Genomic DNA, 57671 nt, shown 5'->3' with positions numbered 1-57671 from the left:
CATTCGAGTCATGGCAGAGAAAGGTACAAAAGTTGCATTCAGTGAGTGCAGATCACGTTCACGCAGATTGAATCGCTGTTTTGCCAGAATAACAATGCTGCGGCCTTCCGGTGTTTCATCGGCCAAAGAAGAGAGTTGGGCGGCATCCGCCAACTGCTGTTCCGTTATGCCGGGTACGGGCAGAAACTGAGAGGCTTGGCGATTTCCCAAGGTGATAGTGCCGGTTTTATCCAGTAGCAGCACATCCACATCACCCGCTGCTTCAACGGCTCGTCCGCTGGTGGCGATAACATTGGCACTTAGCATGCGGCTCATGCCTGCGACACCAATCGCGGAAAGTAAACCACCAATCGTGGTAGGAATAAGGCAGACTAATAATGCTATCAATACCGTGACAGTGATAGGTTGGCCAGAATGGTTAATCTCCACGCTGAATATTGAAAATGGCAGCAGAGTGACACACACCAATAGAAAGATAATTGTCAGAGCCGTCAACAGGATAGTCAGTGCGATCTCGTTTGGGGTTTTACGACGTTTAGCCCCTTCCACCATTGAAATCATGCGGTCAAGAAAAGTTTCACCGGGATTAACTGAACATTCGACCACCAGCCAGTCAGATAGTACATGGGTGCCGCCAGTCACAGAGGAAAAATCACCGCCAGATTCGCGGATAACGGGGGCAGATTCTCCGGTGATTGCACTTTCGTCAACGGAAGCGCCACCTTCGATAACTTCACCATCGCAAGGGATGGTTTCACCCGCTTCAATAATGACGATATCCCCTTTGCGTAGGCTGTCAGAAGGAACTTTCTCTCTGGCTGCACTACGATTGGCTGAGTTTAGTTTAGTTGCCCAACTGGTTTTTCTTACCCCTTTAAGGCTAGCCGCCTGAGCTTTGCTTCTGCCTTCTGCCAGTGCTTCGGCAAAATTAGCGAATAGAACAGTAAACCATAGCCATAAGGCGATGTTGCCGGTGAACAGCGTATTTCCCTTGAATTGATCCGCTAACATGGCAATCCATAAAATGGTGGTTAACCCACTGCCTAGATAGACGACAAACATCACTGGGTTACGCCATTGTGCAGCCGGATGACATTTTTTGACTGAATCAATCAGGGCATTACGAATCAAAACGGGTTCGAATAATGTTTGTTGCTTGTTGGTCATGGTATTCCTCTCTTTGGCGCTTACCGGGCCATTAGCCAGATTTGTAAATGTTCAATGACCGGGCCAAGGATTAGAGCCGGAATAAAAGTCAACGCGCCGATTAACATGATGGTCAAAATCAATAGACTGATAAACAGTGGGCTGTAAGTAGGCAGTGTACCGTTGCTGGCAGGCTGGCGTTTTTTTACGACCAAAGAACCGGCAATAGCAAGTATTGGTAGGATCATGCCAAAGCGACCTAAAAACAGGATGATGGTTAGCAACAGGTTGTAGAACATACTGTTGGCATTGAGGCCCGCGAAAGCACTGCCATTATTGTTGGCAGCGGAGGAGAGGGCATAGAGTACTTCACTGAAACCGTGAGCGCCGGGGTTCAGAATACCGGCGCGTCCACTGGCGGTGGATATGGCAAGTGCTGTTCCTAAAAGAGCTAGTGTAGGGGTAACCAGAATCGCCAGTGCTACCATTTTTATCTCGAATACTTCGATTTTTTTACCGAGATATTCAGGCGCACGACCTATCATTAAACCGGCGATAAAAACGGTCAGCAGAACGAACAGTAACATACCATATAAACCAGAACCCACTCCGCCAAACACGACTTCGCCAATTTGTATTAACCACATTGGGATCATGCCGCCAAGTGCAGTGAAAGAATCATGCATAGCATTGACTGCCCCACAGGAAGCTGCGGTGGTTACTACAGCATAAATTGAGGTTGCGAGGATGCCAAAACGATTCTCTTTACCTTCCATATTGATATTACTGTTGACTCCTAACAAACTGAAATGGGGATTCCCTTTCAGTTCGGCATACATGACTCCTACGGTGGCAATGACAAAGATGATGCTCATTGCCCACAATAGAGCGTGCCCTTGACGGTTATCGCTAACCACTTGCCCAAAAGCAAAACAGAGGGCGCAAGGGATCAAGAAGATAGACAGTATCTGAACGAAATTGCTGATAGCAGTTGGATTTTCAAAGGGGTGTGATGAGCTGGCACCAAAGAATCCACCACCATTGGTTCCCAATAACTTGATGGCTTCCTGTGAGGCGACCGGCCCCATCGGGAGCAATTGCGATTGGCCTTCAATGGTATGGGCTAATTGATACGGTTCGAAATTCTGAATCACACCCTGACTGACAAAAACGAGCGTGATAATCATAGACAGCGGTAATAGCAGATAGAGTGTGATACGTGTGATATCAACCCAGGCATTTCCTACGGTGTTGACACCATGACGGGAAAATGCGCGTATCAACGCAAATGCCACCGCAATACCGGTCGCGGCAGAAAGAAAGTTCTGCACGGTTAGACCTGTCATTTGGCTAAAGTAACTTAGTGTGTTTTCTCCACTGTATGCCTGCCAATCAGTATTGGTGATAAAGCTGACGGCTGTATTCAGCGCTAAGTCCCATTTGAGCCCGGGGAAATGTTCAGGATTAAGGGGGAGGGCGTGTTGTGTGACTAAAAGCGTGAATAGCAGTAATAGTCCGGTTAGATTAAAAATAGTGATAGCTAATGCATATTGCCACCAGTTCATTTCTTTGACTGTGCCGCCAGGTTTTTGTAAGCCACAGCAACGCCAAAGGCCAGATTCTGCTTTAGTCAGCCCGCGAGGAATATTACCGTCGATCATGTTGGCGATAACGTTTCCGAGTGGTTTTGCCAGCATCAATAGAATCAGTAAAAAACTGGTGATCAATAAAAAAGCGGATGCGGCCATTTAAAAATCCTCCGCATGGAGTAACGCATAAATCAGATAAACCAGTAATAGGGCTACTAATAACGCGCCGGAAATGAAAAATATGTTCACTGCTTATCTCCTGAAAACTTGGATGAATAAAGATTAGGGAAGGAGATGCAAAGATTCTGATAAAAGAGTGAATGGATGTGTAAAAAAAGTATAAAAATGACTAATAAAAGAAGACTTAAATAGAAACCTATCTTGCTGAGAACTATTTCAATAATTCCCTTTTTCAGCAGAAGATACACTTATGGGAAAGTGAATGGTTAAGGATATTAGGTGATTTTAAATTAATTAATAATCTTGCATATGACCGTTATGATTATTCATGTATTATTGATGATTTTGCTAAAGTGATTGGGATATTAAAACTTGGTGTATAATATTCATGTTTTACTAATTATAACGGGGCGTATTGGAAAAAATCGAACTTAAATTAATTGCGATTTTATTTCCTCACCGCTTTGTATAAGATAAATAAATTTTAGTTCTTTTTATTTTGTTTCGTGGTATCTTTATGCCATGGGCACATCATGTATTAAATTAAGGTATCCAAATTTCGCGCTTGATAAATCAAGCAGGTATGAACTTGGAAACATGTGTTCATTTAACTTGATGAATATGTTATTAAATTGACATTTAAATACAAATCCACTTTATGATTAAAGTAAGAGGATATTTTCATGGCAAGAAGACAAGCTTGGGCACCGCCTCTAACATGGGGACCATGGGCTGATTTGTTAGAACATGCGGGAGGGCCTCATCCATATACAGTCAGTTTCGACACGATTTCTCAAGCTCCTTCATCTTTTGATGTTGAAATTGCATATGCAGCAAACTCAGGCATAAAAAACGTGCGAACGATGGGACCTGGTTCATATACTATTCAAGGTAATGATGGAGCGGGAGTCGATCGTATTCGTTTTAAAAGTCATTCACAAGGGCAAATAATCACTGTTGAGTATTAATATGATTTAACAAAAAATATTTAATTAATCTATGGCTTTTTTCGGGGAAAAAAGCCATAGATTTTCATCAATTTAAAGAGTTGACTATTTCTTCAAATGTTGTATTTGAGTTTATTGCCTGATAGAAGCCATTTTCGACATGCATTGGTGTAACTATATTGGTGTTTTTCAATATTGGTTTATTATTAAAGAAAACAGATAGTTTTTTTCCTACGTTTTGCTTTATAAAGAGATTAAATGGTTTACTGCAATGAGAGTTGTTTTTTACTTTAATGAAAATGGAATAGTAATTATCCCCTTTTTTCGGGGTAATTTCCTCTATACATAATGGAGTTAAATGAAAAGTTTCGCCATTTGCTTTATAGTCAATAGAAAAAGAATGTTTTTTGGAGACGCAACCTGAAACATTTGTTATTAATATCAATAATATAACAGTTAATACCTTCATCTTTCCTCCTATCATCTGTTATAGTTAATTTACTCGCATTCTGGAAAAACAGTATGGTGTAAAAGCTTACATCATTTTTCCGTGCTCATATAATAATTATCAATGAAAATTATCGTATTGGCAATCCTTGATTCTATTGCCAGAATCAAAAGGATATTTTCACCCGCCTGTGTCGTTAATTTCTTTATTTTTTTCAATAAGAATTATCTATTGAATCTAGTACTACAGCCGTACTTACTTTTTTCAACAGAAAAGACACCCATAGAAAATCTTAATTCATGCGGTTTCTCAGAGTTGTGAGCATCAAGGAAAATGCAACTTTCTGATATCTACGGCTGTAGTACTAGTTCTTTTCCTAAGCAAAGTGAAATTTATGATTATAGGAATAGGATCATGAAAAAATTGACTCTGATTATCGTTGATCCCATTTTTACCAACTGTTAATAAAATGTTTGTAATATTACATTTTTATCATATTTTATGTAATAAAATTACATAAAATAGAAAATATAGCGACAATAACGGCTTAAAAGTGGTCTGATAAGTGGTAAATTTTCATTTTTTGCGATAAAATTTTAAACAATTTACAGATTGATTATTTTTAAGATCCTGCGGAAAAGTGGGATCATTTTAAGGAGGACTAATATGTCTTCATATCGTGAGTATCCTTGGTATCAAGTTCTTTTACGCCGTATTGGCGCTGTCACTTTCGGTATCCTGGCGTTTCCGGTTATGTTGTTTCGTCGTGATCGCGTCCGTTTTTACAGTTATTTGTATCGTGTATGGGTAAAAACCAGCGATAAGCCCGTATGGTTAAAACAGTCAGAGCAGGTTATGGCAGTCAGAAGTCGCTGACAACTGACAATTGGTGGCAGGTAACGGTATATTATTGCAATACAATCAATACACAGGACGAATATGATGCGTAATATTGATCTGGAAAATGTGATTAACCGAGAACTGAAAATTGATGAGTTTCAGGATTATGCCCCCAATGGTTTACAAGTTGAAGGGCGTGCTCATATTCAGCGGGTTGTTACGGGTGTTACTGCTTGTCAGGCTTTATTGGATGAAGCGGTTCGTCATCAGGCTGATGCCATTATCGTTCATCATGGCTATTTTTGGAAAAATGAGTCAGCAGTGATCCGTGGTATGAAACGTAATCGCCTGAAAACTCTGCTCTGTAATGATATCAATTTATATGGTTATCATCTGCCCCTTGATGCTCATCCATCACTGGGAAATAACGCGCAATTGGCCCGCCTGATTAATGCGAAAGTTGTCGGGTTGATTGAGCCATTCGTGCCGCATGGGGAATTTGAACAGCCGATAACGCCGGTGGAGTTGGCTGCACGTATCGAACAGGCGCTGGGTCGCCAAGCGTTGCATATCGGTGACAATGCACCCGCAGAGATTCGAACGCTTGCTTGGTGTACCGGCGGTGGTCAGAGTTTTATTCAACAGGCGGCGGAATTTGGTGTTGATGCTTTTATTACCGGTGAAGTGTCAGAGCAGACGGTTCATATCGCCCGCGAAATGGGGCTGCATTTTTATGCGGCGGGTCATCATGCCACCGAACGTTATGGTATTAAGGCTTTGGGGGAGTGGTTGGCTGGTCATTATGGTCTGGATGTCACTTTTATCGATATTCCAAACCCGGTTTAATCACGTTTTCCTAAGACGGAAATAAACGAAGCCCACCAACGGCGGGCTTCAAAGCTTTTGACAGGCTTTTCATAACTAACGTTTTTTTGTCAATAACGTTATTCTATCCGATTCATAGAGCTGTGAATTTTGATCTTGGTGATCTCGCTACACACGCAAATAGAGGCTACGTTTGATAATTTAGAGAGTAAGTCGCTTGTACCTACTCTTGGATAACGAGCATACATAAGGAAGGTGATGAGATCAATTTTGACGGTGCTTTAAGCCGTACTCACCGAATAATCTTTCCAATTAAATAAAGCCCTAACGATTAAGTTAGAGCTCTGCCTTCTATCGTAATGGGATTTTATTATTATTTTTCAAGCTGGCTATCGAAATCACGTTTTGTGTAGCCGGTATAGAGTTGACGTGGGCGAGCGATTTTCACGCCACCATCATGCATTTCATTCCAGTGAGCGATCCAGCCGATAGTACGGGCAATGGCGAAAATAACAGTGAACATAGTGGATGGAATACCCATTGCTTTCAGGATAATGCCGGAGTAGAAATCCACGTTCGGATACAGTTTTTTCTCAATAAAATAAGGATCGTGCAGAGCGATACGTTCAAGCTCCATAGCAACTTCCAGCAGGCTATCATTCAGGCCAAGTTCATCTAGCACTTCATGGCAGGTTTCACGCATGACGGTTGCACGAGGATCATAGTTTTTGTAAACACGATGACCAAATCCCATCAGACGGAAAGCATCATTCTTATCTTTGGCACGTTTAATAAATTCCGGAATATGTTCAACCGACTGAATTTCTTCCAGCATACGCAGACAAGCTTCGTTTGCACCGCCATGAGCAGGCCCCCAAAGAGAAGCGATACCTGCGGCAATACAGGCAAATGGGTTAGCGCCAGAAGAGCCCGCGGTTCGTACTGTTGAGGTAGACGCGTTTTGTTCATGGTCCGCATGTAGAATAAAGATGCGATCCATAGCACGTTCCAGTACTGGGTTCACTTTATATTCTTCACATGGCGTAGCGAACATCATGTTTAGAAAGTTGCCTGCATAGGAGAGATCATTGCGTGGATAAACGAATGGTTGACCGATAGAGTATTTGTAGCACATGGCGGCCACTGTCGGCATTTTTGACAGCAGGCGGTAGGCGGTAATGTCACGGTGACGTGGATTGTTCACGTCCAGAGCATCATGATAGAAAGCAGCCAGAGCGCCAGTAACACCACACAGTACGGCCATAGGATGCGAATCACGGCGGAAACCGTTGAACAGGCGATGGATCTGTTCGTGAATCATGGTGTGGCGGGTAATGGTTTTTTTGAATTTATCAAACTGTTCTTGTGTTGGTGTTTCACCATACAGCAGGATATAGCAGACTTCCAGATAAGTGGATTTTGTCGCTAGCTGGTCGATAGGGAAACCACGGTGCAGCAATACACCTTCGTTACCATCAATGTAAGTGATCTTGGATTCGCAAGATGCTGTGGAAGTAAAACCAGGGTCGTAGGTATAGAAACCTTGGGAACCGAGAGTACGAACGTCGATGACTTTAGACCCAAGGGTCGGTGTTAGCACGTCCAATTCAATAGCAACTGAACCATCTGGGGTTAGAGTTGCTTTGTTATCTGCCATTACAGTCTCCTTAGCGCTTTCATTTTTATAACTTTTAACAACCACGGCGGAAAGACATCGTATAGAATTTATCTTAATCAGGCTATTTTATCGACCATTCTTTGTCATTAAGAACGGGCTTGGACGGTGCTCTGACAAAAGCGGTCACTTTTGAATGCACTTTGGTGTGGCCCGCGCCGGTGAGCGATTTGTGAGTGAATCACCTCTTACAGACTGTGCGCATACTCCGGTTGCTGTGCAATCTGTGTTCCCAATTTATTGACAAAAATGACCTACACCTATGATGCCTGGTGGAATTGGTTCTTATACTGTGTCCCCTGACACTGTACTACCGGGGAAAAGCTGAAATCAGGCCAATATCACATTTAAGGCTGAAATCTCACCCTGGACGACAATGGTTTTTAGGTTGTTAGCGAATTTTTGAGAGTTATGTTTTATGCATTGACTACAAAAATGATTATGATTCGTGTGGACTACACAGTTACATAACTTTAGCTTTTCTTGAGGTCTTTCCTCTTATCAAAAATCAATCTCAAAAGTGTTTTCAACCATATATGTAAGATAAATGTTTAAAGTTTGTCAAACAAGATAATTAATTTTGTGCAATATGTTTGAATCGTGATCTTAATCACTGTTCAGTGGAAATGTAGCTAATCATATTGTGTTGTAATTGTAATAATAATGTGAAGCACATATACTGCCGCCAGGTCTCCGGATTACCCTGCTGTAGGAGCACCCAGCGTAACTAAATCACAACATTTTTTAACATGAAGGATCTATCGTTTGATCAAATGTTGTGTCTTTGTATCCTCTTATCGCTGTCTGATTTCCGCCCAGGTCCGGAGGAAGGAAAATAATAAAAGAGCTGTGTGGGCAAAATTGTGAAAAAACAAAGACCTGTCAACCTTGATTTGCAGACGATACACTTTCCAGTCTCTGCAATAACCTCGATCTTGCACCGTGTCTCCGGCGTCATTACTTTCGTAGCAGTAGGAATTCTCCTCTGGTTGTTAGGAATGTCTCTCTCCTCGCAAGAAGGGTTTCAGCAAGCCGCCGATATTATGACGGGATTTTTCGCTAAGTTTATTGTGTGGGGCATTCTGACCGCACTGGCTTACCATATCTGTGGTGGTGTCCGTCATATGCTGATGGATTTCGGCTACTTGGAAGAAAACTTAGCGGTCGGTAGTCTCTCTGCCAAAGTGGCAATCGGGATTGCTGTTATTCTGTCGATTCTGGCTGGAGTACTGGTATGGTAAGTAACGCATCTGCATTGGGTCGCACGGGTATCCATGATTGGCTATTATTGCGCGCGTCCGCAATGATTATTGTTTTATATGTTCTTTATATGCTGGGCTTTGTCGTTACAACGCCGGATATCACTTATGAAGTCTGGCGGGGTTTCTTCGCCTCATCCATCACTAAAGTTTTCACTGTGCTGGCACTGTTTTCCATTCTGGCTCACGCTTGGATTGGTATGTGGCAAGTACTCACTGACTATGTAAAGCCGCTGGCACTGCGTTTAATGCTGCAATTAGCGATTATCGTTGCACTGATGGCTTACTTGATTTACGGAACAATTGTGGTGTGGGGGGTATAGATGAAACTGCCAGTAAGAGAGTTTGATGCAGTCGTTATTGGTGCAGGTGGCGCTGGCATGCGCGCTGCGCTACAAATTTCACAAATGGGATTATCCTGTGCTTTGATTTCCAAAGTATTCCCAACCCGTTCTCATACTGTATCTGCGCAGGGGGGGATCACCGTTGCGTTGGGTAACTCCCATGACGATAACTGGGAATGGCACATGTATGACACGGTGAAAGGCTCCGACTATATCGGTGATCAGGATGCGATTGAGTACATGTGTAAGACCGGGCCCGAGGCCATTCTGGAACTGGAACACATGGGGTTGCCATTTTCGCGTTTGGATGACGGTCGTATTTATCAACGTCCATTCGGTGGCCAGTCAAAAAACTTTGGTGGTGAACAGGCTGCACGTACCGCTGCGGCGGCAGACCGTACCGGTCATGCCCTGTTGCATACGCTGTATCAGCAGAACTTAAAAAATCACACCACTATTTTTTCTGAATGGTATTCGTTGGATCTGGTTAAAAATCAGGATGGCACTATTGTTGGTTGTACTGCGATCTCTATTGAAACCGGTGAAGTGGTTTATTTCAAAGCGAAGGCAACGATTCTGGCAACGGGTGGTGCCGGTCGTATTTATCAATCAACCACTAACGCCCACATTAACACCGGTGATGGTGTAGGTATGGCGCTGCGTGCGGGTGTACCTGTACAGGATATGGAAATGTGGCAATTCCACCCAACCGGTATTGCCGGAGCAGGTGTTCTGGTAACAGAAGGCTGCCGTGGTGAAGGTGGTTATTTGCTGAATAAAGATGGCGAGCGCTTTATGGAGCGTTACGCGCCAAATGCTAAAGATCTGGCTGGTCGTGATGTCGTGGCACGTTCCATTATGATCGAAATCCGCGAAGGCCGTGGTTGTGAAGGTCCTTGGGGTCCTCATGCCAAGCTGAAATTGGATCATTTGGGCAAAGAGGTGCTGGAATCTCGTCTGCCGGGCATTCTTGAGTTATCCCGTACTTTCGCCCACGTTGACCCAGTAAAAGAACCTATCCCGGTTATTCCAACTTGCCACTATATGATGGGAGGAATCCCAACTAAAGTGACCGGTCAGGCTCTGATGGTTAACGAAAACGGTGAAGATGTGGTTATTCCGGGTCTGTTTGCTGTCGGTGAAATTGCCTGTGTATCGGTTCATGGCGCAAACCGTTTGGGGGGGAACTCGCTGTTGGACTTAGTGGTGTTTGGCCGTTCTGCCGGTTTGCACCTGAAAGAATCGTTGATGGAGCAGGGGACTAGCCGTGAAGCCAGCGAATCGGATATTGAAATATCCTTGCAACGTCTGAACCGTTGGAATAGTACCCGTACGGGTGAAGATCCGGTTAAAATTCGTAAAGATTTGCAAGCGTGTATGCAGAACAACTTCTCGGTATTCCGTGAAGGTGATGCAATGGCTAAAGGGCTGGAAGAACTTAAAGTTATCCGTGAACGCCTGAAGAGTGCGCGTTTGGACGATACTTCCTCAGAGTTCAATACTCAGAGAATTGAGTGTCTGGAGCTTGATAACCTGATGGAAACAGCACTTTCCACGGCTGTTGCTGCTAATTTCCGCACTGAGAGCCGCGGTGCTCACAGCCGTTTCGACTATCCGGATCGTGATGATGCGAACTGGTTATGCCATACTCTTTATCTGCCGCAAACTGAGACCATGACTCGTCGTGATGTCAACATGCAGCCAAAACTGCGTGAAGCATTTCCGCCGAAAGCGCGTACTTACTAATGAGTTGCTGATAATCCAGTTGCGGAGGAATAGATTATGAAACTTGAATTTTCGATTTATCGTTACAACCCGGATGTTGACAGCGCTCCTCGTATGCAGGATTACACGCTGGAAGCAGAAGAAGGGCGTGACATGATGTTGCTGGATGCGTTGATCCAGCTTAAAGAGCAGCAGGACCCAACACTCTCTTTCCGTCGTTCTTGCCGTGAAGGTGTTTGTGGTTCTGACGGCCTTAACATGAACGGTAAAAATGGCCTGGCCTGTATTACGCCTGTTTCGGCTTTACGGCGTGGTAGCAAGAAAATTGTTATCCGTCCGTTGCCAGGCTTGCCGGTTATTCGTGACCTGGTTGTAGATATGGGGCAATTCTATGCGCAATATGAGAAGATTCGCCCATATTTGCTAAATGACGGCAAAAACCCGCCGGCACGTGAACATTTACAATCGCCTGCACAAAGGGAAAAGCTCGATGGTCTGTACGAATGTATTCTGTGTGCATGTTGTTCAACTTCCTGCCCGTCATTCTGGTGGAACCCTGATAAATTTATCGGGCCGGCGGGCTTACTGGCAGCATATCGCTTCCTGATTGACAGCCGTGATACTGAAACGGCTTCACGATTAGACAAGCTGAATGATGCTTTCAGTGTTTTCCGTTGCCATAGCATCATGAATTGTGTCAGTGTGTGCCCCAAGGGGTTGAATCCAACAAAAGCTATTGGCCATATTAAGTCTATGTTGCTGAAACATAGTGCATAATAGGTCTGCCCTCCGCGAGATTTTTTCTGTGGAGGGCACAAAGAATTGAAGAGCAATGAGTTGCCAACTGCTAATGATGACAAAAGCTTGAAGTGAGGAACCTTTAAAAACAGCCTAACCGTTTTTAAAGGTTCCTTGAAGGGTTCTGAAACCCAAAAGAGAACATGCATAAAGCACGTCCAAATGAACCTTTTATCGATACCGTATTTAAACGGTAATAGTTAACCACGGCGAAAACTAAAGCTTTTAAAGCTTAAGGGATCACAATGCAGAACGGCGCAATGAAGGACTGGCTGGATTCAAGCTTCCTGGCTGGTTCAAACCAGTCTTACGTAGAGCAGATCTATGAAGACTATATAACCGATCCAAACTCCGTTGATGCAAGTTGGAGAGAGATTTTCCAACAATTGCCGAATGCGGGACTCAGCGGTGAACAACTCCACTCGCAGACGCGTGATTACTTTCGTCGTCTTGCGAAAGATACTACGCGTTATCATTCCTCTGTCAGCGATCCAGCAATGGATGCAAAACAAGTTAAAGTTTTGCAGCTCATCAATGCATTCCGCTTCCGCGGTCATCAAAATGCGAACCTTGACCCGTTGGGATTATGGAAACAGGATAGTGTTCCTGATTTAGATCCTGCTTTCCATAATCTGACGGAAGCTGATTTTGCAGAGACATTTAACGTAGGTTCTTTTGCTATCGGCAAAGAGACGATGAAATTGGCTGATTTGTATGAAGCACTGAAACGCACTTATTGCGGTTCTATTGGTGCTGAATACATGCACATCACCAATACGGAAGAAAAACGTTGGATTCAGCAGCGTCTGGAATCTGTTACTGTTAATTCTCAGTTTAGCGTAGAGGAAAAGCTGCGTTTTCTGGCGGAACTGACGGCAGCCGAAGGTTTGGAGCGTTATCTGGGAGCTAAGTTTCCGGGAGCGAAACGTTTCTCTCTTGAAGGTGGTGATGCGCTTATCCCGATGTTGAAGGATCTTATCCGTCATGCGGGTAAACATGACACACGAGAAGTCGTACTAGGAATGGCTCACCGTGGTCGCCTCAACGTCTTGGTTAATATCTTAGGTAAAAAACCGGCTGATTTGTTTGATGAGTTTGCGGGTAAGCATAAAGAGCACCTTGGTACCGGTGACGTGAAGTATCATCAGGGTTTCTCGTCTGATTTTGCAACCGAGGGGGCTAAGGTTCATTTGGCATTAGCATTTAACCCATCTCACCTTGAGATTGTCAGCCCTGTGGTTATTGGTTCAGTACGCGCCCGCCGTGACCGTCTGGATGAAGGCCGCAGTAATATGGTATTGCCAATCACTATCCACGGTGATGCTGCTGTTACCGGCCAGGGAGTGGTGCAGGAAACCCTGAACATGTCTCAAGCTCGTGGTTATGAAGTGGGTGGTACAATTCGTATCATCATCAATAACCAGATCGGTTTCACAACGTCTAACCCGAAAGATGCCCGTTCAACACAATACTGTACTGATATTATCAAAATGGTACAGGCGCCGATTTTCCACGTTAATGCAGATGATCCAGAAGCGGTGGCGTTTGTTACCCGTTTGGCGCTGGATTTCCGTAATACCTTCAAATGCGATGTGATGATCGATCTGGTCTGCTATCGCCGTCATGGTCATAACGAAGCTGATGAGCCAAGTGCCACTCAGCCAATGATGTATCAGAAAATTAAGAAGCACCCAACGCCACGTAAAATCTATGGTGACAAGCTGGTGGCGGAAAAGCTGATATCAGTCGATGATGTGACTGAGATGGTTAACCTGTATCGTGATGCGCTCGACCGTGGTGATTGTGTCGTTGATGAATGGCGCTCAATGGGGCTGCACTCATTTACTTGGGAACCTTATCTTAATCACGAATGGGATGAAGAGTACCTGCATAAAGTTGATGTTAAGCGTTTGCAAGATCTGGGCAGACGCATCAGTTCTGTCCCGGAAGAAGTGACAATGCACTCCCGTGTAGCGAAAATTTATAACGACCGTGCAGAGATGGCGAACGGCGATAAATTGTTCGATTGGGGCGCCGCAGAAACATTGGCCTATGCCACTTTGGTGGATGAAGGGGTTCCGGTACGTTTGTCTGGTGAAGATGCCGGCCGTGGTACTTTCTTCCATCGTCATGCAGTTATCCATAATCAGGCTAACGGTTCTGTTTATGTTCCTCTGGCGAACGTTCATAACGGTCAGGGAGCATTCAATGTTTGGGATTCTGTTCTGTCTGAAGAGGCGGTGTTGGCGTTTGAGTATGGTTATGCAACAACAGAACCTCGTGCTCTGACAATCTGGGAAGCTCAATTTGGTGATTTTGCCAACGGTGCACAGGTTGTTATTGACCAATTCATCAGCTCCGGTGAGCAGAAATGGGGCCGTATGTGCGGTCTGGTGATGTTGTTGCCGCATGGTTATGAAGGGCAGGGGCCTGAACACTCATCAGCACGTTTGGAGCGTTATCTTCAACTATGCGCAGAACAGAACATGCAGGTTTGTGTGCCATCAACGCCAGCTCAGGTCTACCACATGCTTCGCCGTCAGGCTTTGCGCGGTATGCGTCGTCCGTTGATCGTTATGTCGCCAAAATCGCTGTTGCGTCATCCATTAGCCGTTTCCAGCCTGGATGAACTGGCTAATGGTAAATTCCAGACGGTTATTGGTGAAATTGATGAGTTTGATCCGAAAGGTGTTAAACGGGTTGTACTCTGCTCAGGTAAAGTCTACTACGACCTGTTAGAGCAACGCCGTAAAAATGAACAAACTGATGTCGCTATTGTGCGTATTGAGCAACTATATCCGTTCCCTCATCAGGATGTTCAGTCAACACTGGAACAGTATGCACATGTACATGATTTTGTCTGGTGCCAGGAAGAGCCATTAAATCAGGGGGCCTGGTATTGTAGTCAGCACAACTTCCGTGAAGTGATCCCGTTCGGGGCTTCTTTACGTTATGCAGGTCGTCCTGCGTCTGCTTCCCCGGCAGTTGGATATATGTCAGTTCACCAGCAACAACAACAAGAGCTGGTTAATGACGCACTGAACGTTGAATAAATAAAGGATATAAAATGAGTAGCGTAGATATTCTGGTTCCGGATCTGCCTGAGTCTGTTGCTGATGCCACTGTGGCGGTCTGGCACAAAAAAGAGGGTGACCGTGTTGAACGTGATGAAGTGCTGGTTGAAATCGAAACAGATAAAGTTGTGCTGGAAGTGCCTGCCAGTGAAGCGGGTGTTTTAGAAGCTATTTTGGAAGTGAAAGATGCCACTGTTCTATCCCGTCAGCTTCTTGGTCGTATCCGTCTGGGCGATAGCACTGGTAAGCCGACAGAAATAAAAGAAAAAACAGAAGCAACTTTGGCGAAACGCCAGACTGCCGGTTTAGAAGAAGAGAGCAATGATGCGCTCAGCCCGGCGGTCCGCCGTTTGATTGCAGAGCATGATCTTGATGCTAAAGCGATTAAAGGCAGTGGTGTTGGTGGACGTATCGTCCGTGAAGACGTGGAAAAACATATGGCTGATAACGAAAAAGCGGGTAATAAATCAGCAGAAATCTCTGCTTCTGCCCAGGATTCTTTGTTGCCGCACCGCAGCGAAAAACGTGTTCCAATGACTCGCCTGCGTAAACGTGTGGCTGAACGTCTGCTGGAAGCGAAAAACAACACGGCGATGTTGACAACATTTAACGAAGTTAACATGAAGCCAATTCAGGAAATGCGTAAGCAGTACGGCGAAGCGTTTGAAAAACGCCACGGTGTGCGTCTGGGCTTTATGTCTTTCTATGTGAAAGCCGTGGTTGAAGCACTGAAACGCTATCCAGAAGTGAATGCTTCTATTGATGGTACTGATGTGGTTTACCACAACTATTTCGATATCAGTATTGCGGTATCGACACCGCGTGGTCTGGTAACGCCGGTACTGCGTGATGCGGATGCATTGAGCATGGCTGAACTCGAAAAACGTATTAAAGAGCTGGCTATCAAAGGCCGCGACGGCAAATTGACCGTTGAAGAGCTGACCGGCGGTAATTTCACGATTACCAATGGTGGTGTATTTGGCTCTTTAATGTCCACGCCGATCATTAACCCGCCACAGAGCGCGATTCTTGGTATGCATGCCATTAAAGATCGTCCGATGGCGGTGAATGGTCAGGTGGAGATCCTTCCAATGATGTACCTGGCACTGTCTTATGACCACCGTCTGATTGATGGACGTGAGTCTGTAGGCTTCCTGGTGACCATCAAAGAAATGCTGGAAGATCCTGCACGTTTGCTGCTGGACGTATAGCAACATAATCAGGGCAGATACGCGCTAATATTTGCCCAGTCTGAAGTAAACAAATGTATATACCCTATGGATTTCAAGATGGATTGCGATGGCAAGGGAGCGAATCCCCGGGAGCATAGCGAACTATGTGACCGGGGTGAGCGAGTGAGGCCAACAAAGAGTCAACTTGAAAGATAACGGGTATTATGTACAGCCAGTCTTTGGACTGGCTATATCCAGAGCAACAAAAAAATCAGAGAGCAACTTACCAATTTTTTGCTTTTCTTAGACTTAATTATGGATAGAACATCATGAATTTACACGAGTATCAGGCAAAACAGCTTTTTGCACGGTATGGTTTACCCGCTCCGGCTGGTTATGCCTGCACGACACCGCGTGAAGCAGAAGAAGCTGCATCTAAAATCGGTTCTGGCCCTTGGGTGGTGAAGTGCCAGGTTCATGCTGGCGGTCGCGGTAAAGCGGGCGGCGTGAAAGTGGTTAACAGTAAAGAAGAAATTCGCGCTTTCGCAGAGCAGTGGCTAGGAAAACGTTTGGTCACTTACCAAACAGATGCGCAAGGGCAGCCTGTTCGTCAGATTTTAGTGGAAGCGGCAACCGATATTGCGAAGGAGCTGTATCTTGGTGCTGTGGTTGATCGTGGTACACGTCGTGTAGTGTTCATGGCTTCTACTGAAGGTGGTGTTGAAATTGAAAAAGTTGCGGAAGAGACCCCGGAACTGATTCATAAAGCGATTATCGACCCGTTAATTGGCCCTATGTCTTATCAGGGGCGTGAACTGGCATTTAAATTGGGTTTAACCGGTAAGCAAGTCAGCCAGTTCACTAAAATTTTCTTAGGATTGGCAAATCTGTTCCTGGAGCGCGATCTGGCTCTGGTTGAAATTAATCCGCTGGTTATCACGACTCAGGGTGATCTGATTTGTCTGGATGGTAAATTGGGCGCTGATGGTAACGCACTGTTCCGTCAGGCTGAGTTGCGTGAAATGCATGATCCATCTCAGGAAGATCCTCGTGAAGCTCAGGCGGCACAGTGGGAGCTGAACTATGTTGCGCTGGATGGCAATATTGGTTGCATGGTAAACGGAGCAGGCTTGGCAATGGGGACGATGGATATCGTGAAATTGCATGGTGGTGCGCCAGCGAACTTCCTTGATGTCGGTGGTGGTGCAACCAAAGAGCGTGTTACAGAAGCGTTTAAAATCATCCTGTCAGATGAAAATGTGAAAGCGGTATTGGTTAATATCTTTGGTGGTATTGTTCGTTGTGACCTGATTGCTGACGGTATTATTGGTGCGGTGGAAGAAGTCGGGGTTCACGTACCGGTTGTTGTTCGTTTGGAAGGGAACAATGCTGATCTGGGCGCGAAAAAACTGGCTGACAGTGGTTTAAATATCATTGCCGCAACCAGCTTGACAGATGCAGCTAAGCAAGCAGTAGCAGCAGTGGGGGCAAAATAAATAATGTCTATTTTAATTGATAAAAACACCAAAGTTATCTGTCAGGGTTTCACTGGCAGCCAAGGTACTTTCCATTCAGAACAAGCGATTGCTTATGGTACCCAAATGGTTGGTGGAGTAACGCCGGGTAAAGGTGGTACTGAACATCTAGGGTTACCTGTTTTCAATACCGTTCGTGAAGCGGTAGACGCAACAGGGGCAACGGCTTCTGTTATCTATGTTCCTGCGCCATTCTGTAAAGATTCTATTCTGGAAGCGATCGACGCTGGTATTAAACTGATCATCACGATTACTGAAGGTATCCCAACGCTGGATATGCTGGCGGTTAAAGTGAAATTGGATGAAGCAGGTGTGCGTATGATCGGCCCTAACTGTCCGGGAGTCATTACGCCAGATGAATGTAAGATCGGTATTATGCCGGGACACATTCATCGAGCAGGTAAAGTTGGCATTGTTTCCCGCTCAGGAACATTGACTTATGAAGCGGTAAAACAGACGACGGATGCCGGTTTAGGACAATCTACTTGTGTTGGTATCGGTGGTGACCCAATTCCAGGTTCTAACTTCATCGATATTCTGAAATTGTTCCAGGAAGATCCGCAAACAGAAGCCATAGTAATGATTGGTGAAATTGGTGGAACAGCGGAAGAAGAAGCGGCGGCTTATATTAAAGAGCATGTCACTAAGCCGGTTGTTGCCTATATTGCCGGTGTGACTGCGCCGAAAGGTAAGCGAATGGGGCATGCCGGTGCCATTATTGCAGGTGGTAAAGGAACGGCGGACGAAAAATTTGCTGCTCTGGAAGCGGCTGGCGTGAAGACGGTCCGCAGTCTGGCAGACATCGGTGATGCAGTGAAGGATTTACTCGCTGGCAAGTAAGCGTTGATAAGAGATGCTTATCTATGAGGCCACTGTGAAGTGGCCTTTTTATTTGTATAGGCAGTATTCACCGCGATTAAATTCATTAACTGCCATTCCAATAGGGCTATTTTATTTGCCCTCCTTTACCAAAAGAGCGAACCTGGGCAGTGTTTTGAACGCGCTTTAGTGCGGCTCGCACTTTGTTATTCTCCAATTAAATTAAACTGAATTTCATTAATGCTCTTTATCAAAATTAAATTTAATAAAAACGAAGTTAATAATAATATTTTCTTAAGAATCAAAATAAGAAGTTAATTTTAAAAGCCATTTCACAGCAATATAGAAATCAATATTTATCTAAATGAACAAATAATTAACAATATATCAACCAAAATGAAATAATAGACAAGGTAATTAACACTAACCAGAAAAAGATGACTAAAATCAATTTATTACTATAGCATTATTGCTTTAATTTGCTTAAATTGACTCTAATCAAATTAGTTCCTATTAAACAGAGGTTGCAATTCTTGACCTATATTCAGAATTCTAATCTGAATCACGTAAAACCTATTTATTGTATGGGAATATAAGCGTACTATACTATTAGTCTAATTAGTTTTTAATTTACTGAGTACTGAGTTGTTATACCCAATAGATTTCAAGATGCATCGCGACGGCAAGGGAGCGAATCCCCGGGAGCATAGAGAACTATGTGACCGGGGTGAGTGAGTGCAGCCAACAAAGAGGCAACTTGAAAGATAACGGTATATTTTAAAGGCATTTATTGCTGGTAGTTACGAGGCTTCCACATGAGTACTTTGAGAAAAGTGCTTATATGAAGTCAGGTTGCCGCAAGTCGGTGTCTTCCTGCTAGGAGCAAGGAGTCAAGATGTTTGATATTGTCGAACTGTCACGATTACAGTTTGCCTTAACTGCAATGTATCACTTTCTATTCGTTCCACTAACGCTCGGTATGGCGTTTTTGCTGGCGATCATGGAAACGGTATATGTGCTTTCCGGTAAACAAATTTATAAAGATATGACAAAATTCTGGGGCAAGTTATTTGGTATTAACTTTGCTCTGGGGGTTGCAACAGGGTTGACTATGGAGTTCCAGTTTGGGACTAACTGGTCATACTTTTCTCACTACGTTGGTGACATTTTCGGTGCGCCTCTAGCGATTGAAGGCTTGATGGCGTTCTTCCTGGAGTCTACATTCGTAGGTCTGTTCTTCTTCGGTTGGGATCGTCTCAGCAAGACACAACATCTGGCGGTAACTTGGTTGGTCGCATTAGGATCTAACTTCTCTGCGCTTTGGATTCTGGTTGCTAACGGTTGGATGCAAAACCCAATTGCTTCTGATTTCAACTTTGAAACCATGCGCATGGAGATGGTAAGTTTTGCTGAACTGGTACTGAACCCGGTTGCTCAAGTGAAATTTGTGCATACCGTTGCCGCAGGTTATGTGACAGGGGCGATCTTCGTTCTCGGTATCAGCTCTTACTATCTGCTTAAAGGCCGTGATATTCCATTTGCTAAGCGTTCATTTGCGATTGCTTCAAGTTTTGGTATCGCCGCTGTGCTATCCGTTATTGTACTGGGTGATGAATCTGGTTACGAAATGGGCGACGTACAAAAAACTAAGCTGGCCGCCATTGAAGCTGAATGGGAAACCCAGCCACCGCCGGCTGCTTTTACACTGATAGGTATCCCGGATCAGGATAAAATGGAAAACAAATATGCCATTCAGATCCCTTATCTTATGGGGCTAATTGCTACCCGTTCTGTTGATACTCCGGTCATTGGTCTGCGCGATCTGATGGACCAGCATGAGCAGCGTATTCGTAATGGTATAAAGGCTTATCATCTGTTGGAAGAATTACGTGCAGGTAACACAGACCCAACTGTTCGTACAGCATTCAATGAAAATAAACAAGATCTGGGTTATGGCATGTTGCTGAAACGTTATACCAGCAAAGTGACTGATGCCAGTGAAGAACAGATCAAAGCAGCCGCAAAAGATTCTATTCCTCGGGTTGCACCGCTCTATTTTGCATTCCGTATCATGGTTGCAGCAGGTTTCCTGATGTTACTGTTGATCGGTCTGGCGTTTTGGAGCGTTATCCGTGGCCGCATTGGTAAACAAAAGTGGTTGCTACGCGCAGCACTGTACAGTATTCCATTGCCGTGGATTGCCATCGAATCAGGCTGGTTTGTGGCGGAATATGGTCGTCAACCGTGGGCAATTGGTGAAGTTCTGCCAACTGCGGTGGCGAGTTCCAATTTAGCAGCCGGCGATATCTTGTTCTCTATGGCGCTGATTTGTGGCCTTTATACCTTATTCCTGATTGCGGAAATGTTTCTGATGTTCAAATTTGCTCGCCTTGGCCCAAGTAGCCTAAAAACGGGGCGTTACCATTTTGAACAGAAAACAACTTCAGCACCTGAAGCTCAGTAAACAGGAGTCCACTTATGTTTGATTATGAAGTACTACGATTTATATGGTGGCTACTGATTGGTGTATTGCTAATCGGTTTCGCGGTAACTGATGGTTTTGATATGGGAGTCGGTATCCTGTTACGTATCATCGGCAAAAACGATATTGAGCGTCGCATCATGATTAACTCAGTGGCACCGCATTGGGATGGTAATCAGGTTTGGCTGATTACCGCCGGTGGAGCGCTGTTCGCCGCATGGCCGATGGTCTATGCTGCGGCGTTCTCTGGCTTCTATGTTGCTATGATCCTGGTGTTATCTGCGTTGTTCTTCCGTCCGGTTGGTTTTGATTACCGCTCCAAATTGGAAAACCGCAAGTGGCGTAACATGTGGGATTGGGGAATATTTGTCGGTAGCTTTGTTCCACCATTAGTTATCGGTGTGGCATTCGGTAATCTATTACAGGGGGTGCCGTTTAACGTCGATTCCCAACTCCGTCTGTTCTATACCGGCTCCTTCTTTGGATTGCTCAACCCGTACGGCTTATTGGCGGGAATTATCAGCTTGATGATGATTGTGACTCAGGGGGCAACTTATCTGCAAATGCGTACTACGGGTGAGCTGCGCCTGCGTTCTCGTGCGGCAACTTATCTCTGTGCGCTGGTGACAATGGTGGCTTTCCTGTTGGCAGGTGTATGGCTGATTTATGGTATTGATGGTTATATTGTGACTGGCGGCTTGGATACGGTGGCTCAGTCTAATCCATTACATAAAGAAGTCGCTCATCAGGCGGGTGCTTGGTTGACCAACTTTAACAACTATCCGTGGTTGTGGGTACTACCGGCATTGGGTGTGGCTTCGCCTTTGCTGACGATGCTGATGACGCGTATGAATAAAGCTGGATGGGCATTCCTGTTCTCTTCACTGACAATTGCTGGCATCATTCTGGCCTGCGGTGTAACGATGTTCCCATTTGTGATGCCTTCAATCACTGATCCTAATGTCAGTTTGACGATGTGGGATGCGACTTCAAGCCTGATGACGCTGCGTGTTATGTTTGTAGTTGCATTGATTTTTGTCCCAATCATTCTGGGATATACCATTTGGTGTTACTACAAAATGTTCGGGCGTTTGGATAAAAGTTTTATCGAAGATAACAAACATTCACTGTACTAAGGAACATAAAGCATGTGGTATTTTGCTTGGATTCTCGGAACGCTCTTGGCTTGTAGTTTCGCTATCATCGCAGCCTTAGCTCTTGAACATAATGAAGAAGAAAAAGTCGCGAAAAATAGCGAGAAATCTTGTTGATATACCCAATGGATTTCAAGATGGATCGCGACGGCAAGGGAGCGAATCCCCGGGAGCATAGGTAACTATGTGACCGGGGTGAGTGAGTGCAGCCAACAAAGAGGCAACTTGAAAGATGACGGGTATGGATAAATACTATCGGCATGGATACTAATGGATAAAGCCCCTGTGCGGGCTTTATCCTTATTGTGGCATTAATATTCGCTGCTTATGTATTCTGGGACCCTGCTCGTTTTGCGGCTAACACCAGTTCATTACAGATATGGCAAGGTATTTTGCTAATATGGTCTGTATGTACAGGTGTGACTTTCGGGGTAGGTTTTCAGCCAAGAAATATCGTCTGGCGTATCTTTTTCTCTCCCTTGCCGGCATGCTTGATTTTGGGGCTGTGTCATTTCTTTATAAGTTAATTCTGTATGTTATTGGGGCATCTAACCCATAAATTTTTTATTTGCACATTATTCCAAAGCCGCATTGTCTTGAGTATAGTGGCAACGTTAATTCGCCTTATGTAGGATTGAAAGTGAGTAATACGTTGTTCCGGTGGCCCATTCGTATTTATTATGAAGATACAGATGTAGGCGGGATAGTTTATAACGGCCGTTATGTCGTCTTTTATGAAAGAGCACGTACTGAGATGTTACGTCAGCATGGAATTCATCAACAGCGTTTACTTGATGAACAAATTGCATTTGTTGTACGGCGTATGGTGGTTGATTACCGAGCCCCGGCCCGGCTTGATGATATGTTGGAGGTGCAGAGTGAAATTACGGATATTCGTCGAGCATCTTTGACATTTATTCAACGCATTGTTGATGGTAATGGAGCAATGATTAACAGCGCAGAAGTTTTAGTCGCCTGCGTGAATACATCTCAAATGAAGCCGATTGCGCTTCCAAAGTCTATTGTCGCGGAGTTTAAGCAGTGACTGACATGAACATTCTAGATTTATTCTTGAAAGCGGGCCTTTTGGTGCAGCTGATCATGCTTGTTTTGATCTGCTTTTCCGTTGCTTCATGGGCGATCATTATTCAAAGGACCAAAATTCTCAATGCAGCAACTCGTGAAGCGGAAGCGTTTGAAGACAAATTCTGGTCGGGTATTGAATTATCACGCTTATATAAGGAAAGTCAGTCGCGTCGAGATTCTTTAGGTGGAACAGAACAAATTTTTTATTCTGGGTTCAAAGAATTTGCCCGTCTGCACCATGCAAATAATCATGCTCCAGAAGCGGTAGTAACAGGGGCTTCGCGTGCAATGCGTATCTCAATGAATCGTGAATTGGAATCGCTGGAAAGCCATATTCCGTTCTTGGGGACAGTTGGCTCAATTAGTCCATACATTGGTCTATTTGGTACAGTTTGGGGCATCATGCATGCATTTATCGCGTTAGGTGCGGTAAAACAGGCCACTCTCCAGATGGTGGCGCCGGGTATTGCAGAAGCGTTGATTGCAACGGCGATTGGTCTGTTTGCGGCGATTCCGGCAGTTATGGCATACAACCGCTTGAATCAACGTGTTAATAAGCTGGAGCAAAATTACGATAACTTTATGGAAGAGTTCCTGGCTATTTTGCATCGTCAGGCTTTCGCTGCTGAAAATCAAGCAGAGAACAAATAGTAAGGGGGAGGCTATGGCACGCACTCGTAGTCGCAAGCGTGAGCTGAAATCCGAAATCAATATCGTTCCCTTACTGGACGTATTGCTGGTTCTGTTGCTTATCTTTATGGCAACAGCGCCGATTATCACTCAAAGCGTAGAAGTTGATCTGCCGGATGCGGTAGATTCTAAAACGGTTTCTAACTCTGATAATCCACCGGTAATCGTGGAGGTTTCTGGTGTTGGTCAGTACACCATGATAGTTAACCATGAACGATTGGAATTATTGCCTGAGCCGCAGATTATTGCGGAAGCGCAGGCACGAATAAAAGAGAATCCAAAAACCGTTTTCTTGATCGGTGGTTCGAAAGAAGTGCCTTACGATGAGATTATTAAGGCACTCAACATGCTGCATCAGGCAGGTGTGAAATCCGTTGGCTTAATGACTCAGGCTATCTGAGTTTGGCTGGCAGTTGCTGTTATTTGAAGATCTTGGATATCGAGCGTGGGAAAGACAAACGGGCAAAACAATAAATTAAATCGCGCTGTTATCGTTTCGGTTGTGTTGCATATTATTTTGATTGGGTTACTTATTTGGGGTTCCCTGACACGAAAAACTGAAATGGGTGGCGGTGGTCAGGATGGTTCTGTTATTGATGCTGTTATGGTCGATCCGAATGCGGTAGTACAACAGTACAATCAACAGCAACAACAACAGGCTGATGCTAAGCGTGTAGAGCAGTTACGAAAGAAGAAAGCGGAGCAGCAAGCAGCCGAATTAAGGGAAAAACAGGCTGAAGAGCAGGAGCGTTTAAAAGCGGTAGAAGAAGAGCGAATTAAGGCGCAACAGGCAGCGGAAGAACAGAAAAAGCAAGCTGTAGAAGCCGCAAACAAAGCCCGTGAAGAGCAAAAACAGGCAGAAGAAGCTGCGGCAAAGGCTAAGGCTGAAAAAGAAAAACTGATTAAAGAGCAGGCTGAGGCACAGAAGAAAGCCGAAGCTGAAGCTAAAAAAGAAGCTGAAGCCGCTGCTGCTAAACAAAAAGCTGTGGAAGAAGCGAAAGCCAAAGCAGAAGCTGAGGCTAAAGCTAAAGCAGAAGCTGAGGCTAAAGCTAAAGCAGAAGCCAAGGCTGAAGCGGATGCTAAAGCCAAAGCTGAGGCAGATGCAAAGGCTAAAGCCAAGGCCGAAGCTGACGCCAAGAAAAAAGCCGCTGAGCAAGCCACTAAACAGGCAAGTGAAGTTGATGACTTACTGGGTGGTTTAACTTCCAATGCACCGAAACAGCAAGGAGGGGCTTCTGCCGCCGGTAAAGGTGGCGGTAAGAAAAGTGGCGCTTCAAATGCTGACATTAATAACTATCTGGGGCAGATCCAGATAGCGATACAGAATAAGTTTTACGATCCAAGCATGTATCGTGGGCGTACCTGTGCATTACGGATTAAACTTGCTCCTGATGGCTTGTTAATTGATGTAAAGTCAGAGGGGGGAGACCAGGCGTTGTGCCAAGCGGCGGTAGCGGCGGCTAAACAAGCGAAAATTCCGAAACCGCCAAGCAAGGAGGTTTATGAAGCGTTTAAAAACGCGCCGCTTGATTTCAAACCTCAATAAAGTTGTTATTTAGAAGTTATTAATATTAATAACAAACAAAACCATTCAATGTTATTAAGCTATACCTTATGGATTTCAAGATGCATCGAGACGGCAAGGGTGCGAATCCCCGGGAGCATAGGTAACGATGTGACCGGGGTGAGCGAGTGCAGCCAACAAAGAGGCAACTTGAAAGATAACGGGTATATCTGGTTTTGTTTGTTGACGTTTGTTAATATTCTGCGAATTATTGCGACTATTCCATCGTGATAAGGGAGAGATTAATGAGGCAGGCTTTTAAAGTAGTACTAGGCATTTTAATGTTGTGGGCCACGGTTGCTTACGCAGAAGTTCGTATCGAGATCACCCAAGGTGTCGATTCTGCACGTCCTATTGGCGTTGTACCCTTTAAATGGACTGGAGCGGGTAATGCACCGGAAGAGATTGGGGCGATTGTTGGCGCTGATCTTCGCAACAGCGGTAAATTTAACCCTATTGATATCAGCCGTATGCCACAGCAACCAACGACGGCATCTGAGGTAACACCTGCTGCGTGGTCTGCGTTGGGGATTGACGCTGTTGTTGTTGGGCAGATTCAACCAAGCGCAGATGGTGGTTTTTTGATCTCTTATCAGTTGGTTGATACTTCGAGTGCTCCGGGCACAGTACTTGCTCAGGATCAGTTTAAAGTGACCAAACAATGGTTGCGTTATGCTGCGCATACAGCCAGTGATCAAGTATTTGAAAAACTGACGGGCATCAAAGGCGCATTCCGTACTCGTCTGGCTTACATTGTAAAGACTAATGGCGGTAAATATCCGTATGAACTGCGTGTATCTGATTACGATGGTTACAACCAGTTCACTGTTCACCGTTCGCCAGAACCGTTGATGTCGCCGGCATGGTCTCCTGATGGCGCCAAACTGGCTTATGTGACATTTGAAAGTGGCCGTTCTGCCTTGGTTATCCAGACCTTGGCGAGTGGTGAGGTACGTCAGGTTGCCTCTTTCCCGCGTCATAACGGTGCACCTGCATTTTCCCCTGATGGCAGTAAATTGGCGTTTGCTCTGTCTAAATCGGGTAGTTTGAATCTTTATGTGATGGATTTGAGTTCAGCTCAGATTCGTCAGGTTACAGATGGGCGCAGTAACAATACTGAGCCAAGTTGGATGCCGGATAACCAGACTTTGGTTTATACCTCTGATCAGGGTGGTCGTCCACAGTTATATAAAACCGATATTAATGGCGGTGCTCCGCAACGCCTCACTTGGGAAGGCACACAAAACCAGGATGCTGATGTAAGCGCAGATGGCAATTTTGTGGTGATGGTCAGCTCAGAGAGTGGTAAGCAGCACATAGCTAAACAAGATCTGGCAACGGGAGCCGTTCAAATTTTGACGGATACGTTCCTGGATGAAACGCCGAGTATCGCACCTAACGGCACTATGGTGATTTATAGCTCCAGCCAAGGGTTGGGGACTGTATTGCAGCTAGTTTCGACTGACGGGCGTTTCAAAGCGCGTCTTCCGGCAACCGATGGACAGGTAAAATTTCCTGCCTGGTCGCCGTATCTGTGATGCATAATAATATGTATGGCAAATTTTAAAAGGATCAAAGAGATGCAACTGAACAAAGTGCTAAAAGGGCTGATGTTAGCTTTACCAGTTATGGCCGTAGCAGCGTGTAGTTCTAACAAGAATGCTGATAACGATCAGACTGGTGTAGGCACTGTTAACGAAACTAATGCGGGTCTGTCAGCAGAGGAATTAGCTCGTCAGCAAATGCAAGAGCTACAAAACAACAACATCGTATATTTCGGTTTTGACAAATACGACATCAACTCAGATTTTACTCAGCTGCTAGACGCTCACGCGGCATTCCTGCGCAACAACCCATCTTACAAAGTTGTTGTAGAAGGTCATGCTGACGAACGTGGTACTCCTGAGTACAACATCGCATTAGGTGAACGCCGTGCTAATGCAGTGAAAATGTACCTGCAAGGCAAAGGTGTTTCCGGTGAGCAAATCTCTATCGTCTCTTACGGTAAAGAAAAACCTGCTGTGCTGGGCCACGACGAAGCAGCTTACGCTAAAAACCGTCGCGCAGTACTGGCATATTAAGAGTAGTTCATGAACAGTAACTTCAGACATCATTTTTTGGGTCTGTCGTTATTGGTTGGCGTAGCGGTTCCTTGGGCCGCTATTGCCCAAGCGCCAATCAGTAATGTCGGCTCGGGTTCTACCGATGAGCGCCTTACCCAACTAGAGCGTATTTCCAATGCTCACAGTCAGCTGTTAACTCAGCTCCAGCAGCAACTTGCTGATTCTCAACGTGATATTGACATGCTTCGGGGGCAGATTCAGGAGAATCAGTATCAGCTCAATCAGATTATAGAGCGGCAGAAGGATATTTATCAGCAACTGGAAGGAGCTACCAGTTCTGAGGGGAGTAAACCTACTGCAAATACAGCTTCTTCAACGGCAAATAATAGAGGCAATCAGGCATCATCATCTGTTGGCACGGGCAGTGAGAAGGGTGATTATGATGCTGCTGTTCATTTGGCGGTGAATACCAAAGAGTACGATAAAGCGATTGTAGCCTTTCAGAGTTTCGTGAAGAGTTACCCAAAATCGAGTTATATGCCTAATGCTAATTACTGGTTAGGGCAACTTCATTATAACAAGGGTAAGAAAGACGAAGCCGCTTATTACTTTGCTACGGTAGTAAAAGAGTATCCAAAGTCGCAGAAGAGTGGTGAATCGCTTTATAAGGTTGGTTTAATCATGCAGGACAAGGGGCAAAAGGATAAAGCGAGATCGGTTTATCAACAGGTCATGAAACAATATCCTGGTTCGAATGCAGCTAAACTGGCAGAGAAAAAGCTTTCTACGCTGTAATTATTGGCCCCGGAAGGGTGTAGTGATACATTTTCGGGGTTAATTGAGTGCTTAGTAGTCATTTAAACGTAATTTGAAAAAATAATCATTGCGTAGTGCGGAGAAATCAGTAATATATGCCGCCGTTGCCGAGAGAAGTCACAAGATGGGTCGTTAGCTCAGTCGGTAGAGCAGTTGACTTTTAATCAATTGGTCGCAGGTTCGAATCCTGCACGACCCACCATCTTAAAGCTTCATTCAAAACCAATTTCCCAGATGGGTCGTTAGCTCAGTCGGTAGAGCAGTTGACTTTTAATCAATTGGTCGCAGGTTCGAATCCTGCACGACCCACCATCTTAGAGTTTCATTCAAAACCAATTTCCCAGATGGATCGTTAGCTCAGTCGGTAGAGCAGTTGACTTTTAATCAATGGGTCGCAGGTTCGAGCCGAGCGAAGCGAGACAACAGCGCGTGAGCGCTGGCCCGAAGGGCGAGGCCGCAGGCCGAGTCATCCTGCACGACCCACCATCTTAAAGCTTCATTCAAAACCAATTCCCCTAGAGTAAGTCGTTAGCTCAGTTGGTAGAGCCGTTGACTTTTAATCAACGGGTCGCAGGTTCGAGCCGAGCGAAGCGAGACTGACTGACATTTCGACGAGTGGTACCGGGTCGCTGTGTTCCGTATTCTCTTTACCGTTCTGCTGAATAATTACTTCCTTGATCGTAACTGTATGAGAAGAGTCCTTTTGCATTTTCATTTTTTTCTAGTTTCCTCATTGAACTGTTTCGTTTGACTTTTGATTACACTCACAGGTTTTTTTGTGGTGTTCGAGATTATTTAACCATAACAAACTTGCATAATATGTTTCCTGACTTTACTGGGTAACTCACTATCGAACTCAAACCCCTTCATTTCTGCCACTTCAGCAGAAATCTCCGTATAAAGCTCTGTGGTTTCCAGCAATGCTCGTATCGCTTCTTCTTTGCCATAACTGCTAAAAATCCCTTGAATATGTTTGCTGAACTTCTCAGGCAGCCATTCATGCAAATGATGGCCGTTGTACCAGACATCCGTCTTTCCATCACTTTTTATCGAGACGTACCACTCCATCATTGCTAGCAATAAGTCTTTCATCTCATTATCCCTCATTCTTGCAGGCCATAAATCACCACGAGTGATATAAACAGGTACTTGTGTTGCCTCGAACCAGAACTCGCGCAGGTTTTCATTAAACTCTGTTGATGATGGAATATACGATTTAGTCAATTGGTGAGTAATTTCAGGAAGTCCGTTTGTAAGGCCCGTCTTATCAAGGAGGACCTTATAGCCGCGTTGATAAAGTTCATCCAAGCCTCTTTGTTTCATATCTTTCAGGCGCTTAACACTTGCCAGTGTGAAATCCACCTTACGACCGCCGTTAAAAACGACCAGACAAGTTGGCCAATCTGGTTCATCCTCTTTTTCATTAGCCAGATGCAATGCAACCATAACGTCACCCAACTGCTTAAACCATAAATCATTGCCTATTAATTCATCTGTTCCTGAACCAATCAGTTCTATATCTAGATCTGAGAATTTATCTACACGTGCATTTCTGGCACGGGAACCTGTTTGGATAACTGTATCAATACGGGGATCGTTATGGGCAAAAGTCAGGATTTTTTCCAGAAGGATTACTGGGTCTTCCATTATATGAAGTTCCTATTTAACTTTAGTAATGATTGATGAGTGAGCCTAATCTCATAAATTAGCAGGTAATGTAATAACTTATAACAGGTAAAATACTCCGCGACAAATTGTTATAAATTGGTTACTTTGTTTAGTATATAAAACAAAATTGTGTGGATTTTTTGATAAGTAGTCGGTTCCATGAGGCATTTTTTGCCTCGTCAAACTAAGCCTTTAGTGGTTGTTTTGCATCTGGGTGTTTTTCTCAGAACGTTTTCGATGATGCAATGGATATTATTTTCATCACAGTCACCTTAATCCCGTCATGGGACTGTGGCAAGTATTATATCGCTTAACTGCAGTTGTTTTATGGGTGAAATATATAACTGTAATATCACAAGCTATAGAGTAGGTATGGGATGAGGTGTGTATGATGGTATCTCAGCACTTGCATTTACCGACACGTTTTCAGAACTGGCAACTTAAGGGTATCGATAATAACAATGCGCGTGTTTTCTACAAAGATAGGGAATCCTATGATATTTCTGAACATTACCGCTTAGATATTCTTGTCCAAATGCCAGAATATTCAGTTTGTAATTTAAAATAGAAAAGTTACAGGATGAAATAAAAATAATTTCCAGATGTTAAATATAAATTTGGAAGGTATATTTTTGATTCAAAAATGTTGAACTACATTCTTTTTCTGAACTAGACTTTGATTAGTGTGAATTGCAAGGGAGACTATTTTTACAATAATTTAATATGTTGATTATAAAATAACATTGTTTAATTTAAGGAGAAAGTACATGAGTCACAAGAATGATTTTAAGGCTTTTTCTATTAGTAATAATGCGAATATAATTAGTCAAGAAATATATGAAGAAAGTAAGGATTTACTGACAGGGTTTCCACCAAATACTATTTCTATCGATTTATTAAATAAAGTTCTTCGCCAGTCATCAATTATATCATCTGTGGTAGCTGATTTTATCGCTACACAATCTAGCGATAATATTCTAGATGATGGTGATATAATTAAAATCACAGCCCAATTAAACAGAGCGTTAGAGCAAAAAATCACAGCAGAAGTGCCAAATGCCTCATTAACACAGAAAGGTGTTGTTCAGCTTACAGATGTAGTGGGCAATAGTGATACATTGGTTGTCACTCAAAAGCTAGCCCAGGAAATAATAGATTCATTGCGTGAAAATATTAATGACAGAGTGCCTAATAGCCGAAAGGTGAATGGGAAAACATTGTCTACTGACATTAGTCTAGAGGCTGGGGATATAGGTGCATATACCAAGGCAGAAGTTAATAATTTAATCAATGCAGTTAATAATATTCCTGTGGGTGTTCCTATTCCCTGGCCTACAGTTATACCACCAGCCGGGTGGCTGCAATGTAACGGAGCAGAGTTCGATAAAACAACTTACCCACAATTAGCGGCAGTGTATCCAACCGGAAAATTACCTGACCTGCGTGGAGAATTTATTCGTGGTTGGGATGATAGTCGAGGTGTTGATAGTGATCGTATTATTTTAAGCGCACAAACTGACAACACAAAAAGAATACAACTTTCTCAAGGGAACGAGAGAAGAAAATACCTTTCTAATTATCAAGGACCTGTAGATAGATACCAATATCCGCTCGGTAGGGATGTTACAGGCGACGCAACTGTTACATCAATTGCTAACAATACCGGCGGTTATGAAACCCGTCCCCGCAATGTTGCATTTAATTACATAGTGAGAGCAGCATAATAGCTGAACGGAAATACTCTTTGAAAACCAGCAATATAAGAAGCCACTTTATTTGAATGGAAAAAATATCGGGTATTACTGAGCAGAGTAAGATATTTTACAAGCTTCCGGTATTGAATGGCTGGATAAACTGAGGTAGTAACAAAGCCGGTTAGCCCGGCTTTATTTTTATCCTGAAAACTAAAAATGAAAAAAGGTAATGTATCCTATTTGTGCCATCATTGTGTGCCGTGAATGCGTCATAATTATGCCATTTGTCAGCTTTGTGAGTGATATTTTTTTCTTTTAAATCAAATGGCAATATATTGGGAGGTTGAATTTTAATCGATGAATCGCAAGTCCGATCCGGGTGAATTTTGCTTAGGGTAGTTTCCTACCCTAAATCTGTTAGTGGGGAGCTATTTCTTTTCTGGCTAACTCAGCTAGAAAAGCAGAGCGGTTTTTATAGTGTCCGTTTTTCTCAATGTAGCGATCTATAGCAGTTAATAGATTACCAGGCATAGTTAAATTGAACTTTATGGCCTTTGACTCATATTTCGCTGGATCTAACTCGATGAGGGCAATAACCCCTCCATCTTCAGACAAGCGAGGATCACCGATGTAATCAGATGAGTCTTTAGGGGTAGGGACATAGCCGCCGTGTTCGGTTAAAACTTCCATGTGCTGCGCGAATGCTTTTTTAGCATCCCGAATAGCATCTTCTAAGGTATTGCCAGCAAAGAAACAGCTTTCAACATCGGGGAAGTAACCGTCAAACCCATCTTCTGTTTTAAATATAAAGAGTGGATAAATCATAGTATTACCTCTTAATTTGATCATGAGCTTTGCAGAGAAAGGGCGGTATAATTGTGCCCGTTATCATAGTAATTTCAGCCCTGAAATATTTTGTGCCTGCCGGATAACACCTTTTGATGAGTCTTTTCTTGGGTGCGGTATTGTGATTATTTTTGCAACACCGGGTTTAGTTAGAGTGATGTGACTACCGTCTTGTCTGGCCTTAACCCATCCGTCAGCTATTAGGAGTTTTATTAGTTCTGCACTACCCATAAATCCTCCGTTTGGTTAATGTATGAGTATAATACCTATACATTAATTCCGTTATCAATATATTTGTAGGTGTTATGCCTACTTTTTATCGGTGTGAAACATGCTAACTGTAACAATTAGAGGCCGAAAAGGTGATAGCGGGCATCTACTTACACTAATTGAAGCTTCAAATATCATTCAGTCAATATCTAAATGAAGTGAACTAATGAAGAAAGTTTTATTTTTTATATAGATACATCAGCGGCACTATCAATGGTAATATTTATTGCATTGATAATTGGTTATCAGAAATATATAAAAGGAGGAAAGATGTGGCTAGTAAGTAACGTTGGTTAGTCCGTCTTTATCTCCTTAGATTTTGAGGTGTACCAGTTAGGATTACGATAGGTTAAGACCCACATATAAAGTCATTAGAGTAATTCATAAAAGAGGCACTCAGAATTAGATGCCTGTTGTCATTTTAAAAAGTTCAACCTTTCGGTTTAATTACCCCGTTCTCGTAGTTTTTTACGCGCTTATTCTTTTAATTGCTTGCGAAATTTTCTATCAGACGACAGGAGTAATAGAAAAATAATTTCCCGATGTTAAATATAAATTTTTGTAGTATATTTTTGTGCCAAAATGTTGAACCAAATTCTTTTTCTGGACTAGACTTTTATTAGTGTGAATTGCAAGGGAGACTATTTTTACAATAATTTAATATGTTGATTATAAAATAATATTATTTAATTTAAGGAGAAAGTACATGAGTCATAAGAATGATTTTAAAGCTTTTTCTATTAGTGATAATGCAAATGTGGTTAGTCAAGAAAAATATGAAGAAAACCAAAGTTTGCAGACTGGATTTCCATCGGGTAATGTTACCACTCACTTGTTAAATAAGGTATTACGTCAGTCATCAACCATATCATCTGTCGTCGCTGATTTTATCGCAACACAATCTGGCAATGATGTTCTGGATGATGGAAATGTAGCCAAACTCACCGATCAATTAAATAAAGCGATAGAACAAAAAATTACGACAGATATTCCCAGTGCCTCATTAACACAAAAAGGTGTGGTTCAGCTTACAAATGTGATTGGCAATAGCGACACGTTAGCGGTTACACAAAAGCTTGTTCAGGAAGTAATAAACTCATTACGTGAGTATACCCGTGAAGAGATAGATAACCGGATTAAAACAGTCGGTGAAGTTCCTGTTGGTTCCCCTATTCCGTGGCCGTTGCCTTATCCACCTGTCGGCTATCTCAATTGTAACGGTTCTGCTTTTAATAAATTACAGTACCCAAAGTTAGCAGAAGCTTATCCTGACGGTAGGCTACCTGATTTAAGAGGCGAATTTATTCGTGGTTGGGATGATGGACGCGGTGTGGACATGGGACGCACAATGCTGTCGTGGCAGGGGGATGCGATGCAGCGAATGACAGGTTTTTTAGAAGCTGGTAACGGCATTGGTTTGATGACGCGTCCACATGATTCCACATCCGGAGTTTTTCTAGAGGGTGACTTGAGAACAATATCTCATGTGACACAAAATGGAACATCGTACGCAGTTAGTTTCGATTCATCACGTGTCGCACGTACTGCAAATGAAACTCGCCCTCGTAACATTGCATTTAACTACGTTGTAAGGGCAGCATAATTCTAGTGGCCGGAGCAGATTGAAGTAAGAATAAAGCCGGTTAGCCCGGCTTTATTTTTTTATTCTGAAAACAGAAAAAGGGTAATGCGCCGTATTCTTGTGTAATGCCTAATGCCTAATGCCTAATGCCTAATGCCTAATGCCTAATGCCTAATGCCGAAAGCGATTTTGGATTATATCAACCAGCGTGCCTACATATGCCGTAGAACACGGAAGTGAAAATCTTTAATACCAGATATTCGTGTCCATATGTCAGAAGATTCAGTTTGGAACTGGAAGCAAAAAAAGTTACAGGAAAATATGGAGAATAAATCCAGTTATTTTAGTAATGTATGAGAACTATTCAGATATGTTATTGTCTAATTGATGAGCTATATGGGTTTTATTTAATTTGTAGAAATGAAACTTAGTATTAATAATTCAAGTAGAGGCATGCACTATGACGTGGATTTATCAACAATACAGTGGTGAAATTTATCACGATACGAAGCTAATTGGCCCCGGTTGGAGTGGTCAGGGTATACATAAGAATAATCCTGCATCAGAAGGTATAAAAAACTTAGGTCCTATACCCAGAGGTTATTATAAAATAACCGGTGAAAATAGCTCAAAAGGCCCCATGACTATTATCCTTGACCCATGTAGTTATAATGATATGCATGGCCGTAGTGCTTTTAGAATTCACGGTGCTAGCAGAAAAGATCCTGAACATTCATCAGAAGGTTGTATAATTCTTAATAGAGATATACGACGTGAGATATTGCTCTCGCACGATATGGATTTGGTTGTCGAATGAAAAGACTAATATTGATATTAACTGCGATGCTTTTTACTGCTAACGCTGTGGCGGGAACAAGATCTGATGATTGTGCAGATATTAACGGTTGGAATGTTCAGCAAGTAATACAGAAAGCTGAACAAAAAGGTATTATTAAGTCTGATAATGTTGATATTTCAAAGAGTGCTAGCATTCTGTTAAATGAATTTCCTCTGAAACACAATGGTAGGATAATTACGTTAAATGATGGAGTGGAAGGGGAAAAACTCTCTACTGAGGTGATAAAGGTTTCTTTGTTTGATAAATCAAGAAACTCGACAGTAAATATTATTGCTGTCACCCTAGTATCAAACATCGAATGTTCGTTAACAGATCCTAGTGTTATAGTCATTCCATAAACCTATTCTATCAAGCAACGGAATAGATAAGGAAATAAAGCCGGGTAACCGGCTTTATTTTTTTATTCTGAAAACAGAAAAAGGGTAATGTGCCATATTTTTGCGGTAAAATTTCATAATAGCATCGATGGGGTTTCAATATGTACTCGCAACAAATGTACATATCTACACACCATCGAGATATTTTCTTAATTCCCATTTCTTGCAAAGCCGAAAGCGACTCCAAAATATTGAACTACTTATTGCTGCCAATGATACAAAAACGGTTAAGCTTATAAGTAATAAGAACACAGTGTTATTTTTTTTCTTGAACTAGACTTTGATTAGCCTGAATTACAGGGGATTATTTTTACAATAATTCAAGATGTTGATTATTAAATAACATTATTTAATTTAAGGAAAATATATGAGTCACAAGAATGATTTTAAGGCTTTTTCTATTAGTAGTAATGCAAATGTCATTAGTCAAGAAAAATATGAACAAAACTTGGGTTTGCAGGTGGGATTTTCTCCGGATAATGTTCCCACTCATTTGTTAAATAAGGTATTACGTCAGTCATCAACTATATCATCTGTCGTCGCTGATTTTATCGCGACACAATCTGGCAATGATATTCTGGATGATGGAAATGTAGCTAAACTTACCGCTCAATTAAATAAAGCGATAGCACAAAAAATTACAACAGATATGCCCAATGCTTCATTAACACAAAAAGGTGTTGTTCAGCTTACAAATGTGATTGGCAATAGTGATACATTGGCAGTGACGCAAAAGCTTGTTCAGCAAGAAATAAACTCATTACGTGAGCATACTTATACCCGCGAAGAGATAGATAACCGGATTAAAACAGTCAGTGAAATTCCTGTTGGTTCTCCTATTCCCTGGCCGTTACTCTATCCACCTTTCGGTTATTTTATTTGTAATGGCTCACCTTTTAATAAATCACAGTATCCGAAGTTGGCGGAGGCTTATCCTAGCGGTAGATTACCTGATTTAAGAGGAGAATTTATCCGCGGATGGGATGATAATCGTGGTGTTGATAGTGGTCGTGGGCTTTTGTCTTGGCAGGGAGATGCAATCAGAAATATTACAGGGTCAACTCAAGCTATACATGCTCAGATGGGCGGTGCTCCCCAGACGCCTATTGTGAATGGTGTCATGGCATCGTTGCGATATGGTACGGCAGATACACGTTCAGCAAATGGCGGCAGTAGTACTGATCTTACATATTTTGACATTGATGCATCAAGACAAGTCCCAACCGCTAACGAAAATAGACCCCGTAACGTGGCATTTAACTACATCGTAAAGGCGGCATAATTCTAGTGGCTGGAGCAGTTTGCAGTAAGAATAAAGCCGATTAGTCCGGCTTTATTTTAGGATTTTATTATTCATGTTTTTGTGATTGATGACTTGATTGGTTTATACCCGTCATCTTTCAAGTTGCCTCTTTGTTGGCTGCACTCGCTCACCCCGGTCACATAGTTATCTATGCTCCCGGGGATTCACTCCCTTGCCGTCGCGATGCATCTTGAAATCCATAGGGTATATAAAAAATTTATTCCTTGGTTGAAAACGTTATTAAAGCGGGTTCTTTTTGTAAAATGGATTATCTGATTAACTATTCATGATTTATCTATCTTTTTTTGGGAGATATAAGTATTAACAAAATCAATTTCTATTTCTCATTTTTCACTGATGGTTTTATGATGGATGGGTTTTAAACGATTGTTAAAAGTCATAGTTTTAACTCCTGGATTTAATTGGTATAAATTTTTAACAGTTTTTTTACCACTTTTTAAGTTTGCTTTTTATTACTTTTAATCATTATGGTATATCGTGTTTTATGTTTAAAAACATTAATCATACCTGCTTTTTATCTTTACTGACGCTGTTTTACTGGCAATCCTAAGTAGTTTTCATCAGTCGCTACCCTTTATGTTTTTTCGGATAATCAAGCTTTTTTCAGGACTTAAATCTTGCCGTATTAACCGTTTTCACCGCTTTTTTATTTTGCTATCTTTTATGGTTTACTTCATTAAATAACGGAGAGAAAACACTTAAATACCAGTCTATTCGGATAATGTTTTTGTGTTCTAATTTTTTTAACTCACTGTTAATGGTTAATGGGCTTCGACTGAATTTAATTAACTATCTTTCTAGAAAGCGCATTTATTATTAATTTGAATTCTCTGTTAAAAAGATGATAAACCGGTAAAACAATTTTCATGCCAAGAATTTTCTTACTTTTTAATTAAAAAATAATTTAATAAATGGCTTTAATAAAACAGCATATTATAAATATAATAATGTTTTCTGTTTAGCCATCATAGACAAAATATTTCACGATAAATTGCTATAAATTGGTTATTTTGTTTAGTATATTAAACAAAATCGGGCAAGTTTTCGGACTGAAAACCAAAATTATTGCTTTTTAAAACCATATACTAAACAGAGAGTCAAAGTAATGAACCAGTATATTGATTTTAATTCAACCATTTATCCATTCCCTCCCAAACCTGCTTTTCTCAGTAAGGATGAAAAAAAACATTACCGTGAAAAAATTAAATACCTTTTAAAACAGCAGGATGCCGTTATAGTCGCACATTATTATACCGATCCTGAGATCCAAGCTTTAGCTGAAGAGACAGGAGGGTGTGTTGCAGATTCATTGGAAATGGCACGTTTTGGCAATAATCATCCGGCCTCTACTTTATTAGTTGCCGGTGTGCGATTTATGGGAGAAACCGCCAAAATTCTCAACCCTGAAAAGCGTGTTTTAATGCCAACGCTGGAAGCTGAGTGTTCGCTAGATCTTGGTTGCCCTGAAAAAGAGTTCACCCAGTTTTGTGATGACAATCCTGATCGTACCGTAGTGGTTTATGCAAATACATCAGCAGCCGTTAAAGCACGAGCGGATTGGGTTGTGACTTCAAGTATTGCTGTTGAATTGATCGATTATCTGGATAGCCAGGGAAAGAAGATAATTTGGGCACCCGATCGCCACTTGGGGAATTATGTTCGTAAACAAACAGGGGCCGATATTCTGTGTTGGCAAGGGGCTTGTATTGTTCATGATGAATTTAAAACTCAGGCTTTGCTAAGGATGAAAGGTCTGCATCCCGATGCTGCGGTATTGGTTCATCCTGAATCACCGCACGCTGTTATTGATCTGGCTGATGCTGTTGGTTCGACCAGCCAATTAATCAAAGCAGCGCAATCTTTGTCGCATCAGAAACTGATTGTGGCAACAGATAAAGGCATTTTTTATAAAATGCAGCAAGCGTGTCCTGAGAAGCAGTTATTTGAAGCACCTACGGCTGGAGAAGGCGCGAGTTGCCGCAGTTGTGCTCATTGTCCGTGGATGGCAATGAATGGTTTACAAGCCATCGTTCAGGGGTTGGAACAGGGAGGGGTTCAGCATGAGATATTGGTTGAAAAAGAATTACGGGAAAAGGCACTTATTCCGTTAAATAGGATGCTTGATTTTGCAACTCAGTTAAAATAGAAAATTGAATAATGAGAGTAATATTTTATTGTAGATAATAATAGGATATAACAGATGGATTTTTTCAGTATTAACAACATATTAGTAAATATACCTCTGGGAAAAGGGGGGTATGATTTATCGTGGATTGAAGCGGTAGGTACGATCGCTGGCTTGTTATGTATTTGGTTTGCCAGTCAGGAGAAGATAATTAACTATTTGTTTGGACTAATTAATGTCACATTATTTGCGGTGATTTTCTTCCAAATTCAACTTTATGCCAGTTTATTGCTGCAATTATTCTTCTTTGCGGCAAATATTTATGGTTGGTATGCTTGGAGCAAGGTTAATGATCAGCAGCAGATTGAACTTAAAATACGTTGGTTAAGTTTGAATAAGGCGGTAATAATTAGTCTAATTTCTGTGCTATTGATTGCCATTATGACTTTTAATATTGATCGGGTCTTTGGCTATCTGACTCAGATTGCCGTTACGATTATGCAAAAATTTGGCTTTAATGTTCAGATGCCGATATTGGAGCCCGATGCATTCCCATTCTGGGATTCGACAATGACGGTGCTATCTATTGTGGCAATGATTCTGATGACTCGTAAATATGTTGAAAACTGGCTGATATGGATGGTTATCAATGTGATAAGCGTTGTTATCTATTTCCATCAAGGCGTGCTGGCAATGTCGTTGCAGTATGTGATTCTCTTGGGCATTGCATTTAATGGCTTCCGTTTGTGGGTTCAGGCAGCTAAGGAAAACCATTCTTTGCCATTATCTCATGTGAAATAGTTTGCTAACTATGCCAGAGAATTGTTTTGTTGATTTCTGGCATATTTTTAGGTATTTACTTTGATAATTCTCATTTCTAAAGATATTTCAACTATAAGAACAGAAATAACCACATTTGACAATATCTTGCTATGTTTTGAGTTAAGCATTGATTTATTTATTCTCTACAAAGAATATTTACAGTTTGGCTTCTAACAGTTAGATTAAAATCACAAGATTGCTTTAATTAAATATACAAAGATGTTAGATGAGAGAGGGCTATGAATTATCAGAATGATGATATAAGAATTAAAGAGATAAAAGAATTATTACCTCCTGTGGCACTACTTGAAAAATTTCCAGCAACTGAAAAGGCTGCATTGACAGTACGTAAGGCGCGTAAAACGATTCATCAAATTCTGACGGGTGAAGATGATCGTCTGTTGGTTGTGATTGGGCCATGTTCTATTCATGATCCTAAAGCAGCAATGGAATATGCCGAGCGGTTGAATGAATTGCGTGAGGAGCTGAAAGAGGATCTGGAAGTTGTCATGCGAGTTTATTTTGAAAAACCGCGTACAACTATTGGCTGGAAAGGGTTAATTAATGACCCTCATATGAATCACAGTTTTGATATTAATGATGGTTTGCGTTTAGCGCGTCAGTTGTTACGGGATATTAATGACATGGGGCTACCGGCTGCGGGGGAATATCTGGATATGATTTCTCCACAGTATTTAGCCGATTTGATGAGTTGGGGAGCAATTGGCGCTCGTACAACGGAATCTCAGGTCCATCGTGAGTTGGCTTCTGGCCTTTCCTGTCCGGTTGGTTTTAAAAATGGTACTGATGGTGCGATAAAAGTTGCCATTGATGCGATTAATGCAGCGGGTTCCCCTCATAGTTTCCTTTCTGTCACTAAGTGGGGACATTCCGCGATTGTAAATACCAGCGGAAACAATGATTGTCATATTATCTTGCGTGGTGGTAAAGAACCGAATTACAGTTCCGAACATGTCGCTGCCGTGAAGCAAGACTTGGAAAAAGCCGGTTTGTCGGCAAGAATTATGATTGATTTCAGTCATGCTAATAGTTCTAAGCAATTTAAAAAGCAGATGGATGTGTGTTCAGATGTGAGTCGGCAGCTTATCGCTGGGGAGAAAGCGATTATTGGTGTCATGGTAGAAAGTCATTTGGAAGAAGGAAATCAGAATCCGGATAGCGGTCTGCCATTGGTATATGGTAAAAGTATTACTGATGCTTGCATTGGTTGGGCTGATACTGAAATTTTGTTACGTCAATTGTCGTCGGCAATAAAAGCGCGTCGTGGCTGATAACATTTTTCCAATGTAAAAAAACCGGAATCGACAACTCCGGTTTTTTATGTTTGCTGGAAAATAGGGTGTCAGCAATTTTTTATCGGCAATGAATTATTTCGCTTTACCTTGGTTTGCTACAGCCGCGGCTTTTGCTGCGATTTCATCAGCGTTACCCAGATAGTAATGTTTGATTGGTTTCATGTTTTCGTCGAATTCATAAACCAGAGGTACTGCTGTTGGGATGTTTAGCTCAAGAATAGTTTCTTCGCTCATATTATCCAGATATTTAACCAAAGCACGCAAAGAATTACCGTGCGCTGCGATAATCACTTTTTCACCTTGAGCAACACGCGGTTTGATAACTTCTTCCCAGTAAGGGATCACGCGTTCAATAGTCGTTGCCAGGCTTTCGGTCACGGGTAACTCTTCTGGCTTCAAATTCGCATAACGTGGATCATGGCCTGGGAAACGTTCATCATCTTTAGTTAAATCTGGTGGGGTGATAGCAAAACCACGACGCCATAGTTTAACCTGATCATCGCCGTATTTAGCTGCGGTTTCTGATTTGTCCAAACCTTGCAGAGCACCATAATGACGTTCATTTAGTTTCCAGCTTTTTTCAACAGGTAACCACTGTTGATCAACCTGATCCAGAATGTTCCACAGCGTATGGATAGCGCGTTTTAGCACGGAGGTGTAGGCAAAATCAAAAACAAACCCTTCTTTTTTCAACAGTTGCCCTGCTTGTTGAGCTTCGGCGCGACCTTTTTCAGATAACGCGACGTCAGTCCAGCCAGTGAAACGGTTCTCTCTGTTCCACTCGCTTTCGCCATGTCTTACCAGAACCAGTTTAGTGACAGCCATAGCTTAAACTCCTTAAAAGTCAAACTTAATGATAACTGAGCGCATTATATTGCCCTATGCACTAGAACAGCAATCAATAGTCTTGTTTCAAACTTTATTTGCTTGAAAAGCTGAATTTCTTGCAGATTGCTGAATAGATACCGGGCAAGTTTGACACGTTTATAGTGCGGTCACCAACTTGATTGGGTAAGTAAAGAACAGCAAATGGACTAAGTTGAGTGCGAAATGGAATCCAACAGCGACCCACAGACGGCCACTCCACATCCATGCTAGCCCATATATTAATCCGGCAAGTGTAGCAAACATCATCAGTAATGGGCCGCCGACGAAGTGTGCGCCGCCAAAAATCAAAGCGGTGATGATCAGGGCAAAATAGGGGTTAATCCACTGACTTAACCTCTGTTGGATATAGCCACGGAATAGCGCTTCTTCTGCCAGCGAAACGAAGAAAATATTGGCCAATATAAACATCGGTAACCATTGTGGCATGTGCAGTTCAACTGCGAGTCCTCCGAGAGCCGTTGCTATGCTTAACAATACAGGAATAGCAATAGCTAAGATTATCCATGCATAAGGCCAAATTTTGGTCAGTGGCTTTGTTGTAAATAGGCTAGGCATGCAACATAACAGCAGGAAAGGAATGAGTGCTTTGTCAAAGTTGAAATACATTGAGAATGGGGCACTATGAGGGCCTACCTGAACTTTATCGAGATATTTCAGATTATTAAAACCTGGGAGCAGATGTAGGAATAATGCCACTGCAAAGGCGAGTAATAGTAGCTCAGTTGTGATTTTAATGATGTTATTTTGTTGAAAATAGATACGTAGCGCACCTAACAAAAAAATAATCGCAATAGTGGCGACTGCCGGATAAATCATAGTTTGAGTGACAAATCCGGTAATAACTGCGGCCAGTAGAACAATCAGTGCAGTAGTGCGGTGTATAGCTAATAATGCCAGTGATGTAGCAAGTAAACCCCAAATCATATATTTCCCTTTATTTTTAACAAATTAAAAAAGGATCTGAAAAGCAGACCAAAAATTGATTATGGATGTTATTTAGTGAGCAAAAATAATAATGCATGATAACTAAATTGCGATGTTTTTTTCACTGGTCGGAGAAGTTCTCATGCTGGTAATAATCGTTCCTTAATTCAGATTGTTTGGTCAATAATCAATCACCTTATTAAGATACTAATAGAAATGGCTGTGATGAAAATTGGCTAGACTCATAAGTAAGATCCCCTCATAACGGGGAACTATCAGAAATCAATCAGAAACTTTCTCCGTTTTGTAGCGGTATAGATCACCATCAGGAATAAATATCAGTCGGTGAGTAATGCATTGCGGCGCATCTTCCTGATGATGAGAAACAAACAGTAGTTGAGTATCGCCATCAGCAATCATGACATCAATAAAACGTAATACCAACTGGCGGTTGAGTGGATCAAGCCCTTGGAGAGGTTCATCAAGGATTAATAAAGCCGGATGTTTAACCAGTGCGCGAGCTATCAGAACAAGTCGTTGTTGTCCCCATGAAAGGCTGTGAAACGGGCCGTTGGCAATCTGAACAGATAATCCTAATAAAGCCAGCCATTCATCAGCAAGTTGCTGCTGGCGATCTGATACTGTCTGATAAAGACCAATTGAATCGAAGAAACCGGACAGAATCACATTACGAACGCTGATACTGACACGATATTCCAGATGAATGCTGTTGCTAATATAGCCAATATGGCGTTTGATATCCCAAATGGTTTCGCCGCTACCGCGTTGACGGCCAAACAGGATCAGCTCATTACTGTAGCCTTGAGGATGATCTCCGGTAATCAGACTCAGAAGCGTTGATTTTCCGGCACCATTTGGGCCAATAATTTGCCAATGTTCACCTGAATTCACTTGCCAATCTAGCCCATGCAAAATTGGCTGATCATTATACTGAACGATACCATTACGTAGGATAATCAGCGGTTGATCGGGCGGTAGCTGATTATCGACAGGAAATTCATCTGTTTCAGGTAAATGAATACCGTTCAGTTTTTCACTGTGTGCCAGTTGAGCTACCAAGGAATCTGCCATCACTTTTTCTTTGATGCCAACAGAGGTTAGCTGGCAATCCGCTAGTACGCCAATCTGATCAACAAAATCTGGGATTTCACTGAACCGGTTAAGGATAAGTACCAAAACGATTCCTTTTGATGACAATTTTTCCAGTAATTCAGCGAGTTGACCACGGGAAAATAGATCAAGACCATTAAAAGGTTCATCCAGAATCAGCAAATCAGGTGAAGCCATCAGTGCCTGGCAAAGTAATGTCTTGTGGGTTTCACCAGTAGAAAGATATTTAAAACGACGGGAAAGTAAATCCATAATACCGAACTGTTTTGCCAGTTCCAGGCAAAGTTCGTTATCTTTATGATAAAGCTGGATAATTTCTGCCGCAGTGCGGCCGGTATCATCTTCATCATCACTGAGCATATCAGTATTATTGCGTTGCCATTCTTCTTCCGTCAGTTTTTGTAATTGTTCTAGAGAGACGCGGGCGCACCTGCGAAATGAGCAATTTCGTTCGCCGGAAAGTAGGACTAATTCATTTGAAAGCGCACGGGCCAATGATGATTTTCCGCTACCATTAGCGCCAATAAAAGCCCAATTTTCGCCAGAGGCTATTTTTAGTGATGATAACTGCAAGGTACGAGTATCACTTAAACGGAAACAGCCTTGCGTTATTTGCAATTCAGACATCTTTTATTCCTTTTTAAGCAATGCAAATATCTTTCCACAAATAAGCGGAATGCCACGGAATGTCAATATTAACTTTTAATTAACATTTAATATCGGACACTAGGTGATGCGTAAGGCACGTAACACAATGATATTACTGGATATTATGAATTGTTCAGTGATAATGGAATCAATTCTTAACACAGAGTTGCAATAATTACTTGGTCAGCATTAAAAAGTGCAGTGATTTTATCTCCAGAATGTAGTTTCAGGTTATTTGCTTCTTGATTGGGCAGAGTAGAACAGAGGATTTCACCGCCATCAAGAACAATAATAATTTCTGTGTTCTCTTCGCTGGTTTCAATTTTACTGATCAGCCCTGTCAGGGCATTGTCGAAATGACCGATAGAAAACGGCTCTTTAGTGAGTTTCACCCAAGGTGCTTTAATGAGCGCCAATACCTCTTTACCTTTTGCCAAGCCAAGACGGTTAGCGCTTTGTTCTGTTAATGCCGCATTCAGTGATGTTTGACCATCTGTCAGCAAGATGCGGATATGTTGCTGCACCTGATTATGGTCACGGTCAGTAATTGTGCCAAAGAATTGGTTACGGGCGCTGGTTTGCAGAGAAAAACGGGAAATGGCCGCTAACAGACTGTCGAGGGGAAGTTGGTTATCTTTTAGCACATCAAAGGCTTTTTGCTGAATTTGTGTCAGTAGATCGTAAAGTTGCAATAGACGTTCGCCATAATGGGTAAGATTTGTCCCGCCGCCTCCTTTACCACCTGTAGCACGGTCTACCAGTATTTCGTCTGCCAGCTGATTCATTTCATTAATTGCGTCCCAGGCGCTTTTATAACTGATACCGGCCTGTTTTGCTCCCTGACTGATAGAACCCGTTGCTTTAATCTGTTTTAGTAATAATATTCGCCGTGGATCTGCGAATAACCGTTGTTGTAATTTCAGTGTCAGTAGAATTTCGGCTTGCATAATAGTTTTTTTTAGTAAATATAATCGTAAATTTTGATAGGCTAACCCGAAAAACGCACGTTTAGCCGGTTACTGTTGTCTGTCTTTGTCTAGAATGGTACTAATTATAGCGGTATTACCTGCTATGGTTAAAAATGTGTTATGTTGCTGGCTCATTTAATGAGCCATTGTGTGAGGCTACCATGTTTGAGTTGATTAAAAGTATGGCTTTCGCCCTGGTCATGGTACCGGTAGTGACGGCCGGAATTTTAGGTTTAATTTATGGTCTTGGGGAACTGTTTAATATCGTTTCCCGTATTGGTCGTTCTGAAAAGTAAAACTAATATTTCTTTTACACCAGATGCTATTCTGATTACCCGGTGATTAACCGGGTAATTTGTCTTAATTAATCATAATCAATTCCATTTTATTCATTTGGTTTTCCTATTACAGTATTTTACTTCGAATTAAATTAGATAGTAAAAGTTGCTCACAATTTGCCGATTAATATTGGAACACTCTTCCAATTGACGTTATATCTTGTTATACACGATGAACTAATAGGTAAGAAGCAGGTGGAAAACAAATGAAAAAGAGTTTTGGCAAACTGCTAGTCGGCGTTGTCGTTTCTTTTGCTTTGACGTGGCAAGTGTGGGCTACGGAAAAAGTCACATTATTCGCTGCCGCCTCGTTGACTAATGCACTTGATGATGTTGCGGCGTTGTATAAGCGAGAGAAAAAAGGTGAAGTGGTGGCTTCTTATGCTGCCTCTTCCATTTTGGCTCGCCAGATTGAGCAAGGTGCGCCGGCAGATATTTTTATTTCCGCTGATCAACAGTGGATGGATTATGTTGCCGGGAAGAAACTGATTATTGATGAAACTCGGTTGACTATGTTGGGCAATCAACTCGTTCTGATTGCACCGAAAGCGAGTAAACTCAATAAAGTTGATATTAATAAAGAAACCAAATGGAAATCCTTATTAGAGGACGGTCGTCTTGCTGTTGGTGATCCAGATCATGTTCCAGTGGGTATTTACGCTAAAGAGTCTCTGCAATATTTAGCAGCATGGGAGAGGGTTAATCCTCTGCTGGCGCGTACCAGTAATGTGCGCAGTGGGTTGGCGCTGGTGGAGCGTGCTGAGGTTCCATTGGGCATTGTTTATGGTTCGGATGCCGTTGCCAGTAATAAAGTCAAAGTGGTGGGGATTTTCCCGGCAGAGAGCCACAAACCGATTGAATACCCAATGGCGATTATCAAAGATCATAGTAATTCCACCGTTCTCGATTTTTATGAATATTTGAAAACCCCTAAAGCCGTTGAAATTTTTAAACGTTATGGTTTTCACCCACTTTAGGAATAAATTTTTTGGCGATGTTGAGTGAATACGAATGGCAAGCCATCATTCTCAGTCTGAAAGTGTCCGGTATGGCAGTGTTATTTAGTCTGCCATTTGGGATCTTGATGGCATGGATTCTTGCTCGTTTCCAGTTTCCCGGTAAATCATTACTTGACAGCATTATCCATCTGCCGCTGGTGTTACCACCCGTAGTCGTGGGTTATTTGCTGCTGATCAGTATGGGACGTCGTGGATTTATTGGTGAATGGTTATATGACTGGTTTGGCATCAGTTTTGCATTCAGTTGGCGTGGTGCGGCGCTAGCTTCTGCTATTGTTGCTTTTCCGTTGATGGTCAGGGCGGTACGTCTGGCGCTGGAAGGTGTTGATCGGCGGCTGGAACAGGCTGCTCGTACTTTGGGCGCGAATCCGTTGAAAGTATTTTTTACTATCACATTGCCGCTCTCTTTGCCTGGGATTATTGTGGGTACTGTGTTGGCATTTGCCCGTTCATTGGGTGAATTTGGCGCAACTATCACTTTTGTATCCAATATTCCAGGCGAAACGCGGACGATCCCTCTGGCAATGTATACCTTGATTGAAACACCTGGAGCAGAAATGGCTGCGGCTCGTTTGTGCATCATTGCCATTATTCTAGCGTTGATGTCACTGATGGTTTCTGAATGGCTAACCCGTTGGGGAAGGAGACGTTTGGGAGCAACATGTTAGAGCTAGATTTTGAGCAACAACTTGGTGATCTTCATTTACAGGTCAATACACAGTTAGCTACTGAGGGGATCACGGCTGTTTTTGGTCTTTCAGGCGCTGGGAAAACTTCACTGATAAATGTTATTGCCGGCTTGATACGCCCACAGAAAGGACGGATTGCCCTTAATGATTATGTGTTGGTAGATATTGGAAAAGGTATCTGCTTGCCATCAGAGCAGCGTCGTATAGGCTATGTTTTTCAGGATGCACGGCTTTTTCCTCACTATCGAGTAAAAGGTAATCTTCAATACGGGATGTCTCCGGAGATGAAGCCAGAATTTGATAGCATTGTTAGTTTGCTAGGAATTGAGCACTTACTATCACGTTTTCCTCTTACCTTGTCCGGCGGTGAAAAGCAGCGGGTTGCTATCGGTCGTGCTTTATTGACGGCACCGGATCTGTTGTTAATGGATGAACCGTTGGCATCGCTGGATCTCCCCCGTAAAAGAGAACTACTGCCTTATCTTGAAAAGCTTTCTGAAGAGGTCAACATCCCGATTTTATATGTCAGCCATAATCTGGATGAGATTCTTCGTCTGGCAGAAAATGTACTCGTCATGGATAACGGAAAAGTCAGGGCAACGGGAAAATTGGAAGAGGTTTGGTCCAGTAGTGCATTACGTCTTTGGTTACAAAAAGAGACGCTTAGCAGTATTCTGAATGTTTCAATGGTTGAACACCATAATCGTTATGAAATGACAGCGGTGGCACTAGCTGACCAGGCTTTATGGTTGCCGAAAATTGATGTTCAACCGGGAACCGATTTGCGTATCAGAATAGATGCTTCAGATGTTTCATTAGTACTGGAACCTTCTCGCGGCAGTAGTATCCGTAATATTTTAGCGGTGAAAGTGGTTGAGTTCTTTGATGATGATGGACACGTTGATGTCAAATTGGTGTTGAGTGGTCACTATTTATGGGCAAGGGTCACTCCATGGGCAAGGGATGAACTTAATTTGCGCTCTGGGCAGTGGCTTTATGCTCAGATAAAAAGTGTTTCTCTTAATCGGCAACTGTAGTCTCTGTTATAAATAACAACGGGGAGCTTATCGGAGGTTCCCCGGACAGTCATTTTGTCAGACAAGCAATTAAAGGGCATACTTGCGAATAACTTCGGCAATACCTGGCTGAGTATTATCCAGTGTTACCAGATCGGCTTGTTCTTTAATCGCATCCACACTGTTACCCATAGCGACACCGAGTCCGGCGGCTTTCAGCATGCTCAGATCATTAAAATTATCACCAAAAGCAATGACATCTTTCATCTTCATTCCCTGTGATTCAACCCACTGTTTCAAGCGCATACCTTTACTGTTACCTTTCTTGGTAATATCCACTTGATCGAACCATGACCATTCACACGAAAGACCTGTGTCATTTGCGATTTGTGCAGTCACTTCCCGCAGTTTTGCCAAATCAGGAGAACAGGTTGCAAATTTCCAGATAGACTGTACTTCGTCAATAGCATGTTGAAAGCTATTAACATGTCGCATAGTTGGGCGTTGAGATTCAGGTAGGGTTTCAGACCATTTTATGGTACGGACAACTGTGTCATACGGTTCTTCATATAACATGGCATCATCTACATACATCAGACGGTGAATATCTGTATTTTTTAAGTGGGTGAGAACTTTTATAGCTTCCTGAGTTGACAGTGGGTCTGAGGCTAAGACTTTCTTTTCATGATAATCAAACAGATAAGTACCATTACAGCAGATGGCAGGCGTGTTGAGTTGCAAAGCCTGATAAAAAGGGTGGATAGCAACATGATGACGGCCAGTGGCAATTAGCACCTTAATACCAGCTTTACGTGCTTCATTTAGTACAATGAGTGATTCTGGCAGGATATTTTTTTGAGGATCGAGTAGTGTACCATCCAGATCCAGTGCAATGATGCGATATGACATAAATTAGCCTCATAACTATATATAATGTAAGGATATTACATTAGAACTGAATAAAGCTACACCAATTGTGCGGTGAGTTTAACCGATAAAACCAATCGAGTCGTTACAGCACAATAAAATGGTAATGGATAATTAAGGAGTGAAGATGAAACAAGTGGTTTATACGGCGAGTCCAAACAGTTGTCAGATTCATGTTTGGAGCCTGAATAATGAAGGTGAGTTATCACTCATTCAGACAGTTGATGTACCGGGGGAAGTACAACCCATGGTGGTTAGCCCGGATCGTAAACATCTTTATGTTGGCATCCGACCACAATTCAGTATTGTCACTTACCAGATTGGCTCTAGAGGAGAACTGGTACAACAGGGGATTTCATCAATACCGGGTAGCCCGACTCATATCTCTACTGATAAACAGGGCCGTTTTCTATTCTCTGCCTCCTATAGTTATAACAATTTGAGTGTCAGCCTAATTGATGATCAAGGTATTGTGGGTGAACCTGTTCAGGTTATTGTAGGCTTGCAAGCCCCGCATTCGGCTAATATTGACTGGGATAATAAACAACTATTGGTTCCTTGTCTGAAAGAAGATCGCATCCGTATTTTTGAGATGGCGGAAGAGGGCTATCTAACAGAAAAACGCGCTGAGAAAATCACTACGGCAATAGGTGCGGGTCCTCGTCATATGGAATTTCATCCAAATCAGCAGGTGATTTACTGTATTAATGAACTGGATTCTACGGTGGATGTTTATCGCAAGTGGGAAAAATACCGGCTTATTCAGAGGATTGATTCATTGCCGGCGGATTTAGCGGGTGTTCGTTGGTCTGCTGATATTCATATTACACCGGATGGTCGTCACCTTTATACCAGTGAACGGACTTCAAGTTTGATCAGCCATTTTGTTATTTCACAAGATGGTTCTAATTTGACGCTGGCTGGGCACTATAAAACTGAAACTCAGCCGCGTGGTTTTGCTATCGATCAGAGTGGAAGATATCTGATTGCATCCGGTCAAAAATCTGACCATATTTCAGTCTCTTCTATTGATAAATATACCGGTAAATTGACTGAATTGGCGCACTATCCAGTAGGTAAAGGCCCAATGTGGGTCACGGTGCTAGCCCTGTGAATTTGATAAGATTGTTGGGTGTTAACGGCGGTTGTATGTGCTAGCTACGGTTTAATCTGGTGTAAAGAACCGGTAATTACCAGATCAAGTTTGAGTTAATACAACTCCAAATTTCGCAGTCATACAACCGGACAGATGCAGAAATGGTTTTCTGTGTCTGCTCGGTTGCACTAAACTCATCCACTAAATTTTCTGGTCATTTCTGTTGCAAAATTTCTTGTGAAAGTTTTCTACAAGATTTTTGCATTGAAATTGCCATTTTCGTCGGATTGTACATGCAGAAATAAATTTGCAAATAGTTTTTCACTATGATTTGTTGCGCTTATTTATGGTTAGCCATGCTAATGAAGTTAAGCTTGTTCAACATTTTTTGCATTGGGATATTGATTCTTACTCGCTTCTGGGGTAAATCTCACTACTGTTCCAGTACTATAGTTTTGAATATTATTTTTCATGTCCTTAGAGTTGGCAAAAAATATAGCTTTATCCTTTTGGCTTTTTATCAAGGCATATCGGGTATCGACTATTTTTACTATTTCTCCTATATGAGTAACATCTAGTTTATTTTCATCCCCCCATCCTATTATTATTGGTAGAGATGATAGCCCCGTGGATAATTGTTTATTTTTCCAAAGAGAATGAATACTGCATAATTCACTCATTTTGATGTTATTTTCAATAATAGATAACAGTTTTAAATTAGATGGATTGATCCACCGGATAATTTTTAAGCACTTCTCATAACTTTCAACAACCTTATTAATTATGTGTTCCATTTGGTATGCATTTTTAGAGCGCCACAAAGGTTCATGATGTGACAACCGATTTCGGATCTTGTTGATTTCTTTTAACTCATTGCCGATACTATTAATAGAAAGAGGGCGCTGAGTTTGTGTATCTAAAGCATATGGAAAAACTAATCCACGAAGTTCAGGCCATAATGTTAGATATGAATTTCTTTGTATATCGTAACTATTATTTACCATTGATACCCAAAAACCTAGTGTGAGTTTTGCAATATAATTCTCTGGGGTTAATGTTTTCCCATCTTTTTGTAGTTGCCTTGTTGCTGACAAAATGTTCCTATATGCTTCAGCATTATTTTTTTGAGTGAAGACATTAATAAACCAGAATTTATCAATCTTGTTTTTTTCTACTTGCCATTGTGCTTGGTTAAACGTGTTTTCAATTTTTATCTCTTCATAACGGATATATCCTTGATAAATGGCGTTGCGTAGGGAGACTTCGATAATTTGGAGTGCGGGGAAAAAAGCACTGGCAAGTTGTTTGTTCCACAGATAGATGCCCAAGCATTCTTCTTTTGTCATTCCACCTAATACAGGAAGCTGATAGGTAGAAAATCTGTAACTCGATAGTGAATCTATAATTGTCGTTATGGTCATAGTTGTTCATTTCCCTGTAGAGTTGTTTAACTATACCTATATTAAGGCTTGCTTTATATTCTATGTAAAGCTGGTGTTGACATTTTTGCCTATTTGCTGGATAATCTTTACCCAGAGGTAACTCTACTTGTGTAAGCACCCGCCCCTACTCATTGCGAAGGTCGGAGTGTGAAGAAATTTTTCAAAAAGGCTCCCAATTAGGAGCCTTTTTTGATCGAGCTGGAATTTAGCTTTATTAACTGTTCAGCAATAAATTCAAAAAACTTGTTTAATAACAGAAAATCACAAATTAATTGCCCCAGAGACAGCCTTTGTCAGGCGTGAAAGTTGCTCTGGTTGAATAATATAAGGCGGCATCAAATAAATCAGCTTGCCAAATGGTCTTATCCAGACACCTTGAGAAACAAAATAGTGTTGTAGCATCGCCATATTCACGGATTGCTTCATCTCCACGACGCCAATTGCACCTAATACCCGAATATCAGCCACTTTTTCATGGTGTTTTAGTGGCATCAACTCACTCTTTAATTGGTTTTCAATTGATTTAATACGTTGTTGCCAAGGGCTTTGTAATAACAAGTTCAAACTGGCTTCTGCTATGGCACAAGCTAATGGATTGCCCATAAACGTTGGGCCATGCATAAAACAGCCTGCTTCACCATTGCTAATCGTTTCGGCTACCTTACGGGTTGTCAGTGTTGCTGATAGTGTCATGTAGCCGCCTGTCAGCGCTTTCCCTACACATAAAATATCTGGCTCAATTTCAGCATGTTCACAAGCAAACAATTTTCCTGTGCGGCCAAAGCCGGTGGCAATTTCATCTGCAATTAATAGAATCCGGTGCTGATCACAAAGCATTCTGACCTGACGCAGATATTCAGGATGATAAATTCGCATTCCTCCAGCACCCTGTACGATGGGTTCAAGGATCACCGCGGCAATATCAAGGGAATGCTGCTCCAGCAAAGTGCGAAATGGCATGATATCCCGCTTGTCCCATTGAGAATCAAATCCGCACTGAGGCGATTCGGCAAATAGATGGGGTGGCAGGTAGCCTTTGTAGAGATTATGCATTGAATTGTCGGGATCACAGACGGACATAGCGCCGAATGTGTCGCCATGGTAACCGTGGCGTAATGTCAAAATACGCTGGCGTTTCTCACCTTTTGCCTGCCAGTATTGCAATGCCATTTTCAGAGCTACTTCCACTGCAACAGAACCTGAATCAGCCAGAAAAACACATTCCAGTGATGGCGGGGAGATTGTCACTAATTGCCTGCAAAGTGCGATTGCGGGTGGATGGGTAATTCCACCAAACATGATATGGGACATCTGATCAATCTGAATTTTAGCGGCTTGGTTCAGTACCGGATGGTTATATCCGTGAATGGCGGCCCACCAGGAAGACATACCATCCACTAGCTTACGGCCATCAGCCAACTCGATTTCCACCCCAGAAGCGCCAACGACAGGGTAAACCGGAAGAGGGTTGGTCATGGAGGTATAGGGATGCCAAATATGGTGTAGATCAAATTCAATATCAGAAGAAGTCATAAAGCTTAACGTAAACCAATTTTATTAAAATTGGTTGACAGTATAGCGGCATTATTTAAACTGACTAGACTTTTTTTACACTGGAGATGTTATTGTGATTGAGCGTAAGCAATGGACAATTAAGCAGGCGCAAGAGCTGTTTGATAAACCTTTTTTCGAATTATTATTTCAAGCACAGCAGGTTCATCGTATTTACTTTGACCCACAGCAAGTACAGGTCAGTACACTACTTTCCATCAAAACCGGGGCTTGTCCGGAAGATTGCAAATATTGCCCGCAAAGCTCCCGTTACAAAACAGGTCTTGAAAAAGAGCGGTTGATGGAAGTGGAACAGGTGATTGATTCTGCTCGTAAGGCTAAAAATGCGGGTTCAACACGTTTTTGTATGGGTGCCGCGTGGAAAAATCCCCATGAGAGGGATATGCCTTATCTGGAGAAAATGGTTAAGGAAGTCAAAGCATTGGGAATGGAAACCTGCATGACACTGGGCATGCTCAATGGGTTACAAGCGCAGCGGCTGGCGGATGCAGGATTAGATTACTACAACCACAACCTTGATACCTCCCCGGAATTTTATGGCAACATCATTACGACTCGGACCTATCAGGACAGATTGGATACCCTTGATAAAGTACGAGAGGCCGGAATAAAAGTGTGCTCTGGTGGTATTGTTGGTCTGGGTGAGGCGATACGTGATCGGGCCGCGTTATTGGTACAACTGGCAAATCTGCCAAAACCGCCAGAGAGTGTACCCATCAACATGTTGGTTAAAGTCAAAGGTACGCCATTGGCTGAGAACGAAGATGTAGACCCTTTCGATTTTATCCGCACGATCGCTGTTGCCAGGATCATGATGCCGTCTTCTCATGTTCGGTTATCCGCAGGTCGTGAACAGATGAATGAGCAGACACAGGCAATGTGTTTTATGGCTGGCGCTAATTCTATTTTTTATGGCTGTAAGTTGCTCACTACACCTAACCCTGCGGAAGATAAAGATTTACAACTATTTCGCAAGTTGGGCATTAATCCTCAGCAGACTCAGACAGCATTTGGTGATAATCAGCAACAGCAGCATTTGGCAGAAGCCATTATCAATGCGGATAACGAACAATTTTATAATGCGGCATTATAATGGACTGGTCATCTTATCTTTCTCGGCAATTGTCTGAGCGTTGGGACACTTCGCTATGGCGTCAGCGGCAGGTCAATCAGAAATCAGATGGGCGTTTCCTGTATACCACTGATGGCAAATATCTTAATTTTTCTAGTAATGATTACCTTGGGTTAAGTGCAAATCCCGCAATCATTTCCGCATGGCAGCGGGGAGCCGAACAATATGGTGTTGGTAGTGGTGGTTCCGGTCATATTACGGGTTATACAAAGGCTCATCAGCTATTGGAACAACAATTGGCTGACTGGCTGGGTTATCCAAAAGCATTACTGTTTATTTCGGGGTATTCTGCTAATCAGGGGGTCATTGCCGCGTTAATGACGGAACAGGATCGGATTATTGCCGATCGTCTGAGTCATGCTTCATTAATGGAAGCGGCTATGCATTCCCCCGCTCAGCTCCGGCGTTTTCTGCATAATCAACCTGAATCACTTGCAAATTTACTGGCAACGCCTTGTGTTGGAAAGACGCTGGTGGTAACCGAAGGTGTGTTCAGTATGGATGGTGACTGCGCACCGCTAGCCGATATTCATCAGCAAACCAGAATTTCTGGCAACTGGTTAATGGTGGATGATGCTCACGGTATTGGTGTCTGTGGTGAGCAGGGAAGGGGAAGCTGTTGGCAACAGGGAATCCAGCCGGAGATTTTGATTGTCACTTTTGGCAAAGCATTTGGGTTGAGTGGCGCAGCGGTGCTTTGTGATGAGCAGACGGCAGAATACCTAATTCAGTATGCCCGTCATCTGATCTACAGCACTTCTATGCCCCCCGCACAGGCTCAGGCGCTTTCTGAAGCTGTTCGGCAGATACAATCTGGTGATGAATTGCGTCAACGATTACAGCAGAATATCAATTACTTCCGCCGGCAAGCTCAAAAACTGCCATTTAATCTGACAGATTCAACTACCGCAATTCAGCCATTGATTGTGAGTGATAATGAGCTGAGTGTGTCCTTGTCTCAGTATCTGCAACAAAAAGGGATTTGGGTTAAAGCCATCCGCCCACCAACAGTACCACCGGGCAGCGCCAGATTACGTATTACTTTGACGGCCAGTCATATGCCACAGGATATTGATATGTTGATGGAGGCGTTGCATGGGTTCCGTAGCTGAATTTGCCAATAAACAGGCGATTGCTGGAGCGTTTGGACGAGCGGCCGCCAATTATGATGTGGTAGCGAAATTACAGCAGCAAACCGGTGAATTCCTCATGCAACAAGCCGCTGGACATCCTGGTCAGTTAATATTGGATGCGGGTTGCGGTACGGGTTTTTTTAGTCACCGCTGGCGACAACAGGGGAAGCAGGTTATTGGGTTGGATTTGGCATCAGGCATGTTAGCTCATGCCCGTAAGCAATTGGCGGCTGACTATTATTTACAAGCGGACATTGAACATTTAGGGCTTGCTGACAACAGTGTTGATATCTGTTTCAGTAATCTGGTTGTTCAGTGGTGTGATAATTTATCCAGTGCTTTAAGAGAACTTTATCGGGTAACCCGCCCTGGTGGATTAATTCTATTTTCCACCTTGGCTAAAGGTTCATTGCATGAATTGAAGCAAGCTTGGAGTACGGTTGATAACTATCAGCATATTAATCAGTTCCTGCCGCAACAGACAATTAAAGATGCCTGTCAAGGATTCCGGCATCTTCTTATTAGTCAGGTTTATCGCCAGCAATATTCTCATATATTGCCGCTATTGGGTTCTCTGAAAGGAATTGGTGCGACTCACCTTCATTATGGGCGACAGCAAGGACTGATGACGCGTGGACGGCTGACTGCTTTGGAACAGGCTTATCCACGAGAAAATGAACAATTACCTCTTAGCTATCAGGTTGTTTTTGGAGTGATTCATCGTGACTAAGTGCTGGTTTTTGACAGGTACAGATACCGAAGTGGGTAAAACAGTTGTAAGTTGTGCTTTGTTACAGGCGGCAACTAAAGCAGGATATAAAACAGCAGGTTATAAACCCGTTGCTTCTGGTAGTGAAATAACATCGGCAGGTGTTCGTAATTCCGATGCATTGGCATTGCTGGCAAATAGTTCTGTATCTTTGCAATATGAAGAAGTGAATCCGTTAGTATTTGTTGAAGCGACATCACCCCATATTGCCAGTGATGACTTGAATCAACCTATTGATTTTACTGTTATGTCTACGGGGTTGTATCAGTTAGAAAAGAAAGCAGACTGGGTTTTAGTTGAGGGCGCTGGTGGTTGGTATACCCCTTTATCAGAATCGGTGACTTTTGCTGACTGGGTGGTTAAAGAGCAACTGCCGGTTATTTTGGCAGTGGGGGTGAAGTTGGGCTGTATTAATCATGCGCTACTTACCGTGGAGGCGATTATAGGTTCAGGGTTACATTTTGCAGGCTGGATAGCTAATGAGGTTGAACCCGCAGGCAAACGTCAGCAAGAATATTTGGCGACATTAGAGCGCATGTTACCTGCTCCTTTATTAGGTACGATTCCTCATTTAACGCAAGAATATTTTAATCATTTAGGGGAATATATAGATTTAAAATTACTGAATAATTAATTTGAAAGTTTAATCTGGTGGAATGTTATTTCAATGTCATGATGAATGATTACACTACTCATATCTATACCCGTCATCTTTCAAGTTGCCTCTTTGTTGGCTGCACTCACTCACCCCGGTCCAGGGCGCGAGCATACTTTTTTACCCCCCCTTGAATGAACCGTAATTATATGATCTCATTCTCCTTATTTTTCTTTTTAATACTCGCCCATGAATCCGAACCAGACCCTG

55 protein-coding genes, 4 tRNA genes and 1 pseudogene (1 of these 60 running past the window's edge) are annotated in these 57671 nt (G+C 42.6%); 45 read left to right on the top strand and 15 right to left on the bottom strand.

The window, feature by feature from the left end; genetic code table 11:
• The 3 genes in view from kdpB to kdpF are tightly spaced (at most 20 nt apart) and all read right to left on the bottom strand, a layout consistent with a single transcriptional unit that may run on beyond the window.
• Window positions 1–1167 carry the 5' portion of a potassium-transporting ATPase subunit KdpB gene (gene kdpB / locus ACGF49_RS09890; protein ID WP_113043625.1) on the bottom strand. 900 nt of this gene lie to the left of the window's left edge, so the window shows 1167 of its 2067 coding nt (coding positions 1–1167); it begins with the start codon at window positions 1165–1167; its stop codon lies off the left edge, out of view.
• A gap of 20 nt (window positions 1168–1187) precedes the next feature.
• A complete protein-coding gene (gene kdpA, locus ACGF49_RS09885; RefSeq protein WP_113043624.1) occupies window positions 1188–2894 on the bottom strand; it encodes a potassium-transporting ATPase subunit KdpA in 1707 nt (568 codons plus the stop codon).
• Window positions 2895–2984 (bottom strand): K(+)-transporting ATPase subunit F, encoded by a 90-nt coding sequence (gene kdpF / locus ACGF49_RS09880; RefSeq protein WP_113043623.1) that lies wholly within the window; start codon window positions 2982–2984, stop codon window positions 2895–2897.
• A 614-nt stretch (window positions 2985–3598) separates the two neighbouring features.
• Between kdpF and ACGF49_RS09875 the strand changes: the two genes are divergently transcribed.
• Complete coding sequence (locus ACGF49_RS09875) at window positions 3599–3883, top strand: colicin Z C-terminal domain-related protein (RefSeq protein WP_113043622.1); 285 nt, start codon at window positions 3599–3601, stop codon at window positions 3881–3883.
• A gap of 67 nt (window positions 3884–3950) precedes the next feature.
• Here ACGF49_RS09875 and ACGF49_RS09870 read toward each other — a convergent pair whose 3' ends face one another.
• A complete protein-coding gene (locus ACGF49_RS09870) occupies window positions 3951–4331 on the bottom strand; it encodes a hypothetical protein (protein ID WP_113043621.1) in 381 nt (126 codons plus the stop codon).
• Between the two features lie 645 nt (window positions 4332–4976).
• Between ACGF49_RS09870 and ACGF49_RS09865 the strand changes: the two genes are divergently transcribed.
• A complete protein-coding gene (locus ACGF49_RS09865) occupies window positions 4977–5186 on the top strand; it encodes a YbfA family protein (RefSeq protein ID WP_387490760.1) in 210 nt (69 codons plus the stop codon).
• A gap of 66 nt (window positions 5187–5252) precedes the next feature.
• Window positions 5253–5996: a type 2 GTP cyclohydrolase I gene (locus ACGF49_RS09860; RefSeq protein ID WP_387490757.1), complete on the top strand. Its 744-nt coding sequence runs from the start codon at window positions 5253–5255 to the stop codon at window positions 5994–5996.
• Between the two features lie 352 nt (window positions 5997–6348).
• Here ACGF49_RS09860 and ACGF49_RS09855 read toward each other — a convergent pair whose 3' ends face one another.
• Window positions 6349–7632, bottom strand: coding sequence for a citrate synthase (locus ACGF49_RS09855; protein ID WP_113043780.1), 1284 nt, complete (start codon window positions 7630–7632; stop codon window positions 6349–6351).
• An 869-nt stretch (window positions 7633–8501) separates the two neighbouring features.
• On the opposite strand from ACGF49_RS09855, the gene sdhC reads away from it, so the two are divergent.
• The 24 genes and pseudogenes from sdhC to ACGF49_RS09735 all read left to right on the top strand — a co-directional run bounded on the left by sdhC (window position 8502) and on the right by ACGF49_RS09735 (window position 28826).
• The gene (gene sdhC, locus ACGF49_RS09850; protein ID WP_112876197.1) at window positions 8502–8891 is read left to right on the top strand and encodes a succinate dehydrogenase cytochrome b556 subunit; all 390 of its coding nucleotides are present in this window, start codon (window positions 8502–8504) and stop codon (window positions 8889–8891) included.
• On the top strand, window positions 8885–9232 hold the full coding sequence (gene sdhD, locus ACGF49_RS09845) for a succinate dehydrogenase membrane anchor subunit (RefSeq protein ID WP_112876196.1): 348 nt from the start codon (window positions 8885–8887) through the stop codon (window positions 9230–9232). The genes sdhC and sdhD overlap by 7 nt, the downstream gene beginning before the upstream one ends.
• Window positions 9233–10999 (top strand): succinate dehydrogenase flavoprotein subunit, encoded by a 1767-nt coding sequence (sdhA, locus tag ACGF49_RS09840; protein WP_113043781.1) that lies wholly within the window; start codon window positions 9233–9235, stop codon window positions 10997–10999.
• 36 nt (window positions 11000–11035) lie between these two features.
• Window positions 11036–11755 carry a succinate dehydrogenase iron-sulfur subunit gene (locus tag ACGF49_RS09835; protein ID WP_113043782.1) on the top strand — a complete coding sequence of 240 codons (720 nt, stop codon included), beginning with the start codon at window positions 11036–11038 and terminating at the stop codon, window positions 11753–11755.
• A 266-nt stretch (window positions 11756–12021) separates the two neighbouring features.
• On the top strand, window positions 12022–14829 hold the full coding sequence (sucA, locus tag ACGF49_RS09830) for a 2-oxoglutarate dehydrogenase E1 component (protein ID WP_113043783.1): 2808 nt from the start codon (window positions 12022–12024) through the stop codon (window positions 14827–14829).
• A 14-nt stretch (window positions 14830–14843) separates the two neighbouring features.
• A complete protein-coding gene (gene odhB / locus ACGF49_RS09825; RefSeq protein ID WP_113043784.1) occupies window positions 14844–16061 on the top strand; it encodes a 2-oxoglutarate dehydrogenase complex dihydrolipoyllysine-residue succinyltransferase in 1218 nt (405 codons plus the stop codon).
• Between the two features lie 290 nt (window positions 16062–16351).
• A complete protein-coding gene (gene sucC / locus ACGF49_RS09820) occupies window positions 16352–17518 on the top strand; it encodes an ADP-forming succinate--CoA ligase subunit beta (protein ID WP_113043785.1) in 1167 nt (388 codons plus the stop codon).
• 3 nt (window positions 17519–17521) lie between these two features.
• Window positions 17522–18397: a succinate--CoA ligase subunit alpha gene (gene sucD, locus ACGF49_RS09815; protein WP_113043786.1), complete on the top strand. Its 876-nt coding sequence runs from the start codon at window positions 17522–17524 to the stop codon at window positions 18395–18397.
• 874 nt (window positions 18398–19271) lie between these two features.
• Window positions 19272–20840 carry a cytochrome ubiquinol oxidase subunit I gene (gene cydA / locus ACGF49_RS09810; RefSeq protein ID WP_113043787.1) on the top strand — a complete coding sequence of 523 codons (1569 nt, stop codon included), beginning with the start codon at window positions 19272–19274 and terminating at the stop codon, window positions 20838–20840.
• A gap of 14 nt (window positions 20841–20854) precedes the next feature.
• Window positions 20855–21994, top strand: coding sequence for a cytochrome d ubiquinol oxidase subunit II (cydB, locus tag ACGF49_RS09805; RefSeq protein ID WP_113043788.1), 1140 nt, complete (start codon window positions 20855–20857; stop codon window positions 21992–21994).
• A 12-nt stretch (window positions 21995–22006) separates the two neighbouring features.
• The gene (gene cydX / locus ACGF49_RS09800; RefSeq protein ID WP_058589160.1) at window positions 22007–22129 is read left to right on the top strand and encodes a cytochrome bd-I oxidase subunit CydX; all 123 of its coding nucleotides are present in this window, start codon (window positions 22007–22009) and stop codon (window positions 22127–22129) included.
• A gap of 153 nt (window positions 22130–22282) precedes the next feature.
• Window positions 22283–22539, top strand: a pseudogene (ybgE, locus tag ACGF49_RS09795) (cyd operon protein YbgE).
• 113 nt (window positions 22540–22652) lie between these two features.
• Window positions 22653–23057, top strand: a complete 405-nt coding sequence (ybgC, locus tag ACGF49_RS09790) for a tol-pal system-associated acyl-CoA thioesterase (protein ID WP_011145754.1) — start codon at window positions 22653–22655, stop codon at window positions 23055–23057.
• Window positions 23054–23749, top strand: a complete 696-nt coding sequence (gene tolQ / locus ACGF49_RS09785; RefSeq protein ID WP_228902774.1) for a Tol-Pal system protein TolQ — start codon at window positions 23054–23056, stop codon at window positions 23747–23749. Before ybgC ends, tolQ begins: the two co-directional genes overlap by 4 nt.
• Window positions 23750–23762: 13 nt before the next feature.
• Entirely contained in the window at window positions 23763–24188 is a 426-nt protein-coding gene (gene tolR, locus ACGF49_RS09780) for a colicin uptake protein TolR (RefSeq protein WP_228902775.1), read from the top strand.
• Between the two features lie 45 nt (window positions 24189–24233).
• Window positions 24234–25334 (top strand): cell envelope integrity protein TolA, encoded by a 1101-nt coding sequence (tolA, locus tag ACGF49_RS09775; protein ID WP_387490748.1) that lies wholly within the window; start codon window positions 24234–24236, stop codon window positions 25332–25334.
• Between the two features lie 48 nt (window positions 25335–25382).
• The gene (locus ACGF49_RS09770; protein ID WP_262977984.1) at window positions 25383–25583 is read left to right on the top strand and encodes a hypothetical protein; all 201 of its coding nucleotides are present in this window, start codon (window positions 25383–25385) and stop codon (window positions 25581–25583) included.
• Between the two features lie 14 nt (window positions 25584–25597).
• Window positions 25598–26890, top strand: coding sequence for a Tol-Pal system beta propeller repeat protein TolB (gene tolB / locus ACGF49_RS09765; RefSeq protein ID WP_228902778.1), 1293 nt, complete (start codon window positions 25598–25600; stop codon window positions 26888–26890).
• 42 nt (window positions 26891–26932) lie between these two features.
• Window positions 26933–27433, top strand: coding sequence for a peptidoglycan-associated lipoprotein Pal (gene pal / locus ACGF49_RS09760; protein WP_112876179.1), 501 nt, complete (start codon window positions 26933–26935; stop codon window positions 27431–27433).
• A gap of 9 nt (window positions 27434–27442) precedes the next feature.
• Complete coding sequence (gene cpoB / locus ACGF49_RS09755) at window positions 27443–28210, top strand: cell division protein CpoB (RefSeq protein ID WP_113043792.1); 768 nt, start codon at window positions 27443–27445, stop codon at window positions 28208–28210.
• Between the two features lie 147 nt (window positions 28211–28357).
• Window positions 28358–28433, top strand: a tRNA-Lys gene (locus ACGF49_RS09750).
• 34 nt (window positions 28434–28467) lie between these two features.
• Window positions 28468–28543: transfer RNA gene (locus tag ACGF49_RS09745), tRNA-Lys, on the top strand.
• Between the two features lie 34 nt (window positions 28544–28577).
• Window positions 28578–28717, top strand: a tRNA-Lys gene (locus tag ACGF49_RS09740).
• Between the two features lie 39 nt (window positions 28718–28756).
• A tRNA-Lys gene (locus tag ACGF49_RS09735) sits at window positions 28757–28826 on the top strand.
• Window positions 28827–29026: 200 nt separating this feature from the next.
• Here the strand turns inward: ACGF49_RS09735 and ACGF49_RS09730 are convergent.
• Complete coding sequence (locus ACGF49_RS09730; protein WP_262977985.1) at window positions 29027–29878, bottom strand: aminoglycoside 6-adenylyltransferase; 852 nt, start codon at window positions 29876–29878, stop codon at window positions 29027–29029.
• 409 nt (window positions 29879–30287) lie between these two features.
• On the opposite strand from ACGF49_RS09730, the gene ACGF49_RS09725 reads away from it, so the two are divergent.
• Window positions 30288–30467: a hypothetical protein gene (locus tag ACGF49_RS09725; protein WP_146748127.1), complete on the top strand. Its 180-nt coding sequence runs from the start codon at window positions 30288–30290 to the stop codon at window positions 30465–30467.
• A gap of 199 nt (window positions 30468–30666) precedes the next feature.
• Complete coding sequence (locus ACGF49_RS09720) at window positions 30667–31623, top strand: phage tail protein (RefSeq protein ID WP_113043794.1); 957 nt, start codon at window positions 30667–30669, stop codon at window positions 31621–31623.
• 387 nt (window positions 31624–32010) lie between these two features.
• Here ACGF49_RS09720 and ACGF49_RS09715 read toward each other — a convergent pair whose 3' ends face one another.
• Both ACGF49_RS09715 and ACGF49_RS09710 read right to left on the bottom strand, forming a co-directional pair.
• Window positions 32011–32418, bottom strand: coding sequence for a type II toxin-antitoxin system HicB family antitoxin (locus ACGF49_RS09715; RefSeq protein WP_113043795.1), 408 nt, complete (start codon window positions 32416–32418; stop codon window positions 32011–32013).
• A 63-nt stretch (window positions 32419–32481) separates the two neighbouring features.
• Entirely contained in the window at window positions 32482–32670 is a 189-nt protein-coding gene (locus ACGF49_RS09710) for a type II toxin-antitoxin system HicA family toxin (RefSeq protein WP_046397782.1), read from the bottom strand.
• Window positions 32671–33415: 745 nt separating this feature from the next.
• On the opposite strand from ACGF49_RS09710, the gene ACGF49_RS09705 reads away from it, so the two are divergent.
• From ACGF49_RS09705 to aroG, 7 genes are all read left to right on the top strand, one after another.
• A complete protein-coding gene (locus ACGF49_RS09705; protein WP_113043796.1) occupies window positions 33416–34312 on the top strand; it encodes a tail fiber protein in 897 nt (298 codons plus the stop codon).
• 439 nt (window positions 34313–34751) lie between these two features.
• On the top strand, window positions 34752–35108 hold the full coding sequence (locus tag ACGF49_RS09700) for a tlde1 domain-containing protein (RefSeq protein WP_387490742.1): 357 nt from the start codon (window positions 34752–34754) through the stop codon (window positions 35106–35108).
• Window positions 35105–35488 (top strand): hypothetical protein, encoded by a 384-nt coding sequence (locus tag ACGF49_RS09695; protein WP_011145765.1) that lies wholly within the window; start codon window positions 35105–35107, stop codon window positions 35486–35488. The genes ACGF49_RS09700 and ACGF49_RS09695 overlap by 4 nt, the downstream gene beginning before the upstream one ends.
• A 406-nt stretch (window positions 35489–35894) precedes the next feature.
• Window positions 35895–36809, top strand: coding sequence for a tail fiber protein (locus tag ACGF49_RS09690; protein WP_113043797.1), 915 nt, complete (start codon window positions 35895–35897; stop codon window positions 36807–36809).
• A gap of 1147 nt (window positions 36810–37956) precedes the next feature.
• The gene (gene nadA / locus ACGF49_RS09685) at window positions 37957–38997 is read left to right on the top strand and encodes a quinolinate synthase NadA (protein WP_113043798.1); all 1041 of its coding nucleotides are present in this window, start codon (window positions 37957–37959) and stop codon (window positions 38995–38997) included.
• Window positions 38998–39051: 54 nt separating this feature from the next.
• Window positions 39052–39777, top strand: a complete 726-nt coding sequence (gene pnuC / locus ACGF49_RS09680; RefSeq protein WP_113043799.1) for a nicotinamide riboside transporter PnuC — start codon at window positions 39052–39054, stop codon at window positions 39775–39777.
• A gap of 260 nt (window positions 39778–40037) precedes the next feature.
• A complete protein-coding gene (gene aroG / locus ACGF49_RS09675) occupies window positions 40038–41090 on the top strand; it encodes a 3-deoxy-7-phosphoheptulonate synthase AroG (RefSeq protein WP_113043800.1) in 1053 nt (350 codons plus the stop codon).
• Between the two features lie 96 nt (window positions 41091–41186).
• Here the strand turns inward: aroG and gpmA are convergent, their stop codons facing one another.
• The 4 genes from gpmA to modE all read right to left on the bottom strand — a co-directional run bounded on the left by gpmA (window position 41187) and on the right by modE (window position 45652).
• Window positions 41187–41939, bottom strand: coding sequence for a 2,3-diphosphoglycerate-dependent phosphoglycerate mutase (gene gpmA, locus ACGF49_RS09670; RefSeq protein ID WP_113043801.1), 753 nt, complete (start codon window positions 41937–41939; stop codon window positions 41187–41189).
• A 159-nt stretch (window positions 41940–42098) separates the two neighbouring features.
• Window positions 42099–42923, bottom strand: a complete 825-nt coding sequence (locus ACGF49_RS09665; RefSeq protein ID WP_191214954.1) for a CPBP family intramembrane glutamic endopeptidase — start codon at window positions 42921–42923, stop codon at window positions 42099–42101.
• Window positions 42924–43208: 285 nt separating this feature from the next.
• Window positions 43209–44684, bottom strand: coding sequence for a molybdate ABC transporter ATP-binding protein ModF (gene modF / locus ACGF49_RS09660; RefSeq protein WP_113043803.1), 1476 nt, complete (start codon window positions 44682–44684; stop codon window positions 43209–43211).
• A 176-nt stretch (window positions 44685–44860) separates the two neighbouring features.
• Complete coding sequence (gene modE / locus ACGF49_RS09655; RefSeq protein WP_113043804.1) at window positions 44861–45652, bottom strand: molybdenum-dependent transcriptional regulator; 792 nt, start codon at window positions 45650–45652, stop codon at window positions 44861–44863.
• Between the two features lie 182 nt (window positions 45653–45834).
• On the opposite strand from modE, the gene ACGF49_RS09650 reads away from it, so the two are divergent.
• From ACGF49_RS09650 to modC, 4 genes are all read left to right on the top strand, one after another.
• Window positions 45835–45969 (top strand): AcrZ family multidrug efflux pump-associated protein, encoded by a 135-nt coding sequence (locus ACGF49_RS09650; protein WP_112876254.1) that lies wholly within the window; start codon window positions 45835–45837, stop codon window positions 45967–45969.
• A gap of 248 nt (window positions 45970–46217) precedes the next feature.
• Window positions 46218–46988 (top strand): molybdate ABC transporter substrate-binding protein, encoded by a 771-nt coding sequence (gene modA, locus ACGF49_RS09645; protein WP_387490736.1) that lies wholly within the window; start codon window positions 46218–46220, stop codon window positions 46986–46988.
• A gap of 17 nt (window positions 46989–47005) precedes the next feature.
• Window positions 47006–47698, top strand: coding sequence for a molybdate ABC transporter permease subunit (modB, locus tag ACGF49_RS09640; protein ID WP_113043806.1), 693 nt, complete (start codon window positions 47006–47008; stop codon window positions 47696–47698).
• The gene (modC, locus tag ACGF49_RS09635; RefSeq protein ID WP_387490733.1) at window positions 47692–48756 is read left to right on the top strand and encodes a molybdenum ABC transporter ATP-binding protein ModC; all 1065 of its coding nucleotides are present in this window, start codon (window positions 47692–47694) and stop codon (window positions 48754–48756) included. The genes modB and modC overlap by 7 nt, the downstream gene beginning before the upstream one ends.
• Before the next feature lie 69 nt (window positions 48757–48825).
• On the opposite strand, the gene ACGF49_RS09630 is transcribed toward modC, so the two are convergent.
• Window positions 48826–49644: a pyridoxal phosphatase gene (locus ACGF49_RS09630; RefSeq protein ID WP_113043808.1), complete on the bottom strand. Its 819-nt coding sequence runs from the start codon at window positions 49642–49644 to the stop codon at window positions 48826–48828.
• Between the two features lie 145 nt (window positions 49645–49789).
• Between ACGF49_RS09630 and pgl the strand changes: the two genes are divergently transcribed.
• A complete protein-coding gene (gene pgl, locus ACGF49_RS09625; protein ID WP_387490730.1) occupies window positions 49790–50776 on the top strand; it encodes a 6-phosphogluconolactonase in 987 nt (328 codons plus the stop codon).
• 350 nt (window positions 50777–51126) lie between these two features.
• Here the strand turns inward: pgl and ACGF49_RS09620 are convergent, their stop codons facing one another.
• Together ACGF49_RS09620 and bioA are read right to left on the bottom strand one after the other, a co-directional pair.
• Window positions 51127–52179, bottom strand: coding sequence for an Abi family protein (locus ACGF49_RS09620; RefSeq protein WP_387490727.1), 1053 nt, complete (start codon window positions 52177–52179; stop codon window positions 51127–51129).
• 282 nt (window positions 52180–52461) lie between these two features.
• Window positions 52462–53733, bottom strand: a complete 1272-nt coding sequence (bioA, locus tag ACGF49_RS09615; protein ID WP_113043811.1) for an adenosylmethionine--8-amino-7-oxononanoate transaminase — start codon at window positions 53731–53733, stop codon at window positions 52462–52464.
• A gap of 94 nt (window positions 53734–53827) precedes the next feature.
• On the opposite strand from bioA, the gene bioB reads away from it, so the two are divergent.
• From bioB to bioD, 4 genes are read left to right on the top strand one after another with little or no spacing between them, the layout of a single operon-like run.
• On the top strand, window positions 53828–54865 hold the full coding sequence (gene bioB, locus ACGF49_RS09610) for a biotin synthase BioB (RefSeq protein WP_112876161.1): 1038 nt from the start codon (window positions 53828–53830) through the stop codon (window positions 54863–54865).
• Window positions 54865–56016, top strand: coding sequence for an 8-amino-7-oxononanoate synthase (bioF, locus tag ACGF49_RS09605; protein ID WP_113043812.1), 1152 nt, complete (start codon window positions 54865–54867; stop codon window positions 56014–56016). The genes bioB and bioF overlap by 1 nt, the downstream gene beginning before the upstream one ends.
• The gene (bioC, locus tag ACGF49_RS09600; RefSeq protein ID WP_113043813.1) at window positions 56000–56767 is read left to right on the top strand and encodes a malonyl-ACP O-methyltransferase BioC; all 768 of its coding nucleotides are present in this window, start codon (window positions 56000–56002) and stop codon (window positions 56765–56767) included. The genes bioF and bioC overlap by 17 nt, the downstream gene beginning before the upstream one ends.
• Window positions 56760–57440, top strand: coding sequence for a dethiobiotin synthase (gene bioD / locus ACGF49_RS09595; RefSeq protein WP_228900190.1), 681 nt, complete (start codon window positions 56760–56762; stop codon window positions 57438–57440). Before bioC ends, bioD begins: the two co-directional genes overlap by 8 nt.
• The last annotated feature ends 231 nt before the right edge of the window (window positions 57441–57671 follow it).

The organism is Photorhabdus sp. RM96S, assembly GCF_042879335.1.
GTDB lineage: Bacteria > Pseudomonadota > Gammaproteobacteria > Enterobacterales > Enterobacteriaceae > Photorhabdus > Photorhabdus kayaii.
The sequence above is the reverse complement of the archived record's forward strand: the minus strand, read 5'-3'. Positions and strand labels throughout refer to the sequence as shown.

What these genes read in the sequence shown, in the direction of transcription:
- modC (WP_387490733.1), top strand. Translation starts at nt 47,692, where the DNA reads ATGTTAGAGCTAGATTTTGAGCAACAACTTGGTGATCTTCATTTACAG.
- bioF (WP_113043812.1), top strand. Translation starts at nt 54,865, where the DNA reads ATGGACTGGTCATCTTATCTTTCTCGGCAATTGTCTGAGCGTTGGGAC.
- ACGF49_RS09860 (WP_387490757.1), top strand. Translation starts at nt 5,253, where the DNA reads ATGCGTAATATTGATCTGGAAAATGTGATTAACCGAGAACTGAAAATT.
- pal (WP_112876179.1), top strand. Translation starts at nt 26,933, where the DNA reads ATGCAACTGAACAAAGTGCTAAAAGGGCTGATGTTAGCTTTACCAGTT.
- cydA (WP_113043787.1), top strand. Translation starts at nt 19,272, where the DNA reads ATGTTTGATATTGTCGAACTGTCACGATTACAGTTTGCCTTAACTGCA.
- ACGF49_RS09835 (WP_113043782.1), top strand. Translation starts at nt 11,036, where the DNA reads ATGAAACTTGAATTTTCGATTTATCGTTACAACCCGGATGTTGACAGC.
- modF (WP_113043803.1), bottom strand. Translation starts at nt 44,684, where the DNA reads ATGTCTGAATTGCAAATAACGCAAGGCTGTTTCCGTTTAAGTGATACT.
- ACGF49_RS09715 (WP_113043795.1), bottom strand. Translation starts at nt 32,418, where the DNA reads ATGATTTATCCACTCTTTATATTTAAAACAGAAGATGGGTTTGACGGT.
- modA (WP_387490736.1), top strand. Translation starts at nt 46,218, where the DNA reads ATGAAAAAGAGTTTTGGCAAACTGCTAGTCGGCGTTGTCGTTTCTTTT.
- tolB (WP_228902778.1), top strand. Translation starts at nt 25,598, where the DNA reads ATGAGGCAGGCTTTTAAAGTAGTACTAGGCATTTTAATGTTGTGGGCC.
- ACGF49_RS09870 (WP_113043621.1), bottom strand. Translation starts at nt 4,331, where the DNA reads ATGAAGGTATTAACTGTTATATTATTGATATTAATAACAAATGTTTCA.
- ACGF49_RS09865 (WP_387490760.1), top strand. Translation starts at nt 4,977, where the DNA reads ATGTCTTCATATCGTGAGTATCCTTGGTATCAAGTTCTTTTACGCCGT.
- sdhD (WP_112876196.1), top strand. Translation starts at nt 8,885, where the DNA reads ATGGTAAGTAACGCATCTGCATTGGGTCGCACGGGTATCCATGATTGG.
- ACGF49_RS09690 (WP_113043797.1), top strand. Translation starts at nt 35,895, where the DNA reads ATGAGTCACAAGAATGATTTTAAGGCTTTTTCTATTAGTAGTAATGCA.
- ACGF49_RS09700 (WP_387490742.1), top strand. Translation starts at nt 34,752, where the DNA reads ATGACGTGGATTTATCAACAATACAGTGGTGAAATTTATCACGATACG.
- sucA (WP_113043783.1), top strand. Translation starts at nt 12,022, where the DNA reads ATGCAGAACGGCGCAATGAAGGACTGGCTGGATTCAAGCTTCCTGGCT.
- cydX (WP_058589160.1), top strand. Translation starts at nt 22,007, where the DNA reads ATGTGGTATTTTGCTTGGATTCTCGGAACGCTCTTGGCTTGTAGTTTC.
- modB (WP_113043806.1), top strand. Translation starts at nt 47,006, where the DNA reads ATGTTGAGTGAATACGAATGGCAAGCCATCATTCTCAGTCTGAAAGTG.
- tolR (WP_228902775.1), top strand. Translation starts at nt 23,763, where the DNA reads ATGGCACGCACTCGTAGTCGCAAGCGTGAGCTGAAATCCGAAATCAAT.
- ACGF49_RS09730 (WP_262977985.1), bottom strand. Translation starts at nt 29,878, where the DNA reads ATGGAAGACCCAGTAATCCTTCTGGAAAAAATCCTGACTTTTGCCCAT.
- ACGF49_RS09855 (WP_113043780.1), bottom strand. Translation starts at nt 7,632, where the DNA reads ATGGCAGATAACAAAGCAACTCTAACCCCAGATGGTTCAGTTGCTATT.
- ACGF49_RS09630 (WP_113043808.1), bottom strand. Translation starts at nt 49,644, where the DNA reads ATGTCATATCGCATCATTGCACTGGATCTGGATGGTACACTACTCGAT.
- ACGF49_RS09875 (WP_113043622.1), top strand. Translation starts at nt 3,599, where the DNA reads ATGGCAAGAAGACAAGCTTGGGCACCGCCTCTAACATGGGGACCATGG.
- aroG (WP_113043800.1), top strand. Translation starts at nt 40,038, where the DNA reads ATGAATTATCAGAATGATGATATAAGAATTAAAGAGATAAAAGAATTA.
- ACGF49_RS09695 (WP_011145765.1), top strand. Translation starts at nt 35,105, where the DNA reads ATGAAAAGACTAATATTGATATTAACTGCGATGCTTTTTACTGCTAAC.
- gpmA (WP_113043801.1), bottom strand. Translation starts at nt 41,939, where the DNA reads ATGGCTGTCACTAAACTGGTTCTGGTAAGACATGGCGAAAGCGAGTGG.
- ACGF49_RS09705 (WP_113043796.1), top strand. Translation starts at nt 33,416, where the DNA reads ATGAGTCATAAGAATGATTTTAAAGCTTTTTCTATTAGTGATAATGCA.
- pgl (WP_387490730.1), top strand. Translation starts at nt 49,790, where the DNA reads ATGAAACAAGTGGTTTATACGGCGAGTCCAAACAGTTGTCAGATTCAT.
- ACGF49_RS09620 (WP_387490727.1), bottom strand. Translation starts at nt 52,179, where the DNA reads ATGACCATAACGACAATTATAGATTCACTATCGAGTTACAGATTTTCT.
- cydB (WP_113043788.1), top strand. Translation starts at nt 20,855, where the DNA reads ATGTTTGATTATGAAGTACTACGATTTATATGGTGGCTACTGATTGGT.
- ACGF49_RS09720 (WP_113043794.1), top strand. Translation starts at nt 30,667, where the DNA reads ATGAGTCACAAGAATGATTTTAAGGCTTTTTCTATTAGTAATAATGCG.
- sucD (WP_113043786.1), top strand. Translation starts at nt 17,522, where the DNA reads ATGTCTATTTTAATTGATAAAAACACCAAAGTTATCTGTCAGGGTTTC.
- nadA (WP_113043798.1), top strand. Translation starts at nt 37,957, where the DNA reads ATGAACCAGTATATTGATTTTAATTCAACCATTTATCCATTCCCTCCC.
- kdpA (WP_113043624.1), bottom strand. Translation starts at nt 2,894, where the DNA reads ATGGCCGCATCCGCTTTTTTATTGATCACCAGTTTTTTACTGATTCTA.
- pnuC (WP_113043799.1), top strand. Translation starts at nt 39,052, where the DNA reads ATGGATTTTTTCAGTATTAACAACATATTAGTAAATATACCTCTGGGA.
- sdhA (WP_113043781.1), top strand. Translation starts at nt 9,233, where the DNA reads ATGAAACTGCCAGTAAGAGAGTTTGATGCAGTCGTTATTGGTGCAGGT.
- bioA (WP_113043811.1), bottom strand. Translation starts at nt 53,733, where the DNA reads ATGACTTCTTCTGATATTGAATTTGATCTACACCATATTTGGCATCCC.
- odhB (WP_113043784.1), top strand. Translation starts at nt 14,844, where the DNA reads ATGAGTAGCGTAGATATTCTGGTTCCGGATCTGCCTGAGTCTGTTGCT.
- sucC (WP_113043785.1), top strand. Translation starts at nt 16,352, where the DNA reads ATGAATTTACACGAGTATCAGGCAAAACAGCTTTTTGCACGGTATGGT.
- modE (WP_113043804.1), bottom strand. Translation starts at nt 45,652, where the DNA reads ATGCAAGCCGAAATTCTACTGACACTGAAATTACAACAACGGTTATTC.
- ACGF49_RS09710 (WP_046397782.1), bottom strand. Translation starts at nt 32,670, where the DNA reads ATGGGTAGTGCAGAACTAATAAAACTCCTAATAGCTGACGGATGGGTT.
- cpoB (WP_113043792.1), top strand. Translation starts at nt 27,443, where the DNA reads ATGAACAGTAACTTCAGACATCATTTTTTGGGTCTGTCGTTATTGGTT.
- ACGF49_RS09650 (WP_112876254.1), top strand. Translation starts at nt 45,835, where the DNA reads ATGTTTGAGTTGATTAAAAGTATGGCTTTCGCCCTGGTCATGGTACCG.
- bioC (WP_113043813.1), top strand. Translation starts at nt 56,000, where the DNA reads ATGGGTTCCGTAGCTGAATTTGCCAATAAACAGGCGATTGCTGGAGCG.
- ACGF49_RS09725 (WP_146748127.1), top strand. Translation starts at nt 30,288, where the DNA reads ATGATGGTATCTCAGCACTTGCATTTACCGACACGTTTTCAGAACTGG.
- ACGF49_RS09770 (WP_262977984.1), top strand. Translation starts at nt 25,383, where the DNA reads ATGTTATTAAGCTATACCTTATGGATTTCAAGATGCATCGAGACGGCA.